At 51.8% G+C, this 56,428-nt stretch carries 64 protein-coding genes (1 of these 64 cut by a window edge); 58 read left to right on the top strand and 6 right to left on the bottom strand.

The window, feature by feature from the left end:
• The 4 genes from FYJ51_RS06430 to FYJ51_RS06415 form a co-directional block, all read left to right on the top strand.
• Positions 1-1,544 carry the 3' portion of an insulinase family protein gene (locus tag FYJ51_RS06430; RefSeq protein WP_154504327.1) on the top strand. 1,327 nt of this gene lie to the left of the window's left edge, so only the last 1,544 of its 2,871 coding nucleotides appear in the window; its start codon lies off the left edge, out of view; it ends in the stop codon at positions 1,542-1,544.
• A complete protein-coding gene (locus tag FYJ51_RS06425; protein WP_105302382.1) occupies positions 1,544-2,176 on the top strand; it encodes a hypothetical protein in 633 nt (210 codons plus the stop codon). Before FYJ51_RS06430 ends, FYJ51_RS06425 begins: the two co-directional genes overlap by 1 nt.
• Positions 2,173-3,048 carry a DegV family protein gene (locus tag FYJ51_RS06420; protein WP_105302381.1) on the top strand — a complete coding sequence of 292 codons (876 nt, stop codon included), beginning with the start codon at positions 2,173-2,175 and terminating at the stop codon, positions 3,046-3,048. Before FYJ51_RS06425 ends, FYJ51_RS06420 begins: the two co-directional genes overlap by 4 nt.
• Positions 3,049-3,239: 191 nt before the next feature.
• Positions 3,240-3,443 carry a hypothetical protein gene (locus FYJ51_RS06415; protein ID WP_105302380.1) on the top strand — a complete coding sequence of 68 codons (204 nt, stop codon included), beginning with the start codon at positions 3,240-3,242 and terminating at the stop codon, positions 3,441-3,443.
• A 60-nt stretch (positions 3,444-3,503) separates the two neighbouring features.
• Here FYJ51_RS06415 and FYJ51_RS06410 read toward each other — a convergent pair whose 3' ends face one another.
• Together FYJ51_RS06410 and FYJ51_RS06405 are read right to left on the bottom strand one after the other, a co-directional pair.
• Complete coding sequence (locus FYJ51_RS06410) at positions 3,504-6,644, bottom strand: UvrD-helicase domain-containing protein (protein WP_205946220.1); 3,141 nt, start codon at positions 6,642-6,644, stop codon at positions 3,504-3,506.
• Between the two features lies 1 nt (position 6,645).
• The gene (locus tag FYJ51_RS06405; protein WP_154504323.1) at positions 6,646-9,243 is read right to left on the bottom strand and encodes a PD-(D/E)XK nuclease family protein; all 2,598 of its coding nucleotides are present in this window, start codon (positions 9,241-9,243) and stop codon (positions 6,646-6,648) included.
• A 128-nt stretch (positions 9,244-9,371) separates the two neighbouring features.
• On the opposite strand from FYJ51_RS06405, the gene FYJ51_RS06400 reads away from it, so the two are divergent.
• From FYJ51_RS06400 to gap, 8 genes are all read left to right on the top strand, one after another.
• Positions 9,372-10,409 (top strand): hypothetical protein, encoded by a 1,038-nt coding sequence (locus tag FYJ51_RS06400; protein ID WP_105302377.1) that lies wholly within the window; start codon positions 9,372-9,374, stop codon positions 10,407-10,409.
• Between the two features lie 9 nt (positions 10,410-10,418).
• Positions 10,419-12,578 carry an AAA family ATPase gene (locus tag FYJ51_RS06395; protein WP_154504321.1) on the top strand — a complete coding sequence of 720 codons (2,160 nt, stop codon included), beginning with the start codon at positions 10,419-10,421 and terminating at the stop codon, positions 12,576-12,578.
• Between the two features lie 91 nt (positions 12,579-12,669).
• A complete protein-coding gene (gene rapZ, locus FYJ51_RS06390; protein ID WP_154504319.1) occupies positions 12,670-13,542 on the top strand; it encodes an RNase adapter RapZ in 873 nt (290 codons plus the stop codon).
• Entirely contained in the window at positions 13,535-14,497 is a 963-nt protein-coding gene (locus FYJ51_RS06385) for a gluconeogenesis factor YvcK family protein (RefSeq protein ID WP_105302374.1), read from the top strand. Before rapZ ends, FYJ51_RS06385 begins: the two co-directional genes overlap by 8 nt.
• Entirely contained in the window at positions 14,497-15,444 is a 948-nt protein-coding gene (whiA, locus tag FYJ51_RS06380; protein ID WP_105302373.1) for a DNA-binding protein WhiA, read from the top strand. Before FYJ51_RS06385 ends, whiA begins: the two co-directional genes overlap by 1 nt.
• Positions 15,441-15,746 carry a hypothetical protein gene (locus FYJ51_RS06375; RefSeq protein WP_154504317.1) on the top strand — a complete coding sequence of 102 codons (306 nt, stop codon included), beginning with the start codon at positions 15,441-15,443 and terminating at the stop codon, positions 15,744-15,746. Before whiA ends, FYJ51_RS06375 begins: the two co-directional genes overlap by 4 nt.
• A complete protein-coding gene (locus FYJ51_RS06370; RefSeq protein ID WP_105302371.1) occupies positions 15,739-16,653 on the top strand; it encodes a GNAT family N-acetyltransferase in 915 nt (304 codons plus the stop codon). The genes FYJ51_RS06375 and FYJ51_RS06370 overlap by 8 nt, the downstream gene beginning before the upstream one ends.
• A gap of 154 nt (positions 16,654-16,807) precedes the next feature.
• Positions 16,808-17,827 (top strand): type I glyceraldehyde-3-phosphate dehydrogenase, encoded by a 1,020-nt coding sequence (gap, locus tag FYJ51_RS06365; RefSeq protein WP_105302370.1) that lies wholly within the window; start codon positions 16,808-16,810, stop codon positions 17,825-17,827.
• A gap of 93 nt (positions 17,828-17,920) precedes the next feature.
• Here the strand turns inward: gap and FYJ51_RS06360 are convergent, their stop codons facing one another.
• Positions 17,921-18,844 carry a ribonuclease Z gene (locus FYJ51_RS06360; RefSeq protein WP_154504315.1) on the bottom strand — a complete coding sequence of 308 codons (924 nt, stop codon included), beginning with the start codon at positions 18,842-18,844 and terminating at the stop codon, positions 17,921-17,923.
• 72 nt (positions 18,845-18,916) lie between these two features.
• On the bottom strand, positions 18,917-19,762 hold the full coding sequence (locus FYJ51_RS06355) for a TraX family protein (protein ID WP_154504313.1): 846 nt from the start codon (positions 19,760-19,762) through the stop codon (positions 18,917-18,919).
• Positions 19,763-20,004: 242 nt separating this feature from the next.
• Between FYJ51_RS06355 and FYJ51_RS06350 the strand changes: the two genes are divergently transcribed.
• From FYJ51_RS06350 to FYJ51_RS06290, 13 genes are all read left to right on the top strand, one after another.
• Positions 20,005-20,676 carry a hypothetical protein gene (locus FYJ51_RS06350; protein WP_154504311.1) on the top strand — a complete coding sequence of 224 codons (672 nt, stop codon included), beginning with the start codon at positions 20,005-20,007 and terminating at the stop codon, positions 20,674-20,676.
• A 102-nt stretch (positions 20,677-20,778) separates the two neighbouring features.
• The gene (gene mutS / locus FYJ51_RS06345; RefSeq protein ID WP_154504309.1) at positions 20,779-23,313 is read left to right on the top strand and encodes a DNA mismatch repair protein MutS; all 2,535 of its coding nucleotides are present in this window, start codon (positions 20,779-20,781) and stop codon (positions 23,311-23,313) included.
• Between the two features lie 78 nt (positions 23,314-23,391).
• Positions 23,392-26,253, top strand: coding sequence for an excinuclease ABC subunit UvrA (uvrA, locus tag FYJ51_RS06340; RefSeq protein WP_154504307.1), 2,862 nt, complete (start codon positions 23,392-23,394; stop codon positions 26,251-26,253).
• A 28-nt stretch (positions 26,254-26,281) separates the two neighbouring features.
• Positions 26,282-27,259, top strand: a complete 978-nt coding sequence (gene hprK / locus FYJ51_RS06335) for an HPr(Ser) kinase/phosphatase (RefSeq protein ID WP_154504305.1) — start codon at positions 26,282-26,284, stop codon at positions 27,257-27,259.
• Positions 27,260-27,333: 74 nt separating this feature from the next.
• Positions 27,334-28,587: an SH3 domain-containing protein gene (locus FYJ51_RS06330; RefSeq protein WP_154504303.1), complete on the top strand. Its 1,254-nt coding sequence runs from the start codon at positions 27,334-27,336 to the stop codon at positions 28,585-28,587.
• Positions 28,588-28,624: 37 nt separating this feature from the next.
• Entirely contained in the window at positions 28,625-29,545 is a 921-nt protein-coding gene (locus tag FYJ51_RS06325; protein WP_205946219.1) for a carbohydrate kinase family protein, read from the top strand.
• A 129-nt stretch (positions 29,546-29,674) separates the two neighbouring features.
• The gene (rpsL, locus tag FYJ51_RS06320) at positions 29,675-30,094 is read left to right on the top strand and encodes a 30S ribosomal protein S12 (protein WP_105302361.1); all 420 of its coding nucleotides are present in this window, start codon (positions 29,675-29,677) and stop codon (positions 30,092-30,094) included.
• 18 nt (positions 30,095-30,112) lie between these two features.
• Positions 30,113-30,583 carry a 30S ribosomal protein S7 gene (gene rpsG / locus FYJ51_RS06315; RefSeq protein WP_105302360.1) on the top strand — a complete coding sequence of 157 codons (471 nt, stop codon included), beginning with the start codon at positions 30,113-30,115 and terminating at the stop codon, positions 30,581-30,583.
• Positions 30,584-30,616: 33 nt separating this feature from the next.
• Positions 30,617-32,695, top strand: coding sequence for an elongation factor G (gene fusA / locus FYJ51_RS06310; protein WP_105302359.1), 2,079 nt, complete (start codon positions 30,617-30,619; stop codon positions 32,693-32,695).
• 73 nt (positions 32,696-32,768) lie between these two features.
• The gene (gene tuf, locus FYJ51_RS06305; protein WP_154504299.1) at positions 32,769-33,962 is read left to right on the top strand and encodes an elongation factor Tu; all 1,194 of its coding nucleotides are present in this window, start codon (positions 32,769-32,771) and stop codon (positions 33,960-33,962) included.
• 210 nt (positions 33,963-34,172) lie between these two features.
• Positions 34,173-34,832, top strand: coding sequence for an HAD family hydrolase (locus FYJ51_RS06300; RefSeq protein ID WP_105302357.1), 660 nt, complete (start codon positions 34,173-34,175; stop codon positions 34,830-34,832).
• Positions 34,829-35,215 (top strand): ribonuclease domain-containing protein, encoded by a 387-nt coding sequence (locus FYJ51_RS06295; RefSeq protein ID WP_154504297.1) that lies wholly within the window; start codon positions 34,829-34,831, stop codon positions 35,213-35,215. Before FYJ51_RS06300 ends, FYJ51_RS06295 begins: the two co-directional genes overlap by 4 nt.
• An 86-nt stretch (positions 35,216-35,301) precedes the next feature.
• Positions 35,302-35,577 carry a barstar family protein gene (locus FYJ51_RS06290; RefSeq protein WP_154504295.1) on the top strand — a complete coding sequence of 92 codons (276 nt, stop codon included), beginning with the start codon at positions 35,302-35,304 and terminating at the stop codon, positions 35,575-35,577.
• Between the two features lie 8 nt (positions 35,578-35,585).
• On the opposite strand, the gene FYJ51_RS06285 is transcribed toward FYJ51_RS06290, so the two are convergent.
• A complete protein-coding gene (locus FYJ51_RS06285; protein WP_154504293.1) occupies positions 35,586-35,984 on the bottom strand; it encodes a hypothetical protein in 399 nt (132 codons plus the stop codon).
• A gap of 30 nt (positions 35,985-36,014) precedes the next feature.
• On the bottom strand, positions 36,015-36,173 hold the full coding sequence (locus FYJ51_RS06280) for a hypothetical protein (protein WP_154504291.1): 159 nt from the start codon (positions 36,171-36,173) through the stop codon (positions 36,015-36,017).
• A gap of 374 nt (positions 36,174-36,547) precedes the next feature.
• On the opposite strand from FYJ51_RS06280, the gene rpsJ reads away from it, so the two are divergent.
• From rpsJ to FYJ51_RS06115, 33 genes are all read left to right on the top strand, one after another.
• Complete coding sequence (gene rpsJ, locus FYJ51_RS06275) at positions 36,548-36,859, top strand: 30S ribosomal protein S10 (RefSeq protein ID WP_105302352.1); 312 nt, start codon at positions 36,548-36,550, stop codon at positions 36,857-36,859.
• 24 nt (positions 36,860-36,883) lie between these two features.
• Complete coding sequence (rplC, locus tag FYJ51_RS06270) at positions 36,884-37,684, top strand: 50S ribosomal protein L3 (RefSeq protein WP_105302351.1); 801 nt, start codon at positions 36,884-36,886, stop codon at positions 37,682-37,684.
• Between the two features lie 10 nt (positions 37,685-37,694).
• Entirely contained in the window at positions 37,695-38,324 is a 630-nt protein-coding gene (rplD, locus tag FYJ51_RS06265; protein WP_105302350.1) for a 50S ribosomal protein L4, read from the top strand.
• Entirely contained in the window at positions 38,324-38,617 is a 294-nt protein-coding gene (gene rplW / locus FYJ51_RS06260) for a 50S ribosomal protein L23 (RefSeq protein WP_154504289.1), read from the top strand. Before rplD ends, rplW begins: the two co-directional genes overlap by 1 nt.
• A gap of 67 nt (positions 38,618-38,684) precedes the next feature.
• Positions 38,685-39,518, top strand: a complete 834-nt coding sequence (rplB, locus tag FYJ51_RS06255) for a 50S ribosomal protein L2 (RefSeq protein ID WP_105302348.1) — start codon at positions 38,685-38,687, stop codon at positions 39,516-39,518.
• A gap of 20 nt (positions 39,519-39,538) precedes the next feature.
• Entirely contained in the window at positions 39,539-39,865 is a 327-nt protein-coding gene (gene rpsS / locus FYJ51_RS06250) for a 30S ribosomal protein S19 (protein WP_154504287.1), read from the top strand.
• A gap of 14 nt (positions 39,866-39,879) precedes the next feature.
• Positions 39,880-40,215 carry a 50S ribosomal protein L22 gene (rplV, locus tag FYJ51_RS06245; RefSeq protein ID WP_105302346.1) on the top strand — a complete coding sequence of 112 codons (336 nt, stop codon included), beginning with the start codon at positions 39,880-39,882 and terminating at the stop codon, positions 40,213-40,215.
• An 18-nt stretch (positions 40,216-40,233) separates the two neighbouring features.
• Positions 40,234-41,061, top strand: coding sequence for a 30S ribosomal protein S3 (gene rpsC / locus FYJ51_RS06240; RefSeq protein ID WP_154504285.1), 828 nt, complete (start codon positions 40,234-40,236; stop codon positions 41,059-41,061).
• 2 nt (positions 41,062-41,063) lie between these two features.
• Positions 41,064-41,480, top strand: a complete 417-nt coding sequence (gene rplP, locus FYJ51_RS06235; RefSeq protein ID WP_105302344.1) for a 50S ribosomal protein L16 — start codon at positions 41,064-41,066, stop codon at positions 41,478-41,480.
• 3 nt (positions 41,481-41,483) lie between these two features.
• On the top strand, positions 41,484-41,687 hold the full coding sequence (gene rpmC / locus FYJ51_RS06230; protein WP_105302343.1) for a 50S ribosomal protein L29: 204 nt from the start codon (positions 41,484-41,486) through the stop codon (positions 41,685-41,687).
• Positions 41,688-41,701: 14 nt separating this feature from the next.
• The gene (rpsQ, locus tag FYJ51_RS06225; protein WP_204378551.1) at positions 41,702-41,965 is read left to right on the top strand and encodes a 30S ribosomal protein S17; all 264 of its coding nucleotides are present in this window, start codon (positions 41,702-41,704) and stop codon (positions 41,963-41,965) included.
• 19 nt (positions 41,966-41,984) lie between these two features.
• Positions 41,985-42,353, top strand: coding sequence for a 50S ribosomal protein L14 (gene rplN / locus FYJ51_RS06220; protein ID WP_105302341.1), 369 nt, complete (start codon positions 41,985-41,987; stop codon positions 42,351-42,353).
• Between the two features lie 13 nt (positions 42,354-42,366).
• Positions 42,367-42,693 (top strand): 50S ribosomal protein L24, encoded by a 327-nt coding sequence (gene rplX / locus FYJ51_RS06215; protein WP_105302340.1) that lies wholly within the window; start codon positions 42,367-42,369, stop codon positions 42,691-42,693.
• Complete coding sequence (gene rplE / locus FYJ51_RS06210; RefSeq protein ID WP_105302339.1) at positions 42,693-43,241, top strand: 50S ribosomal protein L5; 549 nt, start codon at positions 42,693-42,695, stop codon at positions 43,239-43,241. The genes rplX and rplE overlap by 1 nt, the downstream gene beginning before the upstream one ends.
• A 5-nt stretch (positions 43,242-43,246) precedes the next feature.
• Positions 43,247-43,432 (top strand): type Z 30S ribosomal protein S14, encoded by a 186-nt coding sequence (locus FYJ51_RS06205; RefSeq protein WP_105302338.1) that lies wholly within the window; start codon positions 43,247-43,249, stop codon positions 43,430-43,432.
• 22 nt (positions 43,433-43,454) lie between these two features.
• Complete coding sequence (gene rpsH / locus FYJ51_RS06200; RefSeq protein ID WP_154504283.1) at positions 43,455-43,856, top strand: 30S ribosomal protein S8; 402 nt, start codon at positions 43,455-43,457, stop codon at positions 43,854-43,856.
• 19 nt (positions 43,857-43,875) lie between these two features.
• Entirely contained in the window at positions 43,876-44,424 is a 549-nt protein-coding gene (gene rplF / locus FYJ51_RS06195) for a 50S ribosomal protein L6 (RefSeq protein WP_105302336.1), read from the top strand.
• An 18-nt stretch (positions 44,425-44,442) separates the two neighbouring features.
• Entirely contained in the window at positions 44,443-44,799 is a 357-nt protein-coding gene (gene rplR, locus FYJ51_RS06190) for a 50S ribosomal protein L18 (protein ID WP_105302335.1), read from the top strand.
• A 20-nt stretch (positions 44,800-44,819) separates the two neighbouring features.
• On the top strand, positions 44,820-45,344 hold the full coding sequence (gene rpsE / locus FYJ51_RS06185) for a 30S ribosomal protein S5 (protein ID WP_105302334.1): 525 nt from the start codon (positions 44,820-44,822) through the stop codon (positions 45,342-45,344).
• 13 nt (positions 45,345-45,357) lie between these two features.
• Positions 45,358-45,798, top strand: a complete 441-nt coding sequence (rplO, locus tag FYJ51_RS06180) for a 50S ribosomal protein L15 (RefSeq protein WP_154504281.1) — start codon at positions 45,358-45,360, stop codon at positions 45,796-45,798.
• Position 45,799: 1 nt separating this feature from the next.
• Complete coding sequence (secY, locus tag FYJ51_RS06175) at positions 45,800-47,083, top strand: preprotein translocase subunit SecY (RefSeq protein WP_105302332.1); 1,284 nt, start codon at positions 45,800-45,802, stop codon at positions 47,081-47,083.
• 18 nt (positions 47,084-47,101) lie between these two features.
• Positions 47,102-47,752, top strand: a complete 651-nt coding sequence (locus FYJ51_RS06170; protein ID WP_154504279.1) for an adenylate kinase — start codon at positions 47,102-47,104, stop codon at positions 47,750-47,752.
• Positions 47,753-47,822: 70 nt separating this feature from the next.
• On the top strand, positions 47,823-48,041 hold the full coding sequence (gene infA / locus FYJ51_RS06165) for a translation initiation factor IF-1 (protein ID WP_105302330.1): 219 nt from the start codon (positions 47,823-47,825) through the stop codon (positions 48,039-48,041).
• 16 nt (positions 48,042-48,057) lie between these two features.
• The gene (rpmJ, locus tag FYJ51_RS06160; RefSeq protein ID WP_006525027.1) at positions 48,058-48,171 is read left to right on the top strand and encodes a 50S ribosomal protein L36; all 114 of its coding nucleotides are present in this window, start codon (positions 48,058-48,060) and stop codon (positions 48,169-48,171) included.
• 21 nt (positions 48,172-48,192) lie between these two features.
• Complete coding sequence (gene rpsM / locus FYJ51_RS06155; RefSeq protein WP_105302329.1) at positions 48,193-48,558, top strand: 30S ribosomal protein S13; 366 nt, start codon at positions 48,193-48,195, stop codon at positions 48,556-48,558.
• Positions 48,559-48,573: 15 nt separating this feature from the next.
• Positions 48,574-48,984 (top strand): 30S ribosomal protein S11, encoded by a 411-nt coding sequence (gene rpsK, locus FYJ51_RS06150; protein ID WP_154504277.1) that lies wholly within the window; start codon positions 48,574-48,576, stop codon positions 48,982-48,984.
• Positions 48,985-49,008: 24 nt separating this feature from the next.
• Positions 49,009-49,968: a DNA-directed RNA polymerase subunit alpha gene (locus tag FYJ51_RS06145; RefSeq protein WP_105302327.1), complete on the top strand. Its 960-nt coding sequence runs from the start codon at positions 49,009-49,011 to the stop codon at positions 49,966-49,968.
• A 16-nt stretch (positions 49,969-49,984) separates the two neighbouring features.
• Complete coding sequence (gene rplQ, locus FYJ51_RS06140; RefSeq protein WP_105302326.1) at positions 49,985-50,347, top strand: 50S ribosomal protein L17; 363 nt, start codon at positions 49,985-49,987, stop codon at positions 50,345-50,347.
• Positions 50,348-50,360: 13 nt separating this feature from the next.
• Positions 50,361-52,121, top strand: coding sequence for a glycosyltransferase family protein (locus FYJ51_RS06135; protein ID WP_154504275.1), 1,761 nt, complete (start codon positions 50,361-50,363; stop codon positions 52,119-52,121).
• The gene (locus tag FYJ51_RS06130) at positions 52,118-53,221 is read left to right on the top strand and encodes an alkaline phosphatase family protein (RefSeq protein ID WP_154504273.1); all 1,104 of its coding nucleotides are present in this window, start codon (positions 52,118-52,120) and stop codon (positions 53,219-53,221) included. Before FYJ51_RS06135 ends, FYJ51_RS06130 begins: the two co-directional genes overlap by 4 nt.
• Positions 53,218-54,393, top strand: a complete 1,176-nt coding sequence (locus FYJ51_RS06125) for a hypothetical protein (RefSeq protein ID WP_154504271.1) — start codon at positions 53,218-53,220, stop codon at positions 54,391-54,393. Before FYJ51_RS06130 ends, FYJ51_RS06125 begins: the two co-directional genes overlap by 4 nt.
• A gap of 20 nt (positions 54,394-54,413) precedes the next feature.
• Complete coding sequence (locus FYJ51_RS06120; protein WP_105302322.1) at positions 54,414-54,683, top strand: ACT domain-containing protein; 270 nt, start codon at positions 54,414-54,416, stop codon at positions 54,681-54,683.
• An 11-nt stretch (positions 54,684-54,694) separates the two neighbouring features.
• Entirely contained in the window at positions 54,695-56,056 is a 1,362-nt protein-coding gene (locus FYJ51_RS06115; protein WP_154504269.1) for a PFL family protein, read from the top strand.
• Positions 56,057-56,428: the final 372 nt, after the last annotated feature.

The following is a 56,428-nucleotide window of genomic DNA, read 5'->3' as shown; positions in this document are numbered from 1 at the left end:
TGCTGAAAGAATTCCTGGATCCTGATCATCTCTCTCTGCTGATCACGCTCCCGGATCCGGATCTCGGAAAGAAGAGAGCCGAGAAAGAAGCAGCCCGTCTTCATTCCGTCAAGGAATCCTGGGGACCGGAGATCACCAAGTATATTGCCGAGAACCTCGAACTGGATGAGTGGCAGGCAGGCACGGATACTCCGGAGCAGAAAGCTTCTCTTCCGAAGCTCAGCCTCTCTGAAGTCTCCGCAAAGCCGATTCCGCTGGAGCCGGAAGAACAGGAATATCACCATGTTCCGATCCTGCTGTATCCAGAGAGCGACAGCGGCATTGTCTATCTGAATCTGTACTTCAGCGCTGCCVGTCTCAGAAAAGAACAGCTTCCGTATGCAGGCATGTATTCCCATCTGCTGTCCAGGCTGCCGACGAAATCGCATACTCTTCCGGAACTGCAGCAGGAGATCCGCCGCTATGTCGGAAACCTGTCATTCTACGCAGACGTCTATGCCGCAGCCGGCCATCCGGATGCCTGCATTCCGGTATTGGCTTGTTCCTGCAGCGTGCTGAAGGAAAACCTTCCGAAAGCAGTGGATCTGATTCTTGAGATTCTGCAGGAGACTATTCTGGATCCGGCGATGATTCAGCCGATGGTCCTGCAGGAAAAGGAACAGTACCGCCAGACCCTGATCGCTGGCGGGCATAGTGCGGCAATTCTGAGAGCGGCTGCACATTTCACGGCCGATAATGCCGCAAAAGAATACTTCAGCGGCATCACCGCTGCACAGAAGATCAGCGAGCTTGCCGACCATTATGATCAGCTCTCCGCAGAATTCGTTAATGAAGCAGAGATGTACCAGGAAGTGATCTTCAGCAGAAACCGGCTGACCATGAGCATCTCCGGAGAAGAGAATCTTCCGGAATGCAGGAGAATCATCGATTCCCTGAATGACATTCCATTCCAGCGCTGTGTCGTCCACTATCCGCTGCTCACTGATCCAAGAGAAGGCATCGAGATTCCTGCTCAGATCGGCTACAGTGCTTCCGTGATCCGTCTTCCGGAATACAGCGGACACGCAAGAGTACTAGCCCATATGATGACTTACGGATATCTCTGGACAGAGATCCGCGTAAAAGGAGGAGCCTACGGAACCGGCTTCCTCGTCTCTCCGAGCGGCATCACCGGATGCTGGAGCTATCGCGATCCGACTCCCGGAAAGTCCTTGAGTGTCTATCAGAACGTCCCGGCAGCGATCCGCGAAATGGCAGCTTCTTCGGACGATCTGACCGACTACATCATCGGCACCATCGCTTCCGCAGAACCGCTGATGACTCCTGGCCAGAAACAGAGAACCGGGGACAGCCTCTGGTTCCGCGGTCAGACCTATGAGTCCAGACAGGTGCGCAGACAGGAGATTCTGTCTACCGTTCCGGAAGATCTGGTTCAGCTCGCTGATCAGATTGAATCTGCAGAGAATCGCGCAGAAGTACTGGCAGCACCGAAGCAGATGCTGGAACAGGAAGAAGGCATGACGATTCTCCGCATAGAAGACTGATGAACGCGTTCAATCCAGGCAGGAGAGTCCTTGCAGTTCTGATCGGAGAAGAAGACATTCATCGCATCAGCACAGCTCTGCCGGAGATTTCCATTCTGCAGATTCCTGTATCAGAGAAGGACTGGAATGATCATCTCTCGCCATGGCCCGCAGAGAAAGTATTCCGGAAAGGAACGGACTTCAGCGGCCATGCGGATTCCTTCCTGAAAGACCAGGTGGAACCGGTTCTGCTGGAAGCACAGAAAGACTATTCTCAGATTTTCCTCTGCGGATATTCTCTTGCCGGTCTCTTCGCTCTGTATGCGTCTGCCAGAATCGAGGGCATTGATGGAGTGATGTCTGCCTCCGGATCCCTCTGGTATCCAGGCTTCACGGAATTCCTGAAACAGAATCCATCTCATGCGGAGTTCTTCTATCTCTCCATCGGCAATGCCGAGAAGAATTCCAGGTCCCCGATTCTCAGCACGGTGGAGGAAAAGACCATAGAAACAAAAGAGATTCTGGAATCGCAGAACAGGCACGTATTCTATGAACTGCGTGAAGGCGGACACTTTTCGGACCCCTGTCCAAGAATCATCCGCGGCATCGAAAAGCTTGAGGGGATGTGTTACGATAATCCCCGAATTCTATGAACGATTATATTATTGCGACTGCATCCACTGCAGACCTGACTCCGGAATACCTTCAGCAGCACCATATTCCGTTCATTTCATATCCTTATGTCCTTGATGGAAAGGAATACCGCGATGACTGCCGCCCGGAAACCAGAGTGAAGATGTATGAAGCCATGCGCAATGGCGCCGAAGTCAGCACTTCCGCCATTTCCATCTATGACTACCATAAGTTCTTCGTGAAACTGATGCAGGAAAAGAAGGACATTCTCTACCTCGACATGACCAGCGCGATCTCTTCTTCATTGAAGAATGCCCAGATGGCAGCGAACATGATCCGCGAAGAATATCCTGAGCAGCGCTTTGTCTATCTGGAAACCTATGCTGTCACCGATATCCTCGGACTGCTCGTCAAGAAAGCAGTCTCGATGAAAGAAGCCGGAGCATCTCTGGATGAAGTCATCAGCTGGCTTGAAAGCCATAAGCTGGAATACATCGGCAGATTCATGGTCGATGACCTCAAATGGCTGCGAAAAGGCGGACGCCTTTCCAACGCTTCAGCCTGGATCGGCACGCTGCTTTCCATCAAGCCATTGATTATCGTCGATGACGAAGGAAAACTGGTTGCCTACAAGAAAGCCCACGGAAAGCGCAAAGCCTGGAGTGAACTCATCGCAGATATGAAAGACACGATGAACGAACAGACCCCTGAAGAAGAAGTTGCGGTTATCCACTCCGGAACCCCTGAAGACGCAGAGCAATTTCGTGCAAAGATCCTGGAAACTTATCCGCAGCTGAAGAAAGTGACCGTCAACCTGCTCGGCCCGGTCATTACCGCACATGTCGGCCCGGGCTTCATGGCTGTTGTCTATCACGGCACCAATCGGAAGTGATTGCAGAGCATTCTGAACCAGATCTCATTCTGTTCAGAATGCTTTTTTCTTTCCGCCTTTTTCTGGTACCCTTCTTAAAAACATGAAAACGCTTTAATTAAGAATGTTCAGAATGCGTGCAAAAGAAATTTTCTTTGATTATAATACCAACGCATTGATGAAACATCCCGTTTTTCCAATGCAGAAGGAGGGTGAGCGAAGTGTATATCACGAAACAGGCAAAAGATATCCTGAAGGAACATGGAATCACCAGAAAGACTCTGGACGAATACTCCGTTTCTCAGCTGAAACAGCTTGGACTTACCGCGATCGATGCTCGCAGCTGTCCCAGTTCTGCAGTTGCCCTTGTCGCAGATGGCGAGGACATCATCCATTGTTCGCTGACATCATTCTGAGATACAGAAAAGATGATGGCAACCCTTTATCGAGTGAAGGGAACCATCATCTTTTGTGTTTCAGACAATTTCTACTTCATGTTTCTGCGGCAGGCTCCAGAGATATGCAGTGATTCTCTTTTCCGGATACAGGATCTCCAGAGCAGAACGATACGCATCAATCTGTTCCTGGTACCGATCCTTAAGTGCAGCATCAGAAATCCGGTCTGTCTTGAAGTCAATCAGAATCACATCAGCATCGCTGATTGCGATGAAGTCCATCGTACCATGGAGACAGAACTTATCTCTTTCGATATAGAACGGATACTCTTTATGAATCTCCATAGTCAGCGCTTTCTGATACAGTGCTGAATTTCCGAAGGCAAGCACCATCCTGCACGCATCTTCATCAAGCCCGGTATCCTTCAGATCCTCCATGGTCCAGATGCGGTCCGGCAGCTGTTCAATCACTTCATGAACCTCTGTTCCGAATGATCTGCCGCGCACATGGTCCTCTTCTTCCAGGTCAGGCAATCCGGAAACTTCTCTGCTGGAAGGAGTGATCCAGACCTTCTCTTCCGGAACGTCTCCCTGATAAGAAGGAAGACGTTCTGCATAAGCAGAACCAGAAGAATGAGCTGGTTTGATCTTCTCCGGAACCGTCTGTTCAATATGGAATAATTCTGATTCTCCGAGGGCAGACAGGATCAATCCCGTCATGCCATGACGTCTTGCAAGCACGGAAGCAGTAATCGGCTCCGGATCAATCGTCTTCTTCACCACATCGACGATGAACAGCCGTTCTTCTGCTCTGGTCAATGCAACATAGAGCAGTCTCGTGAACTCTTCGAGATCTTCCAGATCACCTTTATGACTGATCGCAATCTCCTGAATCGTCGGCCGCTCTGCATTCCAGAACGGTACCCGGTATTTCATGCCGAGATACAGACTGTCATCAGCGAGAACGGGGGAACTCTTATCCCGGAACAGATTCTGCGACGTGCTCCACAGGAACACAATCCGATACTGAAGTCCCTTGGATTGATGAATCGTCGTCACGAGAACGACATCATCATCGCTGCCATGGGACATCGCTTCCGAAGACTTCTCTTCCTGACTCGCTTCCATCAGATCGATGAAATCGCGGAGACTCTGAGGCTGCTGAGCAGCAGTCTGTTCAGACAGATAATCGAAGTTCGCTTTCTGACTGTCCGGAAGCCGTTCGAAGAAATCATGCCGAAGCGCAATCTCATCCAGCATTGCAGAGATTCCTCTCTGCCTTGCAATTTCTCTCAGTTCCTGTGACTCTTCCAGAATTTCCGGATGCAGCGCTTTAACTCCCTCTGTGAATGAAGGATGTCCGATCTTCATCCTGGCAAGCTCTTCATCTTCCATTGCATAGAACGAAGAGGTGCATACCGCCGCAAGCGACACGGAATCCGAAGGATCGCACATCAGCCTGCACATCGCAAGAATCGTCTGACAGAGCTCAGACTGGAAAAAACCTTCTCTTGCGTCGATGTCATACGGAATCCCGGCCTGATCAAATACCGATCGGAGATACCGCTTATCGCCATGACTCCTGACCAGCACAGCAAAATTCCGGAACTTCAGACTCGGATCTTTCTGCTTCATCTCCAGAATCTTTCCGGCAATCCACGAAGCCTTGAGCTCCTTGGAACCAGGCGTCTCTTCACCTTCCATCACTTCTGGAGAAAGAATCTCTTCAAAGACCACCGGAACCGGAGCAGGCTCTTCCTGTGCACTTCTTCCGATCGTCACATGATCTTCCTCTGCATACCGATCCTTCAGACCAGGTACATTCATCAGCCGTTCAAACAGCAGATTCGTGAATTTCACGATGCTGTCCTTCGAACGGTAATTATGTCTTAACGTGATTCTTCTGATCTCCGGCTTCTCCATGAGACCCCGCATCAGCTCCGGCTTTGCCTGACGGAACCGGTAGATCGACTGTTTCACATCGCCGACCCGGAACACATTATCCGGTTTCGCAATCTTCTCGAGGATCAGATTCTGCAGCTCACTCGTATCCTGGAATTCATCGATCATGATCTCATCCAAGGAATCCCGGATAGCAGAAGCCGCTGCACCATCATTGGCTTCCAGGATATTCAGCGCGAATCTCTCCATATCGGAGAAATCCATGCACGCATGATCTCTCTTGATCTCTGCAAACTTCTGATGAGAAAGCTCAGCCAGCTCGCAGAGACTGTGGCAGATCGGATCCATCTGCGCCGCATCCTGGATGAATGTCTTCTCATCATACCGGAGAGAAATCATCTCCTTGAGCGTCGCTTCCATATGATCCCTTGCTGCGGTATATTTCTCTGCCTTTTTATCGGCAGTCGTCTTTCTCGCTGCCAGCTCATCGAGCCGGAGACAGAAGCCGCTGTAATTGCGATGATCCAGTTCCTGCATGCAGGCTTCCAGGGCATTGCGCTTTTCATCAATGAGCTCCGGTTTCACTTTTTCAGAATCCAGTGCTGTCCGGCTCATGACATTCAGGTCATCCTGAATGCTGAGACAATCCTGCTTCCACTGATCGAAGAAGAAATCAAGAATTCCTTCCGGGAAGTCTTGGAACTTCGTGACTGGCGTATAAGACATCGCCGCATGATGAAACCATTCATCCGGATCAATACTTGAGTTCGCATGTGCACACAGCGTATTCACGATGCTATGCAGCTCTTCATAATCTTCACTGCGCGGGCTGAACGCCTTCAGCATCGTCAGCAGTTCTTCATGATGTGCATGATCATATTCTTTCAGCGCGGACGTCCAGGCTTCCTGCTCCATCGAAGTCTTCGTTCCTTCCGAAAGAATATTCGCAGCCGTTGCCGGATCAAGACCGATCACGCTGTAATATTTCCTGATGATGGAGAGACAGTAGCTGTCAATCGTCGTGATGCTGGCATTCTCCAGTTCCACCAGCTGCTGATTCAGATATGCATTCTGTTCCGGATCCGTTTCCTTCTGTGCCTTTTCGTGCAGCCCTGCCGCAAGCCGCTTCTTCATCTCGGCAGCCGCCGCAGATGTGAACGTCAGGGCAAGGATTCTCGAAAGGGGAACATGATCTTCCGTGCACCGCTTCAGAAGCCGTGCAACCAGAACACCGGTCTTTCCGGCACCGGCACTGGCCGAGACCAGGATACTGGTACCAGTCGTGGCAATCGCTTCCGACTGCTGTTCATCAAACGCCATCTCAGCCATTCTCCTTTCCGATCTTCAGCTCCGTATCCTGCATGACCAGCGGAACCGGGACTCTGAAATCTCCCTGGAACCTGCAGATGCACCGATACCTGCAGAACATGCATGCATTCTCTGCCGGCGACAGCTCGATCGAGCCATCCAGCAGATGGTTCCTGAAATAGTCATATACCTCTTCCATGCATTTCTCACTCAGGCCGAAGTCATAGAACGTCTTCGTTCCGGATACGATATGCGTCTCTGACGCATCAAGCTCTGTCAGATGTTCTCTGTCAAACGTCCATCCAGCCATCCTGCGCACATTGAGAAACTGCTTCTTCAGCGATTCTTCATCCATCATCGTCTCCGTGATGGCTCCTCGGGAGAGCTTGGCAGCAGAGAGCGGATACGTGCAAGGCTTCAGCGAGAAATAATAAGCCCCGCCAGGAATCTGATGCCGGTATTTTCTGGCAATGATGAGATATGTCAGCAGCTGCAGCTGCATTCCTGCTTTGACCTTCTTCTCGTTCAGCGTTTTGTCAGAAGACTTGTAGTCGACGATCAGCATCAGGTTTCCGCACGTATCGATACGATCGATGATCCCGCGCAGCTCGATGCCCGGAATGATCTCATCCGCAAAGGCATGTTCTTCTTCTGCGGGCACATAGCTGGTATTGGCTTCCATGTCTTTCAGGAAGCAGAATGACTGCTTCAGATTTTCCATCATGCGAGCTTCACTCAGACTGAGTTCTTCTTCGGAATGCGGATATGCAGTCTTCAGTGCTTCATAATACGGATGCAGAATCTGCGCAATCTCTTCTTCTGAGATCTCTGCATAGTTCTTCCCGTATCGCTTCACGGAATGCTCCAGCACCGCATGCTGAATCGTTCCGGTTCCTGCCGAATCACGATCCGTCAGCCTTAACGGTCTGACCTTCAGCCCGCTCTCAATGAAATAAGAATACGGACATGCAAACCAGCGCTCAATCGAAGAAATCGATCCATGGATTTTCCCGTCTTGTTCAAACAGCGCGGCTGCAGTATCCGGACTCAGCTCATGCTTACCAGCCTGTGCCGGCTTCAGAACTTCAAGCTTCCATCTGAGTGCACTGTGCTTGGGAAACATGGATTCAATCTCAAACGCCAGCTCGATGCCTCTGCCCTGGTAATCATTGGTCGGGCAGGAGAAATACACATGTTCTCTGGCACTGTGCATGACCCATTCCAGCTGGCTGCTGTAGGCATCATGCCGCTGCTCCATGGACGGATACTGCTTCAGGCAGCTCACATACGATTCATCGAACAGACCCTTGCACACCGGAAATCCCGGCCAGTTCTGCCCGGAACATCCTGCCACGTACGTATTCTCGGCAATCCGGACCGGATGCGTCTGATCCGTGACCATGCAGAAATCCTGCGGCTTTCCGGATTCCGAATCCTGGATGGATTCCATGAGTTCAATGACAAACGACAGATCTGCTTCGCTCTGAACATCCGGAAGCACTTCCTGCAGAAGCTCCATGATCGAACGGGCAGCCTGCAGCTCCGGGCTGCTGTTCAGAAACGGACTTCTCTTCATGACCGCATAAGCAGCTTTCAGTATCTCTTTCGGGCTGTCCGCCTGCTTCAGCAGCTGCAGTTCTTCCTCAATCGTTCTGAAATATGCAGCAACCTGCTTCTGCTTGTCTGCGTAGTAAGGAGCGTCTTTCGAAAGGGGACTGTTCTGCAGAGCTTCTGCAATGCCACTGGGTGCTTCCGGATCTGTCATGGTCTGTCTCAGGAATGGATAAAGAGAATCCGGGCAGAACGAAGGGAACGCATCAATCCGGAACATCTCCAGGAGAGAAGAAACATCTTTCTTCCATGCAAAGCGGGCAGCCGCCGCAAAGATCTTCGGAATATGAAGTTCCGTATTTTCCTTCACAGCTGACCATGGAATGCCGTATCGCATGAATACCTGCTTCAGCACAGGCAGCTGCGTGCTGTAAGATGCCAGGATGATCGTGCATGACACATTTTTCCGGCAGATATCCTGGGCAATGGATTCCAGTTCCTGGCGGGCATTGAGTGCATAGCAGAGAGAAAGGGAAGGAGAAGGCTGCTCTTCTTTCACGACCGGAATGCCACTCTGTTTCAGATCCCTGCGGAAGGCATAGCTGAAATAGTCTGTCTCAAACGCAGGATACAGAGAAAGATTCTCAATCGCGGAAATCTGTTCCAGGTATTGTTTCCGATTCTTTCCATATTCCTTCTCCTTCATCGGAAGACGCATGATCAGAGCCAGGATGCGGGAAAGCTCTGCTTCGGAAGGATTCCGCTTCGGAAGGTCCTCGACCGGAATCTGGTACAGGGCAAGCTGGCGGGCAAAGGATACAACCTCTTCTGAAAAGGCAGGAAAAGCAAACATGTTCCGGAACAGCGGAAACTCGGAGGCATGCTCCTGAAGCAGGCGCGCAGCAGAGAATAAGGCGGCGGCCCGGTTCTCTTCTCCTTCTGTCTTCATGAGGTCAGAGAGAGAAACCATCCGGATATCGGTCACGATGCCTTGATTCTTCTTTGCGAGCTCATGATAAATCTGATCTTTCTGATAAGAACTGCAGAGAATTGTCTTCATGACCTCATTATAGCTGATCTTTGATCAGGCAAAGAACCCGGTGGAGTACTGTGCACACAAGATCGCTCTGATCTGGCAGGATTCAGCACCTATTCCTTATGCTATAATCAAAGCCACGAGGTGCAGCGATGAGACGTAGGTCTTCAGGAAATTTCTGGTGGGTCTTCCTGTTTTTTATCTTTTTTGCTAATTCAGATGCCTTCGCTACTTTATTTCTTCTTGCCATTGCGGCGGTCGTCGGCTATCTGCTCTACAGATCCGTGAAAAGCAGCGAAACAAACACGCATACGAATCCCCGCGCTTCTGGAAGAAGGAGTACCGTCAGACGCTATGGCATGTCTGATTCTTCTCATTCTTCCGACCAGAAGGCATGGGTAAATTCCTGGCTTCTGAAGCAGTATCGGAATGGCATCAATCCGGTCCGGGTTTCTACTTCCGGCGGCCATACGATCACGCTGACGATGAAAAGCGAGCGGTTCACGAACCTGGATGCCCTGGAAACAGACTGCGACGGACATTATTTTCGTTCGGTCGCCAGCTTCCGCCAGAAATATCCGGCGCTTTACAATGAGATGTTTGACAGCCTTCTGGCTGCCGCAAAAGAAGACGGAAAAGTCCGCAATCCGGATGTGGTAGATGCAGAATACACGGAACGCACCGAAACAATGAAAGAGGAACCGAAGCCTCAGCAGAATGCGAAGAAAGCAGGATCGGCAGCTTTGAGCGATGCAGAATCCTTCCGGGAAACCATCAATGATCTGAATGATGCCATTCCGGATGAAGAGATTTCCAACTCTCTGTATGAAACGACTTCTCTTCTGAAGCAGCTTAGCGATCTTGAGAAACGCTTCCCGGATCAGAAGCCGCGTCTCAACAAGCTGTACAAGACGTATCTTCCGTACCTGGTTGAGATCCTGAACCAGTACAAGACGCTTCAGCACGTGGAGACAGATGCGAACTACAAGGAAAACGAAGAGAACCTCAAGAAGACCATCGGCCATATCAATGCGGCCATGCGGGATCATCTGATTCCGAGCATGTCCGAGAGCGATTCCATCAATCTTTCCGCTGATATGTCAACCCTGGAAGCCATGCTCAGGAAAGACGGCATGACCGCAGACGATGATATTCAGCAGGCAATGCGCAAAGAACGTACCGGCAGTTAAGGAGCAGATATGAGCAGGGAGACAAAAGACGAAGAGAAAGCCAGGCTGATGCGGGAAATCCTCGAGAAACGGAAGAACAGCCAGACCACAGATCAGGAACCTATTACCCTGACCACGGGAAGCGGTCAGAAAACCGAGCCGGAATCTTCTTCTTCCGCACTCGCGTCCATGCTGAACAGTGCGGCCGATACGACCAATGACATGCTGAGATACGCAGACGATGCCTTTGCGCAGCTGCGCAAGGTGCTGAATGGCCAGCAGAAGGAGCTCGATGAGCTTTCCAGGCAGAATGGACTTTCTGCAAAACCCGGCTATACCAGCAAGGACATGGAACAGATGCAGAAAGACATGCAGGAAGAATATCATCTGAGCAATGAAGAAGTAAACGCGAGGATGCCGGTGAAGAACCTCGACAGCGAGAAGGTATTCACGGAGATCTATCACGAACTCGATGCGGCAGTCGTCGGCCAGGACGATGCCCTCCACGCTGCCTGTGCAGCCTTCCGCCGCCCTTATGTCATGGGCGAGGAACCAGGCAAGCCGAAGAATGTCATCCTCGTCACCGGACCGGTCGGCAGCGGCCGCCATACGATGATCCGCCAGATGGCAGAATCCATGTACCAGCATCAGGCCATTGAAAGCAATGAAGTCCGTACTCTGGATCTCAGCCTCTATACCGGCAGTGCCCAGGAACCGATCTTCTTGCAGGATCTGTATCAGAGTCTTTCTTCGAAGAGCGCCATCATCTGCTTCGAGAACTTCGAGAGTGCCTATCCGAAATTCCGCGACTATGTCAGAGCCCTTGCTGTAGATGGCAAGTGCATCCTGACCAAGCGCTATGTGCTGAATAAAGGAATTCTCGTGGAAACGCAGACAGGCTTGGTGAAGAAGGCGATTGATTCCTTCTCAGCAGAAGGAAAATATCTGGTCTTCCTCACCACCCGCGGAGTCAAAGCAGCTCAGGATGCCTTCGGCGCAGACTTCCTCTATCATGTGCTCGATATCATTTCATTTACCGCGATGACCGAGGCAGATGCGAAGGAGTATGTCAGCCTGTGCCTGAAGAATCTCACCGACAAAGCGAAGAAGAATCTGAAGCTGTCCCTGACTGCCGAAGACTCCTTCGGAGAATGGGTGATTGCCCATTACGACAAGAGCCGCGGCGCAGATGCAATCATGGGCATGTTCGAGGATTATTACATCTCTCTCTCGGAAGCATCTCTTTCCGGAAAGTATCCGGGAGAAAGTGCATTATTAACCATTCAGGACGACGTTCCCGTCGCTCTGATTTCCGGGAAGGCAGCAAAGCTTTCCCGCTCGAAGACAAGCAGCGAAGAGATCGCTGCCGTCAACAAGGAACTGGATGCGATTGTCGGCCTGGAGCCGATCAAGGAGTACATCCGTTCTCTGCAGGCTCATCTGCAGGTCCAGGAACTGCGCAGACAGCAGGGCTTAAAGACTTCGGAAGTCTCCAAGCATATGATCTTCACCGGCAACCCGGGCACCGGCAAGACGACCATTGCCCGCCTGATCAGCCGCTACATGAAAGCCATCGGCGCGCTGAGCCAGGGCCAGCTGGTCGAAGTGACCCGCAAGGATCTGGTTGCTCAGTATGTCGGCCAGACGGCTCCGCAGACGATGTCAGTTATCCGCAGTGCCTTAGGCGGCGTGCTCTTCATCGATGAAGCATATTCGCTGTACCGCGGCAAGGATGATTCGTTCGGACTTGAAGCAATCGATACGATTGTCAAAGCCATGGAAGACAACCGCGAGAATCTGATCGTGATCCTGGCTGGCTACAAGAAAGAGATGTCCACGTTCCTCGAAGCCAACAGCGGTCTGCGCAGCCGCTTCCCGAACATCATTGATTTCCCGGACTATACGGGAGAAGAGCTGCTGAAGATCGCTGAGATCCAGGCTGACAGCAAGGGCTTCACGATCACCGAAGATGCCAGACAGCCATTGCTGGATTTCTTCAATGAAGTACAGTCCATCAACGCTGCCGAAGCAGGCAACGGACGCCTGGCCCGCAATACGGTAGAGAAAGCAATTCTGAAGCAGTCCGAACGCCTCGTGAAACACCCGGGTGATAATCTCAGCGAGCTGAGAAAAGAAGACTTTGACTTCACAATCAATGTGAAGCCGTCTGAAGAAACAGAATCATTCTGAATCGATGCACCTCTGCGCGGGGTGCATTTCTTCTATTCCGGTCAGGTGAATGTGCTTGTGCTAGAATACTTCTGAAGAGCGAAGGACAGTTATGGAAAAGACGAAACGCGTCATTCTGGTCAGCGGCATGAGCGGCGCCGGAAAAAGCACTGCTACCCGGATTCTCGAGGATATGGGCTACCACATCATCGATAATTTTCCTGTGCAGCTGCTGAGCCTTCTGGTCGATATGATCGAAAACAGCACCGATCCCCGCTACAGCTATATTGCGTTATCGACTTCGGCAGAAGACTTTCCGGCTTTTCTCAGAGGCATCAAAGGAGAAGGCATCGAGGTGCGCGTGCTGTTTCTGGATGCCAGCGATACCGTGCTGATCCACCGCTACAAGAGCACCCGCAGAACCCATCCGATGCTGCTGAGCAATACGGCAAACACACTGGAAGAAGCCATCGGCGTAGAGCGTACGATGCTCAGCAAGGTCATCAATAATTCGTTTGTCACCATCGACACCTCATTCCTGACCGAAAAGGAAATGAAGAATACGCTGAACCAGTATTTTGCCAAGGGCGCAGCTCCTTCGTTTTCCATTTCCTTTATTTCCTTCGGCTACAAATACGGGGTTCCGATGGATGCCGATCTGATGATCGACGTCCGCTTCCTGCCCAACCCGTTCTGGGTTCCGGAACTCAGACCATATTCCGGCAATGACAAATGCGTCTATGACTATGTCATGGAGAAACCAGAAACGAAGGAATTCCTGAAGCGCCTGCTTTCCTTCATGGACTATTCCTTCAAGGAATATGTCAAAGAGGGAAAGAACCATTTCACGGTAGCCATCGGCTGCACTGGCGGCCAGCATCGCTCTGTTGCGATCACCAACTTCCTATATGATCACTACAGAAATACCTATCATTCCTATAAGCAGCACCGGGATGAAAAGAAATGGATAACCGGAAATGAGTAAGAAGAAACGCATTGTCATCATCGGCGGCGGCCATGGCCAGTCCACGATCTGCCGCGGGGTCAAGAACATCCGCAATGCGGATATCACCGCAATCGTCACCGTCGCAGATGACGGCGGCAGCACCGGCCGTCTGAGACGGCAGTTTCATATTCCCGCCATGGGCGATATCCGCAATGTCATGACCGCTCTGGCAGAATCCGAGACCCTGCTCACCAATCTCATGAACTATCGCTTTGAAGATCCGGACGGAACCGGCGAAGACGTGCAGGGACATAATCTCGGCAACCTGATTCTGACTGCCCTCACCCAGCAGTGCGGTTCCTTCATGGAAGCGATCCAGATGATCGGCAAGGTTCTGAATGTCAGAGGCACAATCATTCCTGCCACCACCGAAGTCATCTCTCTCTATGCACGCATGGATGACGGCGTCATCGTCAAAGGCGAAGCCAACATTCCGGATGTGAGCAACCATATCCGGAAGGTCTTCTATGACAAGAAAGTCACTGCAACCCCGGAAGCAGTCGAAGCGATCCGGAAAGCAGATCTGATTCTGTACGGCATCGGCTCGGTCTATACGAGCATCCTTCCGAATGTGATCATTCCGGAAATCCAGGAAGCCCTGAAAGAAACGAAAGCCAACCGGATCTACTGCTGCAATGCCATGACCCAGCCAGGCGAAACCGACGGCTACAGCCTCGAAGACCATGTGCAAGCCCTGCTGGACCACGGGGCTCCGGTTGATGCCGTACTATATGCCAGCGACAAGCTGCCTGAAGAAAGCATCGAACGCTACGAGAAACAGGGAAGCACCCCGGTGAAAATCCGTTCCCGCAAGCATCCCTATAAGATCTACCGGCGTCATATGCTGCGATTTGATGATGGCCTGATCCGCCATGATCCGGTTAAAATACAGAAAGCAGTAGAATCACTGAAAGATAAAAAGAGAGAAGACTGATGTCATTTACCCAGGATGTAAAGCAGGAAGTATCCCTGCGCAGAATCACAGGCGATGAAGAACGCGCAGAACTTTCTGCGCTGATTCAGATGACTTCCTCGCTCTCCATCTCCAGTCAGGGCATGTGCATTCTGGTCACGACTGAAAACGCCGCTGTCTCCAGAGCTATCTTCCGGATGATGAAAGAATGCTGGGACGTCGATATCGAACCAGGCGTGCGCAGAAGAATGAACCTGAACAAGAATCTGATCTACAACCTCCGGGTATACGGCAACGTGACGCAGATTCTCAAAGACCTCGGCATCTACTCTGCAAGAGGCCTGCTCGACAAGCCGCTGCAGAAGATCGTTCAGAAGGATTCGTGTGCCCGGGCTTATCTGGCCGGGGCCTTCATGGCCGACGGCAGCGTCAACAGCCCCGGCACCACGAACTACCACCTGGAAATCAAAGCCGCCAACGAAGCCCATGCCGGCTTTCTCATTGAGCTGCTGTCGAGGTTCTACATCAATGCCCGCCAGGTCGAACGCCGCGGCAAATATGTCGTCTATGTCAAAGCAGCCGAGAAGATCGCCGACTTTCTGCGCTGCATCGGAGCTGAACAATGTCTGCTCGAATTCGAGAATGAACGGATTTCCAGAGACTTCGCCAACAACGTGCAGCGGCTCAACAACGTCGACGTCGCCAATGAAGTGAAGTCCATGAAAGCTGCCAACAGTCAGCTCGAGGACATCAGGGTCCTCGAAGAAGCAGGAAAGATCACTTCCCTGGATCCGAAGATCCGTGACATCGTCCAGCTGCGCAAGGAAAACCCCGAAGCCACTCTGAACGAGCTGGCTGAGAAATACCGGTCCATGACTGGAATCGTCGTATCCAAATCAGGCATGAAGCACCGCTTCGTGAAGCTTCATGAACTCGCTGAAAAAGAGAAGGGAGAACAGACCCTATGAATCCGAACCGGAGCACGCTCTACCGCATTCTCTATATTGCCGTCCTGGTTGCTGTGACTTGTTTTGCAGTCCGCTACCTCTGGCCAGTTCTGCTGATCGGGGCAGCTCTGATCGCACTCCGGGTCCTGCAGACCCGCCGCATGACGAAAAACGCAGAGGAAGAAGCGAAAAAGATGATGAGGGGCAATGATATTTCTTCATGGCAGGATGATCTGTTTCGCTCCCAGGCCGACCGCATGCAGCAGAGTGATATCATAGATGCGGAATATACGGAGCAAAAAGAGGATTCAGATCATGATTGAACAGGGAAATCCATCGCTCACCGGCGGCATCCGCGATTGCTGGAAAAAGAGCTTCACGCTGGAAGATCCGCGCTTCACGGACTACTTCTTCCGCAATGTGTTCCGCCCGGAATATGCCTATGCTGATGTGGAGAACGGCAGAGTAGCAGGATCCGTCATGCGCATTCCGCATGCGGTGATCTTCAACGGCAGAGTGCTTCAGGAAAGCATGATCAGCCGGGCCTGCACGCTTCCGGATTTCCGGAACCAGGGTATCATGCACGATCTGATGGAAACCGTCATCGATGCATGCTCGCATACCGAGCTCATCACCCTGATGCCCGCCGATCAGAACAAGAACGGCAGTCAGTGGGGCTTTGAACCAGTTGCCTGGCGTACGGATTACCTGCTTACCCGGGAAGATGTCAAGCGCATCACGAACTTCGGCTGTGCTTTTGAACCATCGCCATTGGATATGCTGCGGGTATACAGCGCCTACATCCGCCGCTTCAACGGCTTCTATGCAAGAGACCTGGAATACTTCGTGCGCTACAAGAAAGAAATCAATGCCCGCGGCGGCAAGATCGTCGCCTACTACGATGCCAGAAATGTTATCCAGGGCTATGCTGCGATCCTGATCCGCGGCCGCGAGGCAGTGGTCGAAGAATGCGTATACCTGAATTCCATCGCGCTGAACAAAGTGCTCAACGCTGCTCTGCAGGAACGTTCTTCCGTGCATCTGCATACTTCGAAAGCAGAGAATCTCTCTTCGCTGTTCCCGAATGCGGCCCACGAAGATTATCCTTCCACGCTGGCCAGGCTGAATGACCCGGAACTCTTCTCACGACTCTTCAATGCTGACGTGAAGACCGTTCAGGATGCCTTTGCCCTGAGCCGGAAGCCGCTTAACCTCAGCGAGTCCATGTGATCTGAGCCCGATCCGCAGCAGACCGGGCTTTTCCTTTCCGAAAGTACTTGAAAACCCGGAAATGTCCATTGATTATGCAGGTTTTCACAATTGACTATCCCATGCCTTAACCTTATAATTTCTTTGCAACATAGAGGAGGTCATAAATACTGACATGACAGATGTAAGAGTTGCGATTAACGGTTTTGGACGTATCGGTCGTCTTGCTTTCAGACAGATGTTTGTCTCCGAAGGTTATGAGGTTGTTGCAATCAACGATCTGACCACACCTTCCATGCTGGCTTATCTGCTGAAGCATGACACAACTCACGGCAAGTGGGACCATGAGATTTCCGCTGACGATGAGAAGGGTACAATTACAGTAGACGGCAAGGAAATCACCATCTACAAGGAAAAGGATGCTGCTAACCTGCCTTGGGGCAAGCTGGACATCGATGTAGTTCTGGAGTGCACTGGCTTCTATACCTCCAAGGAGAAGTCCATGGCTCACATCAATGCTGGTGCTAAGAAGGTTGTCATTTCCGCTCCTGCAGGAAAGGATCTGAAGACCATCGTTTACAGCGTCAACGAAAAGACACTGACTGCTGAGGACAAGATCATCTCCGCAGCTTCCTGCACCACGAACTGCCTGGCTCCGATGGCTAAGACTCTCAACGACACATATCCGATTCAGTCCGGCATTATGTGCACCGTTCACGCTTACACCGGCGATCAGATGGTTCTTGATGGACCGCAGAGAAAGGGCAACCTCCGTCGTTCCCGTGCTGCAGCATGCAACATCGTTCCGGCTTCCTCCGGTGCAGCTAAGGCAATTGGTCTGGTTCTTCCGGAGCTCGATGGCAAGCTGATCGGCGCTGCTCAGCGTGTACCGACCCCTACAGGATCCACCACTCTGCTGTTCGCAGTTGTCAAGGGACAGGATGTCACTGCAGATAAGATCAACGCTGCTATGAAGGCTGCTGCTTCTGACTCCTTCGCTTACAACGAAGAGGATATCGTTTCTTCCGATATCATCGATGAGACCCATGGTTCCATCTTCGATGCTACTCAGACCATGGTTCTGAAGATCGACGACAACACCTATGAAGTACAGGTCGTCTCCTGGTATGACAATGAGAACTCCTACACTTCTCAGATGGTTCGTACCATCAAGTACTTCGCTAACGTCAAGTAATTGATCTGAAGACAGAAAAACAGAGCCGGGCTTAAACCTGACTCTGTTTTTTTCATGCATGCATAAGATGACGAGGATGGTGATGTGCCATCCTTATTCTGTTTCATCCCTGAAGTTCAGCGTGATCTTCTTTCCATTCTCGCCAAGCTCCGTTTCCGGGAAGATTGCTCTCGCTGCTTCCAGGCCTTCCTCCGGATGTGACTCCGCCGGACTGAAGTGCGTCAGCCAGAGCTTCTTCACTCCTGCCTCTTTCGCCAGCTGGGCAGCCTGTGTGAATACCATATGCTTCTTGATCTCCGCAGCCTCCGCTCTCTCTGCATCGGCATACATGCCTTCGCAGATGAAGAGGTCAGAACCCTTCGCAGCCGGAACGATCGAATCACATACGGTCGTATCCGTGCAGTAAGTTACTTTCAGTCCTCTTCTTGCACTGCCCATCACCTGATCCGGGGTAAATGTCTTCCCATCTTCGGTAACAGAAGTTCCTTTCTGCAGGATATTCCAGAACTTCAGCGGAATCTGCAGGGCAGCAGCCTTTGCTGCATCGAATTTTCCAGCCCGATCCAGAGCCAGGGAATACCCGTAGCAGGGAACGCTGTGATGAACCGCAAACGCATGAATATGAAGCGGGGAATCTTTCTCAAAATCAAACGAAGCAGAATTGCCGGAAAGCTCAATGCCGCTCAGATCAAACGGGAAACCAGCGACAATGCATAAGCTGTTCACGACTTCCGTGAGCCGCTTCGGCCCGGCAATGGTAACCGGAGCAGTCCGCCCGGACATGCCCATCGACATCAGCAGTCCCGGGAGTCCGAGAATATGATCGCCATGGTAATGCGTGATCAGGATCAGATCGATATCATGCGGACTGATGCCGGCAGAAGCCATCGCAATCTGGGTCCCTTCCCCGCAGTCAATCAGAATGCCGTGCCCATTGTATCGGATATATAAAGAAGTAAGCCACCTTCCGGGAAGCGGCTTTGTGCCCCCGCATCCCAGCAGACAGAGATCAAGCATGATGAAGTTCCTTTCTGCAGACAGTATACCGCAACCGGAAGATCATCACCCACCTGCACACCCGTACTTTCTTCAGGAAAGGAACAGAACCCCGATCAGATAGATCGCATACACATGAAGGGGATAATAGAGATAGAAGAAGTACTTCATTCCTCTGCCTTTCTTTCCGCTGTAAAGCAGAATCGGGATCAGCGCAAAGATCATCATCCACTGATTGTTCGTCTGGAATGTCCCGGACACAATCAGATAGGCGATATAGAGACCGCAGAAGATCACGTAGAACCATGCGGTCTTTTTACGGCTTCCGAAGGTGAGGTAGAACCCGATGCCGAGCAGAATCCACATCACGCCTCCCTCGGTCAGAAACGGCGTCGGGAGAAACGTCAGCACCAGTCTCAGAGCAGGGGTGAACCACCCGGTATCATAGATGGCCGGATTTCCAAGCAGAAGAAGAATCCCTGCTCCGAGAAGCCATGGCAGAAGGGTCATCAGAAGACTGATTCCCCGGTGAGCATCTCTCTGCTTCTTTTCCGAGACGAAGCGCTCTGCCCAGGATACTTCCCAGGTGATCAGAAAGAAGGTCTGGAAGATGCCATTGTCCAGAAACGGAATGCTGGTATTCGCCGCAAAATGATCTGATATCAGCCCGTTAACGACCTCCATGCCGGCTCCGAGCACATACAGCCTCAGCATCATCTTCTTCCGGTTATGGGTATAATGCATGCCGCAGCCATGCACAAACAGAAAGATCGGCGCAGACAGTCTGCCCGCCATCCGGAACCATTCCGGAACCGGAAGCACATAGCCCCAGTAATATCCAATATGATCCAGGGTCATCAGGATCAGCGCAATCAGCTTCAGATCAAAGCTGGTCAGTCCCTTTTTTCCTGTCTCAGTGTTCATAGAAATATCTGTCATTTCAAGTTCCTCAGGCAAGTACTTACTGTATTAGTGTACTAGTACAGAAATATATTTAGAGCAGAACCTTCTGTCAACAGAAATCCGGAGAAATCGCAGAAACATGCATGGTTCATGCCTATAAATACCCTATGTAACAAATGAAAATAATAGAAGAAAATGAAAATAGTTAGAAATCCAACTAATTCCCGGTTCATTGACAGACCTTTTCCGGATGGTAAAATAAACCGTGAACACTGATTATGAAGATGATGAAACAGATTGCAGGAGTGCTTGGAAGTGCACTTATTTATATCAGTTCCGCCGGCTTTACCAGCAGCTCCTTCAGCCTGACAAAATTGCAGAACTATTATAAAGAATTCAAATCTACACCGATTGAAGTCGCCAGCAGCAGCTCCATCAAGACCTATGAGGACTACCGCGGCATCACGGCCGTCGGCAGTGCACAGTATCAGTATATTCACAACCATATGACCGTCGATCAGACGACAGGCCTCCTGTATGATGAAGACGGCTTCATCGGGGTCGCCCTCGGATACAACTTCGGGGATATCGGTACGCGTTATTACTTTGAACTCGATACTGGCATCACGATTCCGGTCGTGAAGGTTGATGCGAAAGCAGCGGTCGATGCCAGCGACGGATGGACAGCCAATTCCAATGGCAGCGTGCTGGAATTCGTCATCGACTCCGATATCGCAACGAGCTACTTCGGCGGCACGAACGGACTTGCATCGAGCGGCAACTTCAATAACTATGAATACCTGAAGGGCAATATCGTCGGCATCGAGCTTGTCTCGGATGAGAAGGCAGATGATGGCTCCGTCGTCTATGAGACAAGTCAGACAGCCAGCGTCAAGAGCGACGAAGACAGCGATCACATTCAGGTTGTTCAGGGCGGATACAGCGACTGAACCTAATCATGAAATCCATAGATCTGTGCGCGCGCACGGATCTTTTTTTCTTCTCTCATTGCTCTGATATAATGAAACACGCAAAAAGCTGGAAAAGACAACATGGCAGAAAAGACAGAAACTTATACCCCGATGATGCAGCAGTATCTCAAAGTGAAGGAGAATTACCCGGATGCTCTGGTATTCTACCGGATCGGCGACTTCTATGAGATGTTCTTCGATGATGCGAAGACTGCAAGCAGAGAACTGGACCTGGTCCTGACGGGCAAGAATGCCGGCGTGAAAGACCGGGTTCCGATGTGCGGAGTTCCGCATCATGCGGTCGGATCCTATATCCAGAGACTCGTGCAGCGCGGATACAAGATCGCGATCGTCGAGCAGATGCAGGACCCGAAAGAAGCGGTCGGACTCGTGGAACGCGATGTCATCCGCGTCATCACGCCGGGAACTGTCATCGATGAGATCGGCGATGAGAAGGAGTCTGTCTATCTGGCATCTGTAGAAGACTATGGCTACGGCTATTCCGTCGTCATGGCCGAAGTCAGCACCGGCGAGAACTTCGTCGAGAATGTCGCTCATACTTCTTCTGCCCTTGCTCAGAACCTCCTGAAAAATAATGCCCGGGAAATTGTTGTCAGAAAAGACTTTGATAATCGGGTAATCCGGATGCTGAGGGAAATGCAGATCGTGATTTCCTATTGTGATGAAACGGAGATCAGGGACGAATATCTCCCGCTGTGCGAGAACCTGTCCCGTGACCCGGACCGGCTCGCTTACGGCCGGATGCTGAATTATCTTGAAGCGACCCAGAAACACATGCTGGCTCATCTGCAGACCGTATCCATTGAAGATGAGAACAGCATCCTTTATATGGACTTCAGCACCCAGCAGAACCTGGAGCTGATCGAATCCCTGCATCGTCAGAGCAAGGGCCAGACACTCTGGACCTTTCTGGATGTATGCCGTTCTTCCATGGGTTCCCGTCTATTGAAGAAGTGGATTGAGAAGCCATTAGTCAATCAGGCTGAGATTGAAAAGCGCTATGACCGTCTGGAATACCTGAAGAAGCACTTCATGAACCGTCAGAACCTCCGCGATCATCTCGGTCAGATCTATGACCTGCAGCGTCTCATCACGAGAATTGCGATGAACAGCGCCAATGCCATCGACTGCGTGCGCCTCAGCAAGACGCTGAATCAGGTGCCGGAGATTCTTGCGGCAGCAGATTCCACGGAGTTCGACTTCTGCCGTTCCGTCGATCCGCTGAGCGATCTGGCAAAGAAACTGGACGGGGCCTTTGTTGAAAACCCGCCGGTGCTGACCAGCGAAGGCGGCATGTTCCGGGACGGCTACAGCAAGGAGCTTGATGAAGCCAGAACCATTCAGCGAAACGGCCGCGAATTCATCAGCCGCATGGAAGCGGAAGAACGGGAACGCACTGGCATCAAGACCCTGAAGATCGGATACAACAAAGTATTCGGCTACTATATCGAGATCTCCAAGGCAGCCGCAGCCCAGGTCAAGGAAGAATGGGGCTATGTCCGCAAGCAGACGCTGGTCGGCAATGAACGCTTCATCTCCCCGCAGCTCAAGGAAAAAGAAGACATGATTCTGCATGCCGAAGAAAATGCCATCCGCATCGAGAAACAGCTGTTTGCCGAACTGACCGCAGAAATCCGCAAGTCGCTTGCCAAGCTGCAGAAGCTCTCCATCGTCCTTGCGGAAATCGACTGCTATGCAGCACTGGCAGAGATCTCTTCCCGCTATGGCTATGTCAGACCGGAATTCACCGATGACGAACTGAAGATCGAAAGCGGCAGACATCCGATTCTCGACGAGATGATGAAAGATCCCAAATACGTCGCCAACAGCGTGGAGATGAACAAGGATGAATCCATCCTGCTGATTACCGGACCGAACATGGGCGGTAAATCCACCTACATGCGTCAGACCGCACTGATCATCATCATGGCGCAGATGGGCTGCTATGTTCCGGCAAAGTCCTGCCGGATGCCGGTATTCGACCGCATCTTCACCCGGATCGGCGCCAGCGATGATATTCTCTCCGGTCAGTCTACCTTTATGGTGGAGATGACGGAAGCCAACCGCGCCCTTCAGGAAGCGACCTCGCATTCCCTGATTCTCTTCGATGAGATCGGGCGCGGAACTTCCACTTATGACGGCATGGCCCTGGCCCAGGCAATGATCGAATACATTGCGGCATGCATCCATGCCAAGACCTTATTCTCCACCCACTACCATGAGCTCACGACGCTGACTGACTCCATCGGCTGCGTGCGCAACGTGCACGTCGTCGTCAAAGAGGAAAACGACAAAGTCACGTTCCTCTATAAGATCCGCGATGGGGCAGCAGATCGTTCCTACGGCATCAACGTTGCAAGACTCGCCGGTCTTCCGGATGCCGTCCTGGAACGTGCCCGCGGGCTGCAGAAAGAACTCGAATCCAAGAAGCGCGTCGTGCAGCAGAGCTATCAGCTCGTGGAAATGAAGAAAGAAGATCCGACCGCTGAAGACATCCTGAAGAAACTCAGAGACGTGAATCCGGACGACCTATCGCCAAGAGAAGCCTGGATGATGCTTGAAGATCTGGCATCAGAAGCGAAAAAGAAAGAATAATCAGATCCTGCATGCGTCATGCAGGATTTTTATGGAATGTGTCATTATAATCAATCAGATACTGATGGGAGGCATCAGATGGAACAGGATAAAATCATCATCCGCGGAGCCCGCGAGAACAATCTGAAGAATATCAGTCTCGATATTCCGCGCAACAAGCTGGTAGTCATGACCGGACTTTCCGGCAGCGGCAAGACAAGTCTTGCCTTTGATACGATCTATGCAGAAGGACAGCGCCGCTATGTCGAGTCTCTTTCTGCTTATGCAAGACAGTTTCTCGGAGGCGTGGACAAACCGGATGTCGAACTGATTGAAGGTCTTTCTCCGGCCATTTCCATCGACCAGAAGACGACCTCAAACAACCCTCGATCCACCGTCGGAACCGTCACGGAAATCTATGACTATCTGCGTCTTCTGTATGCGCGCTGCGGCGTGCCGTACTGCCCGACGCATCATATTCCGATCACCGGCCAGACCGTTCAGGAAATGGTCAATCAGCTCTTTGAATACCCGGAAGGAACGAAGCTCACCGTCATGTCTCCGATCATCCGCAACAAGAAAGGAACCTTCAAGGATACCTTTGCCCGCCTGCAGAAAGAAGGCTATATCCGCATCCGGGTGGATGGCGAAGTGAAGCTGCTTGAAGATGACATCGAACTGGAAAAGAACAAGCGCCACAATATCGATGTCGTCATCGACCGCATCATCCTGAAAGCAGAATCCAGAAGCCGTCTGAGCGATTCTCTGGAAACTGCCGTGAAGCTTGCTGATGGCATGGCCGTCGTGCTTGCCGATGACAAAGAGAATCTCTTCTCCGAGAACTATGCATGCAAGATCTGCGGCTTCTCCGTTCCGAAGCTGGAACCGCGTCTGTTCTCATTCAATGCGCCGCTCGGGGCCTGCGACCAGTGCCATGGCCTCGGCATCACCGAAGAAGTTGATGTGAATCTCCTGATTCCGGATCCTTCCAAGTCGATCCGGGAAGGCGGCATCCGCTATTACAAGAACATCGTCGATACGGAAAACATCGAATGGCAGACATTCGCAACCCTGTGCAAGGCATATAAGATTGATCTGAACAAACCACTGAGCAAGCTCACGAAGAAGCAGATGGACATCATCCTGTACGGAAGCGATCGTCCGATTTCCTATACCATCGTCAGCTCCGGCGGAAATAAGTATTCCCGGAATGACTACATCGAAGGCGTCAAGAACATGATCGAGCGCCGCTATGCCGAGACGACCAGCTCTATGTCCAAAGACTGGTATCACTCCTTCATGGTGGAAAGCCCCTGCCCGAAGTGCGGCGGCAGACGCCTGAATGAACAGGCCCTCTCGGTTGAGATCGGCGGAAAGAACATCATGGACTTCACCGCCATGTCTGTCGTCGGCGCCCTCGACTGGATCGATCATCTCGAACTTGGCGAGACGCAGAAGAAGATTGCTGAGATGGTCCTCAAGGAAATCAGAAGCCGTCTGCAGTTCCTCAAGGATGTCGGCCTTGAATATCTGACTCTGGATCGTCTGGCCGGAACGCTGTCCGGCGGCGAAGCTCAGCGCATCCGTCTGGCTACCCAGATCGGCTCCCGCCTGAGCGGAGTCCTCTACGTGCTGGATGAACCCTCCATCGGCCTTCATCAGAGAGACAATGCCAAGCTGATCCGCACCCTCAAGAACATGCGAGACCTCGGCAATTCTCTGATCGTTGTCGAGCATGATGAAGAGACGATGATGAGTTCAGACTGGATCGTGGACATCGGCCCAGGTGCAGGCATCCATGGCGGCAATGTCATGTTCAATGGCACGCCCCAGGACATTCTGAACTGCGAGCAGTCCATCACCGGACAGTACCTCTCCGGAAAGAAACGCATCGATGTTCCGAAGGAACGGCGCAAGGGCAATGGCAAGTTTGTCGAGATCGACGGCGCTGCCGAACACAACCTGAAACATATCAACGTGAAGTTCCCGCTCGGCAAGCTTGTCCTGGTTACCGGTGTTTCCGGCTCCGGGAAATCAACGCTGGTCAATGAAGTCTTCATGAAAGCCGTCCAGCAGAACCTCGGTTATTCTAAAATCCGTCCGGGAAAATACGACAGGATCAGAGGTCTCTCCAATATTGACAAGCTCGTGCAGATCGACCAGAACCCGATCGGCAGAACGCCTCGCTCCAATCCGGCAACCTATACCGGCGTCTTTGATGATATCCGCGATGTCTTTGCCCAGACTCCGGAAGCCAAGCTGCGCGGCTATGACAAAGGCCGCTTCTCCTTCAATGTCAAAGGCGGCCGCTGCGAAGCCTGCCAGGGCGATGGCGTCAAAGTCATCTCAATGAACTTCATGCCGGATGTCTATGTCCCGTGCGAAGTATGTCATGGCAGGCGGTACAACGAAGAAACCCTGCAGTGCACCTTTAAAGGAAAGAACATCTCCGACGTGCTCGATATGACCGTAGAAGAAGCACTCGTTCTGTTTGCCAACCATCCGAAGATCCGCAGCAAGCTGCAGACACTCTGCGATGTCGGCCTGGGCTATCTCAAGCTCGGCCAGTCTTCCACCACCCTGTCCGGCGGCGAAGCACAGCGCGTCAAGCTCGCTTCTGAACTGCAGAAGAAGCCGACCGGCAAGACCGTCTATATTCTCGATGAACCGACCACCGGTCTTCATACCGATGACGTCAAGCGTCTGATTTCCGTGCTTGAACGCATTGTGGATACGGGCAACACCGTCATTGTCATCGAGCATAACCTCGATGTCATCAAGTGTGCGGACTGGATCATCGATCTCGGTCCGGAGGGCGGCGATCAGGGCGGTACCATCGTTACTCAGGGAACCCCGGAACAGGTCGCCCAATGCAAAGAATCCTGGACTGGCCAGTATCTGAAGAAAGCCCTGGAATGGACAAAGGCACAGGAGGCATCTCACCCGGAGACCGGCGCGTGATATAATTCGTTTCAGGAGAACTCATTTTATGACAGATCAGGATCAGCCGCAGTACCCTAAGAAGGTAATGATTCAGGATATCGTGAATTTCTTTCAGCTGGAACAGCTCACCGGAAATCAGGATTCCCTGAACCGCTGGGTTGTCGTTCCGGACGTCAACCGCCCGGGCTTTGAGCTTTCCGGCTACTTTCAGCCGACCGAGCCGCGCCGGGTTGTCATCATCGGCAATAAGGAAATTGAATATATCGAGCATCTCAGCGAAGAAGATCAGCGGGCAAGATATCAGAACATCACCGATGCGCTGACCCCGATGATCGTCATCACCCGGAACAATCCGCTTCCGCCGGTATTAGGGGAAGTGGCGAATTCCCGCAATTTCCCGATCTTCCGCACCTCGCAGGCAACTTCGCAGATGATGGTTGATCTGATCACCTACCTCGACGAGCAGCTTGCCCCGGAAGCGACGATTTCCGGAGATCTTCTCATCGTGCATGGGAAGGGGGTTCTCATCACCGGAGAAAGCGGGATGGGCAAATCAGAAACCGCCCTGGAGCTGATCCGGGATGGAAATATGCTGGTCGCAGATGACCGCGTCGACGTGCAGAAGATTCATAACAAGCTCTTCGGACACGCTCCGGAACTGCTTCAGGGCATGCTGGAAATCCGCGGTATCGGCATCATTGATGTAGAACGCATGTTCGGCGTCAACAGCCTCAATGAACGCAGTGCCATCGATCTGGTCATCAACCTGGTCAAATTTGATTCCAGCGAGGAATATGTCCGCATCGGCGATGAACAGACCCACATGACCAGAATCATGGACGTCAGTATTCCTGCCATGTCTCTGCCGGTATCTCCGGGCCGCTCCATGCGGGCAATGGTGGAATCGGCAGTATCCAACTTCATCCTCAAGGATGAAGGCTACAACAGCACGACCGTATTCAAGCAGAGGCTCCATGATCTGCTGGCAAGAAACAACGAAGAAGAGAAGAAGCACCACGGCTGAACATCCGGTCGGTAATGCAAACATTCTCTTCCCGTTGTAGAATAATCCTGTGATTTTTATGTGAAAGGAACCTCATGGAACAGTCAACGTTGAACCTGGTCATGCGGGCAAAGCAGGGTGACGAAAAGGCAATTGCTGCCTTGGTGAAACTCTATCATCCCAGCGTGAAGCAGACCATCAGATCCTATATCGGAAATGAAGCAGATTATAAACCTGTTGAGACCCAGGCATTTGCCAATGCCTTCACTCATTTCAATACGCTCCAGAACCCGAAAGACTTCGAGTCCTGGCTGGATGGCTATGTCCGCAAGGAATCTGTCAACCATCTGCTGAACCCGATCGCCAATGCCGTGAAGGAAGCAGATAACGCGCCCTCCAAGCCATCTGCTCCGGAAAACTATGAGATGCCCCATTTCAATTCTGAAGAAACTGGCGTGCAGCCTTCAGCTGGCGACCCGGAATTCCGCAAGGAAATTGATGCGTCTGATCTCTACAGCCTGTTCTCCGATGCTCCGGCAGCGAAGAAACAGGAACCTGCCGAAAGTGCAGCAATGCAGAGAAGTACTCCGGTTCAGCCTCTGAATCAGGAAACGGAAGAGGATGATGAAGAAGAGGAAGATACCGTTCCCCGCCGCCGTCCGAAGAAACAGGAAGAAGAACCGAGGAAGAAGCATTCTCTGAAATCCCTCTTCATGGAAGAAGATGAAGACGACGATGATGAGGAGGAGGATGGAGAAGACGAGAAAGAAGAAGCCCCGCGCCGCAAGCCTGCCGAAGTGAAGAAGCCCCGCACGCTGAAATCCACTTATGAAGAAGATGACGAGGACGATGAAGAAGAGGATGAAAGCGGAGAGTCCGGAGGCATTCCGGGCGGCGTCCTGATTGCGCTGATTGTCATCCTGGCAGTCATTGCGCTTGGTCTTGGCACATATTTCATTGCTCCGGGCATTTATAACAGCACGTTCGGAAAACTGCCGTTCCTGCCATCCGCAGAAACGACTGCTGCTACTCCGGCAGCCACCGCAACTCCGACCCCGACTGCAGCCCCGACGGCTACGCCGGAACCTTCAGCTTCGGCATCTGCTGAACCTACTGCAAGTGCGGAAACCAGCACCAGCAGCGTGGTCGGCACCGTCACGGTCAATGTGAGCGGCCTTAACATCCGCTCTTCTGCAAGCACTGCAGGAGAAAAAGTGGGAACTGCTGAGAGCGGCAAATCCTATGATGTCCTGAGCACCAGCAATGACGGCACCTATACCTGGTACCAGATCGGTGAGAACCAGTACATTGCCGATAACGGCAGCTGGTGCACTTACAGAGCAAACTAAAGGAGACAGGGAACCGCAAGGTTCCCTTCATTCATCTATGAAGATCACCGGCATTGGTTCTGCCTGCCTTGACCGCATCCATCAGCTGGAAGCCTGGCCGAAGGAAGACGGCAGCACCCATATTCTTTCCACCATCACGCAAGGGGGCGGAGCAGCCGCAACTGCCATCGTCACGGCCAGACGTCTCGGCCAGAAAGCGGCCATGATCGCCGCCATCGGCACCGATGAAGCCGGAGCAGAAATCCGTCGGGGTCTGGAACAGGAAGGCGTCGATACTTCCTGCCTGCAGATCTATGAAGGAACCAGTCCTCACTCTGAGATCATGGTCAGTCCGGATGGCAGCCGCACGAAATTCGTGCAGAACAATACCCTGCCGTCGATTGACTGGAATGAAACCTGCCGGAACATGATCTGTACCTCCGATGCGATCCATCTGGATGGCACCCGCTATGACAATGCCTTCGCCGCTGCCAAGATTGCCCAGGAAGCAGGCGTGCTGATTTCTCTGGATGGATGCCATATGCAGGAAGACCATCAGAAAGACATCCGGCTTGCCTGCATGGCTGATGTCCTGATCATGAATGCCAGATATCCGATGATGACCACCGGCTTGTCCATGGAAGAAGCACTCTTGTTCTATGCCCGGCATTGCAAGGTCGTGATCACGACCCATGGTGCAGATGGCTGCTATGCAGTCATGGACGGAAGGGTGGTTCACTTTCCTGCATTTCAGGTACAGGCAGCTGATACCACCGGCTGCGGAGATGTCTTTCACGGAGCATTTCTGGCGGCGTATCTGGAACATCAGCCCCTGGAAGACTGCATTGCCTTCGCCGAAGCAGCCGCAGCCCTCAAAAGCCTCAAGCCAGGCGGCAGAACCGGCATTCCAAACCGCAGAGCCGTACAGGAATTCATTAAGAACCACTCGGACCCGTGGATTTTGCAGAAAAATGATTGACATGCCTGATCAGATTGATATATGATCTTCGTGCTTAGCGGAAAAAAGGCTTTGCCATGCGCAAAGCCTAAATTAAGGCTGAGATAGGAAACACACGGAGACGTGTGCATATGAGGAAAGGAGTAGGGAATGCCTACAATTAACCAGCTGGTACGCAAGGGACGTACCGATAAAGTCTACAAGTCAAAATCACCGGCATTGAACAGAGGATTTAACTCTCTGCAGAGTGCCCCGACCAAACTGAACAGCCCGCAGAAGAGAGGAGTCTGCACTCGTGTCGGCACCATGACACCGAAGAAGCCGAACTCTGCACTTCGTAAATATGCCCGTGTCCGTCTTTCCAACGGCATGGAAGTCACTGCTTACATTCCGGGTGTCGGACATAACCTCCAGGAACACTCTGTCGTTATGATCCGTGGCGGCCGTGTCAAGGACCTCCCGGGTGTTCGTTACCACATCATCAGAGGTACGCTCGACTGCGCAGGCGTTGACGGACGCAACCAGGGCCGTTCCCTGTATGGAGCTAAGAAGCCGAAGGCTTCCAAGTAATAGAGAGGAGAAAAGAAGATGCCAAGAAAAGGTTATGTAGCAAAGCGTGATGTACTTCCGGATCCGATCTATAACTCCAAGCTCGTCACAAAACTGATCAACAAGATCATGATCGACGGCAAGCGCGGAACTGCTCAGAACATTCTCTACAATGCATTCAACATCATTGAAGAGAAGACCAAGCAGAATCCGATGGAAGTATTCGAAAAGGCACTCGGCAACGTCATGCCGATGCTTGAACTCAAGGTCCGCCGGGTCGGCGGTGCCAACTACCAGGTCCCGGTAGAAGTATCTGCAGAGCGCAAGCTCACGCTGGGTCTGCGCTGGATCGTCAACTATGCAAGACTCCGTCATGAGCCGACCATGGAAGAACGTCTGGCAGCAGAGATCATGGATGCTGCAAACGGAACCGGTGCTTCCGTGAAGAAGAAGGAAGATACCCACAAGATGGCAGAAGCGAACAAAGCATTCGCTCACTATCGCTGGTAATCTGGACAGAACCAATAAGGAAAGGAATGATTTATGCCGAGAGAGTTCCCGATTGAAAAAATCCGCAACATCGGAATCATGGCTCACATCGATGCAGGCAAGACCACAACGACTGAGCGTATTCTGTATTACACAGGAAAAATTCACAAGATCGGTGAGACACACGACGGCGCTTCCCAGATGGACTGGATGGCTCAGGAGCAGGAACGTGGTATTACCATCACTTCCGCTGCTACCACCTGCCACTGGAGAGATTGCCAGATCAATATCATCGATACCCCAGGGCATGTCGACTTCACTGCTGAAGTAGAACGTTCCCTCCGCGTACTGGATGGTGCTGTCACCGTCCTGGACTCCAAAGCCGGAGTTGAGCCGCAGACGGAAACCGTCTGGAGACAGGCAACAGAATACAAGGTTCCGCGTATCGTCTTCTCCAACAAGATGGACGCTACAGGCGCTGACTTCGATATGTCCGTCGCATCCATCGGCAACCGTCTTGGTGCGAAAGCCGCTGCAATTCAGATGCCGGTAGGCAGTGAAGCTTCCTTCCGCGGCATTATCGATCTCGTCACTATGAAGCAGGAAATGTACGAGAATGATCTCGGAACGGATATCCATACCGAGGAAATCCAGCCGGAATTCCTCGATAAGGCAAAGGAAATGCATCAGGCGATGCTCGAAGCAATCGCAGATTATGACGATGATGTCATGATGAAGGTCCTCGAAGGCGAAGAGCCTACCATCGAAGAAGTGAAGCGGGCAATCCGCAAGGGTGTCCTGACTTCTGAATTCTTCCCGGTTCTCTGCGGTTCCGCATACAAGAACAAGGGCGTTCAGCTGCTGCTCGATGCAGTCGTTGACTACCTGCCGGCTCCGACCGATGTTCCGTCCATCATGGGACATACGGAAGATGGCAAGGAAGAAGCACGTCATCCGCGTGATGATCAGCCGTTCTCTTCCCTGGCATTCAAGATCGCTGCCGATCCGTTCGTCGGCCGTCTGACTTACTTCCGTGTCTATTCCGGTCACGCAGCTGCAGGCTCCTATGTTCTCAACTCCACGAAGAACAAGAAAGAGCGCTTCGGCCGTCTGGTCCGCATGCATGCAAATCACCGGGCAGATATCACAGATGTCTACACGGGCGACATTGCCGGTGCGGTCGGTCTGAAGTACACCACAACCGGTGATACGCTCTGCGATGAGAATGCACCGATCGTTCTGGAATCCATGGTCTTCCCGGATCCGGTCATCCAGATGTCCGTCGAACCTAAGACCAAGGCAGACGCACAGAAGATGGACTCCGCACTGCAGAAGCTTGCAGAAGAAGATCCGACCTTCAAGACCTACACTGATGAAGAAACCGGCCAGACGATCATCGCTGGTGTCGGCGAACTTCAGCTCGATATCATCCTCGACCGTATGAAGCGTGAGTTCAAGGTTGAGGCAACCGCAGGTGCTCCGCAGGTTGCTTACCGTGAGACCATTAAGAAGCAGGCAGAAGTCGAAGGCCGCTTCATCCGTCAGTCCGGCGGTCATGGTCAGTATGGTGACGTATGGATCCGTTTCATCCCGAATCCGGGAAAAGGCTTCGAGTTTGAGGATGTGACAGTCGGCGGCTCCGTTCCGAAGGAATTCATCAAGCCTACCCAGCAGGGTCTTGAAGACGCGCTGAACAACGGTCTTGTCGCAGGCTATCCGGTTGTTGACATCAAGGCACAGCTCTTCGATGGAAGCTATCACGAAGTTGACTCTTCCGAACAGGCTTATAAGATCGCTGCATCCCTCGCTCTGAAGGAAGCTGCAAAGCATTGCGATCCAACGATCCTCGAGCCGATCATGGCAGTCGATATCACGGCTCCGTCCGAATACCTCGGTGCGGTCATGGGCGACATCACCAAGCGCCGCGGCCAGATCCGTGAACAGGAAGAAACCGGCAACGCCATCAAGGTCAAGGCATTCGTTCCGCTGGCAGAAATGTTCGGCTACATCACTGACCTGCGTTCCTTCACTCAGGGCCGCGGCGTCTACATGATGCATATGGATCATTACGAAGAAGTACCGAAGAGCATCGCCAAGACCATCATTGAATCGCGTTCTACCGAATCAAAGTAAGCATTGAAAACCAAGGCTGTTTATCATAAAATGATAGCGGTCTAAATCTAAAAAACTGGAGGAAAATTACACTATGGCAAAGCAGCATTTCGACCGTACGCTGGAACATGTAAATATCGGCACGATCGGTCACGTCGATCATGGCAAAACTACATTAACAGCAGCAATCACCAAGTATCTTTCCACGCATCCGGAAGCTGGCAAGGCTACTTACGAAGCTTATGACCAGATCGATGGTGCACCGGAAGAGAAGGCTCGTGGTATCACGATCAACACCGCTCACGTTGAGTATCAGACGCTGAAGCGCCACTATGCACACGTTGACTGCCCAGGGCACGCTGACTATGTCAAGAACATGATCACCGGCGCTGCGCAGATGGATGGTGCTATCCTTGTTGTCGCTGCTACCGATGGACCGATGCCTCAGACTCGTGAGCACATCCTGCTCTCCCGTCAGGTCGGTGTTCCGAAGATGGTAGTATTCCTGAACAAGTGCGATATGGTTGACGATCCGGAACTGATCGATCTCGTTGAGATGGAAGTCCGTGACCTGCTCACCGAATATGGCTTCGATGGCGAGAATACCCCGGTAATCCGCGGTTCCGCTCTCAAGGCTCTCGAAGGCGACCCGAAGTGGGAACCGGCAATCAAGGAACTGCTTGATGCAGTTGACAGCTGGATCCCGGCTCCGGTTCATGAGTTCGACAAGCCGTTCCTGATGGCAATCGAAGATGTCTTCACCATCACCGGCCGTGGAACTGTCGCTACCGGACGTGTTGAGCGTGGTAAGCTGAACATGAACGATGAAGTTGAAATCGTTGGTATCAAGCCGACCAAGAAGACTGTCGTCACCGGAATTGAAATGTTCCGCAAGACTCTCGACTATGCTCAGGCTGGTGATAACATCGGTGCTCTGCTCCGTGGTATCAACCGTGATGAAGTCGAGCGTGGACAGGTTCTCTGCAAGCCGGGTTCCGTTACTCCGCACCAGGAGTTCAAGGCTCAGGTTTATGTTCTGACCAAGGAAGAAGGCGGCCGTCATACTCCGTTCGTCTCCAACTATCGTCCGCAGTTCTACTTCCGTACAACTGACGTCACTGGCGTCATCACTCTGCCGGAAGGAACTGAGCTCTGCATGCCGGGCGACAACGTCGTCATGGATGTCAAGCTGCTGGCTCCGATCGCTATGGAAGTCGGAACAAAGTTCTCCATCCGTGAAGGCGGACGTACTGTCGGTTCCGGTTCCATCACCGAAATCGTTAAGTAATCACTCTTAACAGACTGAATCAAGACTATCGGCATCATCTGCTGGTAGTCTTTTTTTGTTCTCTGTTTGACAGTTATCCGGATAATATGTTTCCGAAAATATGATGAATAAAGGCTTTTCGTGCATTTTCTGCTTACGTTTCGATCTTGCGTGTTAAGACCTCATTGATTCATGCTTATGCTACAATGACATCATTCAGGAGTATTGAACATGATCAGAGGAATTCTGTTTGATTTTGACTGCACCCTTTCCAACCGGCTGGAATCTGCATACTACATGTACCGCTGGTGTCTCCATGAAATCTTTCCGGACATGGATGTCAATTCCATCGACTTCGAGGCAAGAGTCCAGCGATGCATGCTCTGGGATGAATATGGCACGATCAACAAACGCCACGTATTCAATAAGATCAAAGAGAAATGGGCACCGGATCTGGACGTGGAAAGCTGGATCCCGCGCTGGTATGAGAACTTCCACAACTACCAGGAACTGCTGCCCGATGCAGAACCTGTTCTGCAGGAACTGCTGCAGAAATACAGACTCGGTATTGTCTCCAATGGTGACGGCCGCCTGCAGAGCCGCAAGATCGATGTGCTGGATCTTCGGAAGTATTTCGAGGTTATCCTGATCTCGCATGACTTCGGAGCTGATAAGCCGGAAAGATCCATCTATGACGAAGCAGCCCATGAACTGCATCTTCCTAATGAGGAAATAGCTTTTGTGGGAGATACCTTCGATACAGATATCCTTGGTGCTTATAAAGCCGGGATGCTGCCGGTGTGGTATAACAATGAACACCGCGTCGTCACGATGTGGAACGTTCTGCAGGCTCATGACTTCAATGACCTGAGGAAGATCTTTCTGAAATGAAACGCTTCTTCGCATGCCTGCTGGCGTGTTTCCTGTATGCATGTGCACCATCCGGATCTTTGTGCAGTACTGCTTCCGCATCAGTTCCCGCAGCTGTTCCATCTTCTTCTGCATCAGTCCTTCCAGAGGATACGACCTGCGATGATCAGGCATGCGTGACAGAATATCTGATCACCTATGACCATCTTCCGGATAACTACATGACCAAGAAAGAAGCACGCAGCTATGGCTGGGAAGGCGGCCCGCTCTGGAAAGTCGTCCCCGGCAGGTGCATCGGCGGAGACGTGTTCGGAAATTACGAAGAACAGCTCCCGGAAGTTTCCGGAAGAACCTACTATGAATGCGATCTGAATACGATCGGTGCAGACAGCGGCGGTTCTTAACGGTTGATCTATTCTTCCGGAGATCTGAATATTTATTACACCCAGGATCACTATGATTCGTTTGAGCTGGTATATGGAGATGACGAATGAAGCGGATGATTGAACTGGATCCGGAAAAGATCCGAGATAAGACGAGCATGTCTGAATACATGACTCAGACCTTCTTTCCGGATCAGAGAATCACGAATCTCGATGCGCTGAGAGATTCTCTCTCGGAACTGGAAGATGATACAGCAATTGTCCTGACTCCTGCCGCAGTGCACGCAATCTGCCAGAATCCCTATGCCTATAAGGTACTGATGGTATTAGGAAAAAGCGCAGAAGAAAATCCGCATCTGCGGATTCAGTTTCGAAATGAATGAGAAGAAGTTCAGTGCTTCTTCTTTTTCTTTGTCTTCTTCGCAGCTTCTGCCGCCAGCTTTGCCTGCTCTGCCCGGACCGCCGCCATGCCGCCTTTCCGGGAAAGGGTGATGGAAGAAATCATGCCGACGATCGCAAAGATCAGCAGAATCACAGCAAACACCGTCATGACCGTGATTTTGGCATCTATGCAGTACCAGGCCAGAATCAGTGCAGTCAGCACTTCCAGATAGCTGGAGGTCATCAGCATCTTCTCTTCATCGACATGAAGAAATACGAGGATCAGCGACAGGCCGAGCACGATGCCCATAACTCCGCTGTTGTTCACTGCAATCGTGATGGCTGCCGCAAGAATGCCGAAGAGGAGCGAGAACGTATGATTCTGCTCGATCTTCTTTTCAAACAGCACGGAAAGCAAAAGAAATCCATAATAGGAGACTCACGCCAGATAGCCGTAAGAAAGAAACACCATGGCACAGAATCCTTCACTCAGGATCCGGAAAATCAGTGCCATCATTTCATTGTTCAGAAATGGTGCCGCAAAATAAAGAAGAATGGCAGGAATGCCGATCATGGTTCCAAGACTGATATCGCTCATGGAGAATCCTTACTTATGAACAATATGATACCGTTTCTGAAGCTTCCGCACCTTACGCAGCAAGAAGTAAACGCTTACATATCCCTGAGCCATTCTCAAATAGCCGGAAATTCATGAAAATTTAAATCATCAGAGAGAATTTGAAAGCATCTTTCATGAAAAACAGGCCGGTTTCCGACCTGCCTCAGAACCAACGAAAATATTGAAAAATATGCTTGCAATGGCCTTTTTCGGATGCTACTATAGGAAGGCACTCGCGTAGACATGGGAGATTGCCGGCACGCTGAGAGACGTTGTCACTCTACCGTGATAACCGGGGAACTCACATCGAGCGATCTGTCGTGAGACAGAGTGAAATAAAGGAGGAAAATTTCATGGCAAAAAATTCTGTAAGAATTCGCTTGAAGGCTTACGAGAACAGAAGTCTGGACGCTGCCGCAAAGAAGATTGTGGAAACAGCGAACAGCCACGGCGCGAAGAAGATCACTGGACCTGTCCCGCTGCCGACTGACAGAGAAGTGGTAACGGTTCTGAGAGCAGTACACAAGTACAAGGACTCCCGTGAGCAGTTCGAGCTTCGCACGCATAAGAGACTCATCGAGATCATCGGCCCGAGCGCTGAAACCATTGATGCGCTGAGCAGACTGGATCTTCCGAGCGGAGTCGACATTGAAATCAAGCTTTAAAAAGAAAGGACCGGCAATTAAAGAATGAAGGGTATCTTAGGAAGAAAACTGGGGATGACTCAGGTATTCACCATTGACGGTGCGCTGATTCCGGTCACTGTCATCGAAGTGAAGCCGAATGTCGTTCTTCAGAAGAAGACGAAGGAGACGGACGGCTACGAAGCAATCCAGCTCGGCTACGAAGACGTCAAGGAACAGAGAGCTACCAAGGCAGCGATCGGCCATGCAAAGAAGGCTAACACCGCTCCGAAGAAGTTCATCCGTGAGTTTGACGAAACAGAGCTCGGCGATCTCGAGCTTGGTGCAGAGGTAAAGGCAGACATCTTCGCTGCAGGCGATGTTGTCGATATCACCGGCACCTCCAAGGGCAAGGGATTCAACGGTGTCATCGTCCGCAACAACGGAACGATCGGACCGAAGTCACATGGATCCGGACATCATCGTCATGTCGGTTCCCTGGCTACCAACGGCCGTAACAACGGTGTCGTCAACAAGAACGCTCCGATGCCTGGCCACGAAGGCGGCTACACCACAACCAATCAGAATCTGACGGTTGTCAAGGTTGATGCAGAAGAGGGATACATCCTCGTCAAGGGCAACGTTCCAGGACCGCGCAAGGGACTGGTTGAGATCCGCACGACAGTCAAGCCTGTCAAGAAGGTCAGCACCGAAGAACTCATCAGCTACAAGGGCGGCTCTGTCCAGGATGAGCTGAACAAGGTCTCTGAAGCAATCAACGAGGAGCTCGCTAAGGAAGCAGCAGAGAAGGAAGCTATTGAAGCTGCCAAGAAGAAGGCTGCAAGCGAAGCCCGCAAGGGAAAGTAGAGGTTAACTAATGTCCAAGATTGATGTTTACAATCAGGAAGCTAAAGTCGTGAAGTCGATGGAGCTGTCCGACGCCGTATTCGGAATCGAGCCGAATCAGCAGGCAATCTATGACTCAGTCCTCGCTTATCAGGCGGGCCTGAGACAGGGAACGCATTCCACCAAGACCAGACACTTCGTTTCCGGAAGCGGCAAGAAGCCGTTCCGTCAGAAGGGAACCGGCCGTGCTCGTCAGGGTTCCACAAGAGCTACGCAGTGGAGACACGGCGCAATCGCCTTTGGACCTCATCCGAGAACTTACAGCATCAAGCTGAACCGCAAGGTTCGCCGTCTGGCTCTGAAGTCTGCTCTGAGTGAGAAGGTCAAGGAGAGCAGCCTCACGGTGGTTGAGAATCTGAGCTTTGATGAAATCAAGACAAAGAAGGCAGTCGCACTGCTCGGTGCCTTCGGCTTCGACCGCAAGACGCTGCTGGTCGCCGACGCTTCTGAGGATTACGACAATGCATTCATGAGCTTCCGCAACATTCCGAATGCGCTCGTGATTTCGGTCAGCGATCTCAATGTCTATGACATCGTTAATGCGGACAAGATTGTCTTCACCGAGAAGGCTGCAGAAACAGCTGGGGAGGTACTGGCATAATGAACGCACGTGACGTGATTATCCGTCCGATCGTTACTGAGAAGTCCATGAAGCTCAACGATCAGGACAATAAGATTACATTCGAAGTTGCAAAAGGCGCTAACAAGACGCAGGTTGCAATGGCAGTCAAGGAAATCTACAACATCACGCCGGTCAAGGTGAACATCGTGAATGTCCGCCCGAAGACCAAGCGGATGGGACGCTACGTCGGCAAGACGAATGCAGTCCGCAAGGCAATCGTGAAACTGCCGGAAGGGCAGGACATCAGCCTGTTCAATGACGAGAACAAGTAATCGTTCTCAAACTATCGGAGGAACATCGCTATCTCCGGAAAATCTGCGAAAGGAAAAATAAAGGAAAATGGCAATCATCAAGTATAAGCCTACGAGCAACGGCCGCCGCAACATGAGCAGCCTCTCCCGGGCTAACATTACCAAGACCACTCCTGAAAAGAGCCTGCTGGCTCCGAAGAAGAGCAAGGGCGGACGCGGAAACACCGGCCGCATCACAACTCGTCATCAGGGTGGAGGCGTCAAGCAGAAGTACAGAATCATCGACTTCAAGAGAAATAAGGACAATGTCGAAGGAACGGTTGCTGCAATCGAATACGATCCGAACCGCAATGCCAACATTGCTCTGATCAATTACAAAGATGGTGAGAAGCGCTACATCATCGCTCCTCAGCAGCTCACAGTCGGTTCCAAGGTTGTCTCCGGCGAAGCAGCAGATATCAAGGTCGGCAATGCCATGGAACTGAGAAACATGCCTGAAGGTACCTTTGTTCACTGCGTTGAACTGGTTCCGGGCAAGGGCGGACAGATGGCACGTGCTGCCGGATGCTCCGCACAGATCCTCGGCTTTGACGGCCCGTATGCAACGCTCCGCCTGAGCTCCGGTGAAATCCGCAAGGTCCGTTCCCAGTGCCGTGCTACGGTCGGCATCGTCGGCAACGAAGATTATTCTCTTGTCAACCTCGGCAAGGCAGGCCGCTCCAGATGGATGGGCATCCGTCCTACGGTCCGCGGTTCTGCGATGAACCCGGTTGATCACCCGCACGGCGGCGGCGAAGGCAAGTGCCCGATCGGCCGCAAGAGCCCGATGACCCCTTGGGGAAAGAAGGCTATGGGTGTCAAGACCCGCAAGCATAAGCTCGCTTCCAATGCGCTGATCATGACCAGACGCAATGGTAAATAACTGAAAGGAGAAGAGAAGAGATGTCAAGAAGCATTAAAAAAGGCCCGTTCTGTGATGCCTACCTTCTGAAAAAGGTTGATGCACTGAACGCAGCAAATAAAAAAGAAGTCATCAAGACATGGTCCCGCCGTTCAGTCATTTACCCGAGTTTCGTTGAGCATACCTTCGCGGTATACAACGGCAAGGAATTCGTTCCGGTCTATGTCACAGAAGATATGGTCGGCCACAAGCTCGGCGAATTCGCTGCAACCCGCAAGTTCGGCGGACACGGCGATGGCAAGGTAAGCACTGGCGGTGCTGGTGCTGCAGCTGCATCTGTCGCTGCTGCAGCTGACAAGAAGGCGTAAGGAGGAGAAACAGCATGGATGTAAAAGCAACCGCAAAAACCGTTCGTGTCACTCCGCGCAAGGCACGCCTGGTACTGGACAATGTCAGAGGCAAGAGCGTTGAAGAAGCTCTGGCAATCCTGAAGTTCACACCGAACGAAGCAGCAAGAGCTGTGGAGAAGGTCGTGAAGAGTGCTGCAGCTAATGCAGTGCATAACAATCAGCTCGATGAGAGCAAGCTCTACATCAAGAGCTGCTACGCAGACTGCGGCGTTGTGATGAAGCGCTTCATGCCGAGAGCTAAGGGCAACGCAGCACAGATTCTGAAGAGAACGAGCCACATCACAGTTGTGGTATCGGATGAGAGATAAAGGGAGGAAGATCGAAATATGGGACAGAAAGTAAGTCCGATCGGAATGCGCGTCGGCGTCATCCGCGACTGGGAGTCCAGATGGTACGCTGATAAAGCAGACTACGCGAATCTTCTGAACGAAGACGTCAAGATCCGTAAGTTCCTCGAGAAGACCCTCAAGGATGCATATGTTTCCCGCATCGAGATTGAGCGTACTTCCAAGAAGGACTGCCACATCATCGTTCGCTGCGCAAGACCTGGTGCAGCAGTCGGCAAGGATGCTGATGGCAAGGACAAGGCAGACGCACTGAAGCGGCAGCTCGTCAAGCTGACGGGCGGCAAGGCAGTCAAGATTGACTTCGTGCAGGTTGCCAATCCGGATCTGGATGCTCATCTGGTTGCCCGCAAGATCTGCGAACAGCTGGAAGCACGTCAGTCCTTCCGGATTGCCCAGAAGAAGGCAATTCAGCAGACGATGCGTTCTGGTGCAAAGGGAATCAAGACTCTGGCTACCGGCCGTCTGGGCGGTGCAGAAATTGCCCGCAAGGAAGGCTATTCCCAGGGTGTCGTTCCGCTGCATACCCTGCGCAGCGATATCGACTACGCATGCGAGGAAGCACATACCACTTATGGCAAGCTGGGCGTGAAAGTCTGGATCTGCCGCGGTGAAGTTCTTCCTGGAAAGATGGTTGAAGAACCGAAGGCTCCGGAACGTCCGGCAAGAGACGGACGCCGCAATGGCCGCGGACGCAATGACAGACGCTTCAGCGGCCGCCGTCCTGCGAACGGAACTGCACCTGCAGCAAAACCGGCAGATGCCGGCAAGGCAGCAGCTCCTGAAGCAGCACAGGGAGGTAAGAACTGATTATGTTGATGCCGAATCGAGTAAAGTACAGAAGACCTCACCGTCTCAGCTATGAAGGCAAGTCCAAGGCCGGCCGTGACATCACGTTCGGTGAATACGGACTTGTTGCGATGGAAGGTGCTTATGTCAGCAGCAACCAGCTGGAAGCTGCGCGTGTAGCCATGACACGTTATATGGATCGTGGCGGCAAAGTCTGGATCAAAGTATTCCCGCAGCTTGCTAAGACAAAGAAGCCGCTCGAAGTACGAATGGGTTCTGGTAAAGGTGCTCCGGATCACTGGGTAGCAGTTGTTCAGAAAGGCCGTGTTCTCTTCGAGATCGGCGGCGTCGATGAAGCTACCGCGCGTGAGGCTCTGAGACTTGGCGCTAACAAGCTCGGCGTCAAAACCCGCTTTGCAAAGAAAGGCGAGGTAAAGTAAGCCATGAACGTTAAGGAAATCAGAGATATGAGCAATGAGGAACTCACCAAGGAGATCAGCTCCCTGTCTGAGGAACTCTACAGCCTGCGTTTCGCTCAGGCTACCGGAAGCCTTGAGAATCCTTCCAGAATGAAGGATATCAAGAAGACAATCGCCCGGATCAAGACTGTTCAGACCGAGCGTGCAAACGCAAAGGATGCGCAGTAAGGAGGACATGAATGATGGAAGAGAGAAATAACCGTAAGGTAATCCGCGGCACCGTCGTGTCCGACAAGATGGATAAGACGATTGTTGTTGAGATCGATACCACCAAGAGCCATCCGCTTTACGGAAGACACGTCAAGTATTCCAAGAAGTTCAAGGCTCATGACGAGAACAATGAAGCACATGTAGGCGATATCGTCGAAGTCATGGAGACCCGCCCGCTGTCCAAGGATAAGCATTTCCGTCTGGTCCGCGTCGTTGAGAAAGCAGTTGTTCTTTAAGCACTAGGAGGAGAAAGCAATGATCCAGAATGAAACAAGATTGAAGGTCGCTGACAATACCGGTGCTAAGGAACTCCTCGTGATCCACTGCATGGGAGGATCCACACGCAAGAGCGCCAACATCGGTGATGTTGTCGTGTGCTCCGTGAAGTCTGCGATTCCGAACGGCTCTGTCAAGCAGGGTCAGGTAGTCAAGGCGGTCATCGTCCGCACTGTCTACGGAATCAGCCGTGCTAATGGCAGCTACATCAAGTTCGATGAGAATGCTGCAGTCATCATCAAGGATGACAACACTCCGGCCGGAACCCGTATCTTCGGCCCGGTCGCAAGAGAACTCCGTGACAAGGGATACATGAAGATTGTTTCCCTGGCACCGGAAGTACTGTAAGGAGGTCAGTCTGATGAAAATCAAAACAGGCGATAAGGTCAAAGTAATCACTGGCCGCTACAAGGGAACCATCGGCGAAGTCAAGGCAGTTTCCCCGGCCAAGGGAAAGATCATCGTCGAAGGCGTCAACATGATCAAGAAGTCCGTGAAGCCTACGCAGGCTAATCCGGAAGGACAGATCGTCGAGCACGAAGCTCCGATCGATGTATCCAATGTCATGTATTATGATGAGAAGGCAAAGGAAACCTGCCGCATCGGATACAAGGTCAATGAGGACGGAACCAAGGTCCGCGTGAACAAGAAGACCGGCAAGGAAATCAAGGAGGGCAAGAAGAAGTAATGAACCGTCTTGAGCAGAAATACAAGGAAACTGTAAAGCCTTCCCTGATGAAGGAATTCGGATACACTTCCGTCATGGAATGTCCGAAACTCGAAAAGGTTGTCATCAACCTCGGCGTCGGCGACGCAATCACGAATCCGAAGGCTCTGGAAGAAGCAGTCAGCGAACTGACGCAGATCTCCGGCCAGAAGCCGGTCATCACGAAGGCTAAGAAGTCCATTGCAAACTTCAAGCTCCGTGAAGGCATGGCAATCGGAACCAAGGTTACGCTCCGCGGCGAACGCATGTATGACTTCCTGGACAAGCTGTTCAACATCTCGCTGCCGCGTGTCCGTGACTTCCACGGCGTCAGCACGACAGCATTCGACGGCCGCGGCAACTATACGCTCGGCGTCAAGGAACAGCTGATTTTCCCGGAAATCAACTTTGATAAGGTCAGCAAGGTGCGCGGCATGGATGTCGTCATCGTGACCACAGCAAAGACCAATAAAGAGGCATATGAACTGCTCGCTCAGCTCGGCATGCCGTTTGCGAAGAAGGAGGCCTGAAACCTATGGCAAAGACAAGTTTAAAGGTAAAGCAGAGCCGTCCTGCTAAGTATTCCACCAGAGAATACACACGGTGCCAGAGATGCGGCCGTCCGCACTCCGTGCTGAGAAAGTATGGCGTCTGCCGTATCTGCTTCCGCGAGCTGGCTTACAAGGGCCAGATCCCGGGTGTGAAGAAGGCAAGCTGGTAATCAGGAGAGGAGGAACACTAAGATGAATATGACAGATCCAATCGCCGACATGCTCACGAGAATCCGCAATGGCGTCGGTGCTCACCTGGACACAGTCGATGTTGCTCCGGTCTCCAAAGTCAAGCTGGAGATTACCCGCATCCTCAAAGAGGAAGGCTACATCGCTAAGTATGAAGTCAGCGGCGAAGGCATTGATAAGAAGCTTACCGTCACTCTGAAGTACACAGATGACAAGAAGAGCGTCATCACCGGCATTAAGCGTATCTCCAAGCCGGGTCTGCGTGTCTATGCAAAGCAGGAGAATGTCCCGACTGTCCTCAATGGACTGGGAATCGCTATCATCTCCACAAGCGAAGGCATGATGACCGACAAGGAAGCACGTAAAAAGCACGCAGGCGGCGAAGTCATTGCCTACGTCTGGTAATTAGAGAAAGGAAAAAGAAATGTCACGTATCGGTAATAAAGCGATTACCATTCCTGAAGGCGTCGAAGTTACTGTCGCTGAAGGGAATGAGGTGACGGTTAAGGGTCCGAAGGGCACATTGACGAGAACATTCTCTCCGTTGATGACCATTGAAGCTAAGGACGGCACTGTCACAGTAAAACGTCCTAACGAAGAAAAGACCACCAAGCAGCTTCATGGAACAACCAGAGCTCTGATCGCAACAATGATTGAAGGTGTACACCAGAGCTATACGAAGACCCTCCAGATTGTGGGTATCGGCTATCGTGCATCCCTGTCCGGAAACAAGCTCACGATGGGACTGGGATTCTCTCATCCGGTTGAGATGACGGTCCCGTCTGATCTCACCGTAACATGCCCGGATGCGAACACGATCGTCATCAATGGTATTGATAAGCAGAGAGTCGGCCAGTTCGCTTCTGAAGTCAGAGCGCACAAGAAGCCGGAGCCTTATGGAGGAAAGGGAATCCGCTATAAGGATGAGCATGTCCGCCGTAAGGAAGGCAAGACTGCTGCTGCCAAGAAGTAATGGGAAGGAGAGAGTAATATGCTGAAGAAGACAAAGAAGAATGAAGAACGTCTCCGCAGACATGCACGTGTACGGAGAGTGGTCAGCGGAACTCCCGACTGCCCGAGACTGAATGTATACCGTTCCAACAAGCAGATCTATGCGCAGGTCATCGATGATACGACCGGCCGTACGCTGGCTGCATCCAGCAGCCTTCTGCTGAAGCTTGAGAACGGCAGCAACGTCGAAGCTGCCCGCAAGGTTGGCGAAGACATTGCGAAGAAGTGCAAGGAAGCAAACATCGAATCCGTACGCTTTGACCGCGGCGGGTATGTCTATCACGGAAGAGTCCAGGCACTGGCTGACGGTGCTCGTGAAGCAGGGCTCAAGTTCTGAGGGGAAAGGAGAATACAGAGATGGCAAACGAAGGAAAGAAACCGTTCAGAAGACCTCGCGAACCGAAAGAGTTCGATGATGTTGTAGTCTCCATCAACCGTGTCAGCAAAACCGTGAAAGGCGGACGCAGAATGCGTTTCGCTGCACTGGTCGTCATCGGCGATCATAAAGGCAGAGTAGGATTCGGCATGGGCAAGGCTGCAGAAGTTCCGGATGCAATCAAGAAGGCAACAGAAGCTGCTAACAAGAATGTGTTCCGTGTACAGCTTACAGATAACAACCGCACAGTTCCGTCTGATGCGCTTGGCAAGCATGGTGCAACCAGTGTTGTGCTGAAGCCGGCTGCTCCTGGAACCGGAGTCATCGCAGGCGGCGCTGTCCGTTCCATTCTGGAGCTGGCTGGTGTCTCTGATGTCGTATCAAAGGTTATCGGAAGCCGTACCAGCGTCAACGTTGTGTATGCTACCCTGGATGCACTCCGCAGCATGCGCACGGTTGAAGAAGTTGCAAAGCTGCGCGGCAAGAAGATCAGCGAGATTCGCTGAGGAGGGACTCTAGATGAAACTGAATGAAATGAAAGCATCTGAAGGAGCCCGTTTCGTTTCAAAGAGAATCGGACGCGGCCTCGGATCCGGCACCGGCAAGACTTCCGGCAAAGGACAGAAGGGTCAGAACTCCAGAAGCGGCGGAGGCGTCGCAATCGGATTTGAAGGCGGCCAGACCCCTGCCTTCAAGAGATTCCCGAAGCGCGGCTTCACGAATTACACCCGCAAGGAGTACGCAATCGTCAATGTTGAGGATCTCAACAAGTTCGACGAAGGCGTTACGGTCGACTACGATGCACTGAAGGCTGCAGGACTGGTCGGCAAGAAGCTTGACGGGGTTAAGGTCCTCGGTCAGGGCAAGCTTGAGAAGAGGCTGACGGTCAAGGCAGCAAAATTCTCCAAGACAGCTCTGAAAGCTATCGAAGAAGCAGGCGGAACAGCCGAGGTACTCTGAGATGATGCATACGTTCGCCAGCTTGTTCCGGAATAAGGAAATCCGCAAGAAGATCTTCTTTACTCTGGCAATGCTGCTGATCTATCGCATCGGTTCGGCAATCCCGGTACCAGGAGTCGACAGCGCTGCGCTGTCATCTTCCATTGCGGACAACTCGATCCTGAATATGATGAATCTTCTCGGAGGCGGCGCCTTCGAGAGGATGTCCGTATTCGCACTCGGCGTTACTCCGTATATTACCGCAAGCATTATCATCCAGCTGCTTTCCATGGATGTCATTCCGGCTCTTACCGAAATGGCAAAGTCCGGTGAAACCGGAAGAATCCAGATGGATAAGATCACCCGCTATCTGGCAGTAGTCCTGGCTTTCGTTCAGGCCTACTCCATGGTTTACGGGTTCGATAAGCAGTATGGAATTCTGACGAATTCCGCAATGTCTCAGTATCTGTATACGGCAACCATCCTGACCGCAGGAACGCAGTTCCTCGTCTGGATCGGCGATCGTATCAGCATGTTCGGTATCGGAAATGGTATCTCGATCATCATCTTCGCAGGTATCGTCTCCAATATGCCGGCCAGCTTCGCGGAAGTCTGGAGTATTCTGGTAAGCGGCTCTCAGCAGGGAGCAGTCTTCTCCGGCGTGCTTCAGTTCGTACTCTACTGTGTTCTGTATTTTGCGATCATCGTCGGTGTTGTCATCATGGAACTGGCGGTCCGCAAGATTCCGATCCAGTATACTTCCAGCTCGAATGTGAGAGGAGCAGGGGACATTACCTACCTGCCCTTCAAGATCAATTCTGCTTCTGTCATCCCGGTCATCTTCGCATCTTCGATCATGACCGCACCGCAGATCATCCTCAGCTTCATTGATACGGAAAAGTACACAGCACTCAGCAATTTCCTGAGTCTGCAGAAGCCGGTAGGACTGATCATCTATGCAGTGCTGACCTTCCTGTTCACGTTCTTCTATACAGACCTGCAGGTAGATCCGGATAAAGTAGCAGAGAACCTCGGCAAGTCCGGTGCTTATATTCCGGGCATCCGGCCGGGTTCCGAGACACGTACGTATCTCCACAAAGTTCTCAACCGCATCACGGTTCTGGGTGCTGCAGCCCTGACTGTGATCGCAGTGATTCCGTATCTGCTGCCGATGTTCACATCGCTGCCTACCAGCGTATCCGTCGGCGGAACTGGAATCATCATCGTTGTCGGTGTTGCCATGGAAACCATGGCACAGCTGAAGGGACAGCTTACTCAGAAGCAGTACCACGGATTCCTCAAGTAATCCGGGAAAGGCAATGAGATGAACATTCTGATCATGGGACCGGCGGGAGCAGGCAAGGGCACGATGTCCGACCTGATTCTCAAGGAATACGACATTACGCACATTTCCACGGGAGATATGCTCCGTGAGAACGTGCGCAGCCATACGGAACTTGGTGAGAAGGCCAGATCCTATATGGAGGCCGGTCATCTTGTTCCGGATGAAGTGATCAATGCCATGGTTGAGAAACGGCTGCAGGAACCAGACTGCGAGAAGGGATATCTGCTTGATGGCTTCCCCCGCACACTTGTGCAGGCGCAGACCTTCGATGAGATTTCTTCCCGGATCGGCCGCCCGGTTCAGGCAGTTCTCGCACTCCAGGTCGATTATGAAATCCTCAAGGAGCGCATTACGGGCAGAAGGATCTGTCCGAAGTGCGGGGCAATCTATCACATTCCGAACCACCCGCCTGTCAGAGAAGGCATCTGTGACGTGTGCGGCAGCGCGCTTGTTCAGCGCAAGGATGATACCATTGAACAGCTGAACGTACGCATGGAAGAGTATGAGAGCAGCACGAAGCCGGTGATTCAGTATTATGCAGACCGCGGTCTCGTGACGGTGATCGACGCTTCCGGGGAACGGGATACTACCTTTGCACAGATCCGAAAGGCTTTAGGAAAGGTTGCATAATCAGCAGTGATGCGGGTAACATATAAAGTGACCCGCATCGGCGCTGGTTTTATGAAGAAAGAGAGAATCAATGGGAAAACAGGACGTCATTGAAATGGACGGCATTGTTGAAGAGACACTACCTAATGCCAATTTTAAAGTGAAACTCCAGAATGGCATGGAGATCCGTGCCCACGTTGCTGGTAAAATCCGTATGAACTACATTCGCATTTTACCGGGAGATCGGGTCACCGTGGAGATTTCACCTTACGACTTAACACGTGGGCGTATTACCTACAGACACAAGTAGTCCAGGAGGCACAATCATGAAAGTAAGACCATCCGTAAAACCGATCTGCGACAAGTGCAGAGTGATCAAGCGCAAGGGCGTTGTAATGGTCATCTGCGAGAACCCGAAGCATAAACAGCGTCAGGGTTAATTCAGGAGGAGAAGAACACATATGGCACGTTTTGCAGGTGTGGATATTCCGGCTAACAAGAGAGTCGAAGTAGCCCTGACCTATATCTACGGCATCGGCCCGACCACTGCGAAGAAGATTCTCGCAGCAGCTGGTGTCAGCGGCGACATCCGTACCAAGGATCTGACTGATGCGCAGGAGACTGCGATCCGTCAGCAGATTGATGCGATCAAGACCGAAGGCGACCTTCGCCGTGAGCGCGCTCTCAATATCAAGCGTCTGATGGAAATCGGCTGCTACAGAGGCATGCGCCACAGAAGAGGCTTACCGGTTCGCGGTCAGCGTACGCGTACCAATGCTCGTACCCGTAAGGGACCGAGACGTACGGTTGCGAACAAGAAGAAGTAATCAGGAGGTCGTAAAATGGCAAACACAAAGAAGACCGCTGCTAAGAGCGCAGCTGTTCGTAAGAAGAAGAACAGAAGAAATGTGGCTAAGGGTGTTGCACACATCCATTCCACATTCAATAACACCATTGTCACGATTGCAVACGAACAGGGCAATGTCATCTCCTGGAGCTCTGCCGGAGCACTGGGTTACAAAGGATCCAGAAAGTCTACCCCGTATGTCGCACAGCTGTGCGGCGAGGCAGCTGCCAAGGCAGCTGTTATGCAGGGCATGAAGACTGTTGAAGTCAATGTCAAAGGTCCGGGTCCCGGACGTGAAGCTGCAGTTCGTTCCCTGGCTACTGCCGGACTGACGATCACTGCAATCAATGATGTGACTCCGATCCCGCATAACGGATGCCGCCCGCCGAAGAGGCCGCGTGGTTAATCTATAGAACAGGAGGATTGTTGCATGCAAAAGTTCGAACGCGCCGATTTTGAAGTTAAGGAATACGTTGAATCTGAAAACTATGGGAAGTTCGTCCTTTCTCCGCTTGAGAGAGGATTTGGCACCACGATCGGTAATGCACTGCGCAGAGTCCTGCTGTCCTCCCTTCCGGGAGCTGCGGTATTTTCTATCAAGGTAGATGGAGTGTACCACGAGTTCACTACAATCCCGGGTGTCCGCGAAGATGTATCCATGATCATCCTGCAGATCAAGCAGCTGATCATGAAGATCGAAGATGATGAAGTTTATTCCCTGCAGATTTCTGCAAAGGGTCCGTGCACAGTCACCGCTGGTGACATCATCTGCCCGGCCCAGGTCGAGATCCTGAACAAGGATCTGCCGATTGCCCACCTCGAAAAGGGCGCTACCCTCGAGATGGAGCTGAAGGCCAAGAACGGCCGCGGCTATGTCGGCAGCGATCTGAACAAGCAGCTGAATCAGGGAAGCTCTCAGGGAATCGGAACCGTATTCACCGATTCCATCTATACTCCGATTGAGAAAGTTGCATATGATGTAGAACCGACCCGTGTCGGTCAGGACACCAAGTATGATGAACTGACAATGGAGATCACGACAGATGGCTCCATCAATCCGCAGAAGGCACTTGCCCTGGCTGCGAAGATTCTGATTGACCACCTGGATATCGTCGCCGGCATCAATGATGAAGTCCTGGCTATGGACAACGTCATCAAGGAAGGCGGCGCAGAAGCTCCGAATAAGGGACAGCAGATGATGATCGAAGATCTCGATCTCTCTGTCCGTTCCTATAACTGCCTGAAGCGGGCTGGCATTCAGACCGTGGATGAGCTGACACAGAAGACCGAGGATGAGATGATGAGAGTCCGCAACCTCGGAAAGAAGTCTTTAAAAGAGGTTAAGGACAAGCTCACCGAACTCGGTCTGGGCTTCAAGTCCTTCGATTAATCAGGAGGAAATCAACATGTGGAATCGTAAATTCGGCAGAACAGCCGATCACCGCAAGGCGATGATGCGCAATCTCGCTACTTCGGTCATCCTCTATGGCAGAGTTGAGACAACTTACTCCAAGGCAATGGATATGCGTTCTGTTGTCGATGAGCTGATCACACTCGGCAAGAAGGGCGATCTTGCAGCTCGCAGACAGGCAGCTGCTTATCTCCGTGATGTCTATACTGACAAGACTGAGAAAGAGACTGTTCTGAAGAAGCTGTTTGATGAAGTTGCTCCGAAGTACGCTGACCGCAAGGGCGGATACACCAAGGTCACAAAGACCGGCGTTCGCCGCGGCGATGCTGCAGAGATGGCAATCATCGAACTGATCTAGTACAATAAAGCCTGTGAAAACAGGCTTTATTTTTTTATCCGGAAACCCGGATAGAAGCAGAAAAGCAAAAGCATTTCTCTTCCGGTTTCTGGCAGCAGCCATCCTGGCCTTTGCGGCCTGGCTTCCGTTTCTCAACGGCTCGATCGTGATGGGCAGCGATACCGCCTTCCATCTCAACCGGATCGAAGCGCTTTATACTGCTTTTTCCAATCATGACTATTTTCCCGGAATTTTCTGGGAACAGAATTACGGGTGGGGCTATGGCTCCCCGCTTTTCTATTCCAGTTTCTTCTTATCCATTCCCGCATGGTTCCGTATGAACGGCGTGTCCATGATGGATGCCTATCGTCTGTTCTGCTATCTGATCTTCTTTGCAAGTGCCTGGACAATGTACGGCTGTGCAGAGACCGTGATCAGGAAGAACCGGCTTTCTTATGTGCTGACCGCAGCTCTGTATCTCTTCTGCACCTACTGCTGGAGCGATTTATACAACCGCGGAGCCGTCGGCGAAGCCCTGGCTGGTATCTTTATCCCTCTCGTCCTTCAGGCCTCGTATACGCTCTTCTATCGCGGTCAGAAAGGATGGCTGAGACTCGCATTCGGATTTGCCGGACTGCTGCTGTCTCATAACATCTCCTTCTTCCTGACCTTGATCTATTTCGTGATCTTCTGTCTGCTGCATATCAGAAGGCTGATCCGCCATCCGAAGATTCTCGTGAAGATTCTATGTGCCGGAATCCTTGGCTTCCTGCTTACTGCATGGTTCTCGCTGCCGATGCTGCAGCAGCTCAATACAGGCCTTTACCGCATCAGCACGTACTTCAACCAGGGCGAGTCATTGCAGAGCCTTGGAAACACGCTTACGGGGCTTCTGACGCTGATTCCGTTTGACCATGATCATTTAAACGCAACCTGCGGCATTTGCCTCCTCTTGATGCCTGTATTGGTCTTCTTCACGCCGAAACGGAAAGGATCCCGCTATATCCGGATCATCGCAATTTCCGGTTACGTCATGTTAGCCATGACACTGAAGTATTTCCCATGGGTCCTGTTCCCGTTCATGAGCTTCATGCAGTTTCCACACCGCTTCTTCACGATCAGTGCCCCATTCCTCGCCCTGGCCTCCGGCTATGGCTTTGCCTGGTATCCCTTCCCGGCAGCAGATGCCAGAAATATCCGTCTCAGCATCACTGGTGCTGCAGTCATACTGATGCTGCTGCAGGTCAATTCGCAGTACAGCTACGGTGGTTCGTTCACCGATGCCACGACTCCGGATCAGCTGAAGACCAATGATGCCTTTGCCTACAACGTGGATAATGCATGGTATTCCATCATGGAGCTCTCCACGCCGGACTATCTTCCTTCTGACAAATCCATCGTCTATTCTGAAGACAAGCGCACGATCGTCCATGGCGATATGACCGATAGCGTATTCGATGAAACCTATAATTCTCTTGCCTGGCACTATGACGGCGGCGGTACTTACCGCTTCCCGAAGACATGGTATGACGGATTCACCGTCACGGTGATAAAAGGAGATACCATTCTGTACCAGACCACGGAGACCAGTGCCGATCCGGATACCGGCGAGGTCGTCTTCGAACTTCCCGACGGTCTTGACAGTGAAAGCACGATTGTCCTTTCCTATGAAGGAACTTCTCTCCGGAAGAACATGATCAGGCTCTCGCGCCTGACCCTGTATGTATTCGTCTTCTGCGACGCTGCATATCAGATCGCCAGAAGCATCAGGAGGAAGAAAGGAGCAGCGAAATGAAATGGGATTATGAACATAATCTTCTGAACGTCAGCGCCAGCCTGCACCGCTGGTATGGCCTGCCATCAGAATATGATGGAAACAGATCCGTTGATGCATGGCTGAACCAGCATCACTTCCGCACTATCATCGCGCTGCTCATCGACGGCATGGGAACCGAGATCCTGAAACCGAAACTGAAAGAGACCTCTTTTTTCCGCACCTTTCTCTCTGATTCGGTTTCCACGGTATATCCGCCGACCACCACAGCCGCAACAACATCTTTTCTGACTGGAAAAAGTCCGAGGGAAAACGGCTGGCTCGGATGGAATCAGTACTTTGCGGACGAAGATGATCAGATCATCCTCTTCCGCCATCACAGCGAGTACGGAACGGCAGAATATCCGGATGACTTTGCCGAACGTCATCTGCCGATCCGGAAGATCTATGACGATCTCAATTGCCATGGCATCAAGGCTGACAGCGTATGGCCATCCTGGGCACCCCATAACCCTTCGAAAGACTATGAAGACCTGCTGAACAATCTCCTTCAGAAAGCATCAGGCTTTGAGATGCGTTTTCTCTATGGCTACTGGGACGAACTGGATTCGTATATGCATGCATACGGGCCATCAAGCCCCGGAACTAAGGAGATGCTGAACGATCTCGACGCAGCGACCAGAGCCTTTGCAGAAAAGCCGCCGGAAGATACTGGTCTCCTGATTATTGCCGATCATGGCCAGATCGATGTCCAGAGTTATGACATGAAGAACGATGCAGAACTATGTTCCTTCTTCCGCAAAGCCCCTTCTCTTGAAGCAAGAACCGTGGCCTTTTTCATCAGAGAAGAGAAGAAAGCAGCCTTTCCGGAATTCTTCCATGAACGCTTCGGCGATCAGTTCATTCTGAAACCAAGCAGCGATCCCGAAGCACAGGCAATGTTCGGACCAGGCAGACCATCCGAGCACTTTGAAGCATTCTTAGGAGACTATCTGGCCTTTGCGGTTACCCCATTGCAGCTATGTTATGGAAAAGGAACCGACCTCCGCGGAAACCATGCAGGCATGATGCATGATGAAGCCGCAGTTCCGGTGATTCTCTATCCGGAGGTATCCGAATGAAGCGCCTTCTTCCTGCGGTTCTATGTCTTTCTTTATGTGCATGCACGCAGGGTTCAGAACCGCCTACTTCTGCCTCTCCATCTTCATCCGTTTCTTCTTCACCGGAACCATCAGCAGATATAGTCGAGTCTCCGGATTCCTGGACCGTATCCGTGCAGAGATCAGAAGAATTTGATTTTGAAGACGGAACGATGCAGACGTTTGATCTCGACGGCATGCTGGCAGCAGCCAGCGTTTCCGACAATCCGGACGCCCATCTGCTTCTGAATATCAATGCCAACGGACTGGAATCGAAGATGGAAGGATGGTACACCGGCGGCCGTCTCTATAACACGTATAACAGCGTGAACTATTATGAAGACCTCACCCTCAGCAATCTCGAAAAGATGCTGCTCGTGCCGATCGGAGAGAAAACCTATTCCGATGACGAGATCGCTTCGGAAGAGAATTCCGGAGAAGGCACAGATCATACCCGATCGATCACGCTGACCACGGAAGCAGCTCTCAGTCTCTATCTCAGCGAATATGACCAGAACAATCTCAGCCAGTACGAGAATCTGGAGATGAATTCCGGAGTCATTGAAGAAACCTATGACTCCGAAGGAAAACTGGTTCGCCGCACTTCAGAGTTCCAGTGCACCTTTTCGGTGCAAGGAAGCCCGGTTGCCCTGAAGACAGATACCTCGCTGGAATATTCCATGCGCAATGAGACCGCAGTGGAAATCCCTTCAGAAATCACAGAGAATCCGGATACGTATGTGAGCTATCTCGATATCGACACCGAAGCAATTTCCGATGCTGATCTGGAAGCAGATGCACCGGCATCCACCGCCACCGAGACCTTCCGCAAACGCCTGATTTCCAGGCTCGGATATGAAGTCGAAGACAATGGCATGTATTACACCGTATTCAATGACAATGAATCGTATGAGATTGATTTCGAGCACGATCAGTTCATCTATCGCAATTATTCCACTTCGTATGTCTACAACTGGAAAGGGGATACCGGCGGTTTCGGCAGTTCCTGCAGCATTGATTTCAGCAGCGGGGTGTATACCGACGGATGTGATGAAGATGTCGTCGAGATGATGAAAACCGTGCGCAATTTCTTTATCATGGAGCTGTATTACTGCGGGGTATCGCTGAATGACCTGCAGAAGGAAGCAGACTGACCAGACTGGAGGATGGAACGATGAAGGCAGTTATCTCAGTAGTGGGCAAGGATCGCCCGGGAATTCTTGCATTTGTGGCAAATCAGTGCGCAGACCGCAATATCAATATCGAAGACGTCACGCAGAAGATCCTGCAGGATATGTTCACAATGGTCATGATCGTGAATATTCCGGAAGACTTAGCCAACTTCGGAAGGCTCACGGAAGAAATCGAGCAGGCTGGCGAAGAACAGGGCCTGAAGATCCATCTCATGCATGAAGATATCTTCAATGCGATGCATACCATCTGAGGAAAGAAACGATGCAGATCAGAGAAGAGAAAATTCTGGAAACCATTCACATGATCGATGAGGAATGTCTGGATATCCGTACGGTAACCATGGGCATTTCGCTGCTGGACTGCGCGGATGCGGATATTGAGAAGTCCTGCGAGAAGATCTACCGGAAGATCACCACCAAAGCTGAGCACTTAGTAGAAACGGCCGAAGAGATTTCCAGAGAATATGGCATTCCGATCGTGAACAAGCGGATTTCCGTCACCCCGATAGCCCTGCTGCAGAGCGTCAGCGGCGGGGATCCGGTCCTCTATGCAAAGACCCTGGACAAGGCAGCGAAAGACCTCGGGGTCAATTTCATCGGTGGCTATTCTGCACTGGTTCAGAAAGGCATGACGAAGGGAGACGAAGAACTGATCCGCTCCATTCCGAGAGCCCTAAGCGAAACAGACGTCGTCTGCTCCAGCGTCAATGTCGGTTCTACCAGAGCAGGCATCAACATGGATGCTGTGAAGATGATGGGCCCCATCATCCGGGAATGTGCAGAACGGACCAAGGACAATAACTGCTTCGGCGCATCTAAGCTGGTTGTGTTCTGCAATGCCGTAGAAGATAACCCATTCATGGCAGGTGCGTTCCATGGAATCTCAGAACCGGATTGCGTCATCAATGTCGGCGTATCCGGACCTGGCGTCGTGCGCGAAGCCGTCCGCAAAGCCGGAAAAGACTGCACGATGGATGAGATTGCCGAAGTCATCAAGAAGACCGCATTCAAGATTACCCGCATGGGTCAGCTCGTCGGCACCGAAGCAGCCAGACGGCTGAATGTGCCATTCGGCATCGTAGATCTTTCCCTTGCCCCGACGCCGGCTGTCGGCGATTCAGTTGCCCGCATCCTGGAAGAGATCGGGCTGGAGAGCACTGGCGGACCTGGCACGACTGCATGCCTGGCGATGCTCAATGATGCCGTCAAGAAAGGTGGCGTCATGGCTAGTTCTTCCGTAGGAGGCTTAAGCGGTGCGTTCATTCCGGTGTCAGAAGATGCAGGCATGATCGAAGCAGCTGAAAAAGGCATCCTGTCAGTGGAAAAGCTGGAAGCGATGACTGCGGTATGTTCGGTGGGCCTGGATATGATCATCATTCCGGGAGATACGCCAGCTGAGACAATCAGCGCGATGATTGCGGATGAAGCTGCGATCGGCATGATCAATACGAAGACAACTGCAGTGCGCGTCATCCCTGCAATCGGGAAGAAAGCAGGCGATTCGCTCGAGTTCGGCGGCCTGATGGGATACGGACCGGTGATGGCGGTCAGAACCGTCAGCCCGGCAGTGATGATCAGCCGCGGCGGAAAGATTCCATCCCCGATCAACAGCCTGAAGAATTAATCATGAATCATGAGGCCGGGAAACCGGCCTTTCATATACCCGGAAAGCCTGAGCAATTGGTCACCCAATCACTTATTGAAAAAATGAAAAAAACTAATTGACTAAAGGGAGAGAGGGATGCTATATTCTTTGAGCACGCGGCGAGAGAGCCTGGGCAAGGATAAGTGAGAAAGAAATTTCTCAGAAAGTAATTGACAGGGGCGTGCAGAAGTGATAATCTCTTGAATTGCACGGCGAGAGCCGATGCGAGAGATCTTTGAAAACTGAACAGGAATTAAGCAACGAAAAAGAACGTCAAATTCCGATAAGGAAAGAAGACTGACGAAAGTCAGCGAAGAATAGAGTCAAATCAAATGGAGAGTTTGATCCTGG

The sequence above is a fragment of the Stecheria intestinalis genome, from assembly GCF_009696165.1.
Lineage (GTDB): Bacteria > Bacillota_I > Bacilli_A > Erysipelotrichales > Erysipelotrichaceae > Bulleidia > Bulleidia intestinalis.
The sequence above is the reverse complement of the archived record's forward strand: the minus strand, read 5'-3'. Positions and strand labels throughout refer to the sequence as shown.

Excerpts from the sequence above, each read along its gene's own strand:
- FYJ51_RS06425 (WP_105302382.1), top strand. The coding sequence starts at position 1,544 with ATGAACGCGTTCAATCCAGGCAGGAGAGTCCTTGCAGTTCTGATCGGA.
- FYJ51_RS06420 (WP_105302381.1), top strand. The coding sequence starts at position 2,173 with ATGAACGATTATATTATTGCGACTGCATCCACTGCAGACCTGACTCCG.
- FYJ51_RS06410 (WP_205946220.1), bottom strand. The coding sequence starts at position 6,644 with ATGGCGTTTGATGAACAGCAGTCGGAAGCGATTGCCACGACTGGTACC.
- FYJ51_RS06405 (WP_154504323.1), bottom strand. The coding sequence starts at position 9,243 with ATGAAGACAATTCTCTGCAGTTCTTATCAGAAAGATCAGATTTATCAT.
- FYJ51_RS06400 (WP_105302377.1), top strand. The coding sequence starts at position 9,372 with ATGAGACGTAGGTCTTCAGGAAATTTCTGGTGGGTCTTCCTGTTTTTT.
- FYJ51_RS06395 (WP_154504321.1), top strand. The coding sequence starts at position 10,419 with ATGAGCAGGGAGACAAAAGACGAAGAGAAAGCCAGGCTGATGCGGGAA.
- rapZ (WP_154504319.1), top strand. The coding sequence starts at position 12,670 with ATGGAAAAGACGAAACGCGTCATTCTGGTCAGCGGCATGAGCGGCGCC.
- FYJ51_RS06385 (WP_105302374.1), top strand. The coding sequence starts at position 13,535 with ATGAGTAAGAAGAAACGCATTGTCATCATCGGCGGCGGCCATGGCCAG.
- whiA (WP_105302373.1), top strand. The coding sequence starts at position 14,497 with ATGTCATTTACCCAGGATGTAAAGCAGGAAGTATCCCTGCGCAGAATC.
- FYJ51_RS06375 (WP_154504317.1), top strand. The coding sequence starts at position 15,441 with ATGAATCCGAACCGGAGCACGCTCTACCGCATTCTCTATATTGCCGTC.
- FYJ51_RS06370 (WP_105302371.1), top strand. The coding sequence starts at position 15,739 with ATGATTGAACAGGGAAATCCATCGCTCACCGGCGGCATCCGCGATTGC.
- gap (WP_105302370.1), top strand. The coding sequence starts at position 16,808 with ATGACAGATGTAAGAGTTGCGATTAACGGTTTTGGACGTATCGGTCGT.
- FYJ51_RS06360 (WP_154504315.1), bottom strand. The coding sequence starts at position 18,844 with ATGCTTGATCTCTGTCTGCTGGGATGCGGGGGCACAAAGCCGCTTCCC.
- FYJ51_RS06355 (WP_154504313.1), bottom strand. The coding sequence starts at position 19,762 with ATGACAGATATTTCTATGAACACTGAGACAGGAAAAAAGGGACTGACC.
- FYJ51_RS06350 (WP_154504311.1), top strand. The coding sequence starts at position 20,005 with ATGAAGATGATGAAACAGATTGCAGGAGTGCTTGGAAGTGCACTTATT.
- mutS (WP_154504309.1), top strand. The coding sequence starts at position 20,779 with ATGGCAGAAAAGACAGAAACTTATACCCCGATGATGCAGCAGTATCTC.
- uvrA (WP_154504307.1), top strand. The coding sequence starts at position 23,392 with ATGGAACAGGATAAAATCATCATCCGCGGAGCCCGCGAGAACAATCTG.
- hprK (WP_154504305.1), top strand. The coding sequence starts at position 26,282 with ATGACAGATCAGGATCAGCCGCAGTACCCTAAGAAGGTAATGATTCAG.
- FYJ51_RS06330 (WP_154504303.1), top strand. The coding sequence starts at position 27,334 with ATGGAACAGTCAACGTTGAACCTGGTCATGCGGGCAAAGCAGGGTGAC.
- FYJ51_RS06325 (WP_205946219.1), top strand. The coding sequence starts at position 28,625 with ATGAAGATCACCGGCATTGGTTCTGCCTGCCTTGACCGCATCCATCAG.
- rpsL (WP_105302361.1), top strand. The coding sequence starts at position 29,675 with ATGCCTACAATTAACCAGCTGGTACGCAAGGGACGTACCGATAAAGTC.
- rpsG (WP_105302360.1), top strand. The coding sequence starts at position 30,113 with ATGCCAAGAAAAGGTTATGTAGCAAAGCGTGATGTACTTCCGGATCCG.
- fusA (WP_105302359.1), top strand. The coding sequence starts at position 30,617 with ATGCCGAGAGAGTTCCCGATTGAAAAAATCCGCAACATCGGAATCATG.
- tuf (WP_154504299.1), top strand. The coding sequence starts at position 32,769 with ATGGCAAAGCAGCATTTCGACCGTACGCTGGAACATGTAAATATCGGC.
- FYJ51_RS06300 (WP_105302357.1), top strand. The coding sequence starts at position 34,173 with ATGATCAGAGGAATTCTGTTTGATTTTGACTGCACCCTTTCCAACCGG.
- FYJ51_RS06295 (WP_154504297.1), top strand. The coding sequence starts at position 34,829 with ATGAAACGCTTCTTCGCATGCCTGCTGGCGTGTTTCCTGTATGCATGT.
- FYJ51_RS06290 (WP_154504295.1), top strand. The coding sequence starts at position 35,302 with ATGAAGCGGATGATTGAACTGGATCCGGAAAAGATCCGAGATAAGACG.
- FYJ51_RS06280 (WP_154504291.1), bottom strand. The coding sequence starts at position 36,173 with ATGAGCGATATCAGTCTTGGAACCATGATCGGCATTCCTGCCATTCTT.
- rpsJ (WP_105302352.1), top strand. The coding sequence starts at position 36,548 with ATGGCAAAAAATTCTGTAAGAATTCGCTTGAAGGCTTACGAGAACAGA.
- rplC (WP_105302351.1), top strand. The coding sequence starts at position 36,884 with ATGAAGGGTATCTTAGGAAGAAAACTGGGGATGACTCAGGTATTCACC.
- rplD (WP_105302350.1), top strand. The coding sequence starts at position 37,695 with ATGTCCAAGATTGATGTTTACAATCAGGAAGCTAAAGTCGTGAAGTCG.
- rplW (WP_154504289.1), top strand. The coding sequence starts at position 38,324 with ATGAACGCACGTGACGTGATTATCCGTCCGATCGTTACTGAGAAGTCC.
- rplB (WP_105302348.1), top strand. The coding sequence starts at position 38,685 with ATGGCAATCATCAAGTATAAGCCTACGAGCAACGGCCGCCGCAACATG.
- rpsS (WP_154504287.1), top strand. The coding sequence starts at position 39,539 with ATGTCAAGAAGCATTAAAAAAGGCCCGTTCTGTGATGCCTACCTTCTG.
- rplV (WP_105302346.1), top strand. The coding sequence starts at position 39,880 with ATGGATGTAAAAGCAACCGCAAAAACCGTTCGTGTCACTCCGCGCAAG.
- rpsC (WP_154504285.1), top strand. The coding sequence starts at position 40,234 with ATGGGACAGAAAGTAAGTCCGATCGGAATGCGCGTCGGCGTCATCCGC.
- rplP (WP_105302344.1), top strand. The coding sequence starts at position 41,064 with ATGTTGATGCCGAATCGAGTAAAGTACAGAAGACCTCACCGTCTCAGC.
- rpmC (WP_105302343.1), top strand. The coding sequence starts at position 41,484 with ATGAACGTTAAGGAAATCAGAGATATGAGCAATGAGGAACTCACCAAG.
- rpsQ (WP_204378551.1), top strand. The coding sequence starts at position 41,702 with ATGGAAGAGAGAAATAACCGTAAGGTAATCCGCGGCACCGTCGTGTCC.
- rplN (WP_105302341.1), top strand. The coding sequence starts at position 41,985 with ATGATCCAGAATGAAACAAGATTGAAGGTCGCTGACAATACCGGTGCT.
- rplX (WP_105302340.1), top strand. The coding sequence starts at position 42,367 with ATGAAAATCAAAACAGGCGATAAGGTCAAAGTAATCACTGGCCGCTAC.
- rplE (WP_105302339.1), top strand. The coding sequence starts at position 42,693 with ATGAACCGTCTTGAGCAGAAATACAAGGAAACTGTAAAGCCTTCCCTG.
- FYJ51_RS06205 (WP_105302338.1), top strand. The coding sequence starts at position 43,247 with ATGGCAAAGACAAGTTTAAAGGTAAAGCAGAGCCGTCCTGCTAAGTAT.
- rpsH (WP_154504283.1), top strand. The coding sequence starts at position 43,455 with ATGAATATGACAGATCCAATCGCCGACATGCTCACGAGAATCCGCAAT.
- rplF (WP_105302336.1), top strand. The coding sequence starts at position 43,876 with ATGTCACGTATCGGTAATAAAGCGATTACCATTCCTGAAGGCGTCGAA.
- rplR (WP_105302335.1), top strand. The coding sequence starts at position 44,443 with ATGCTGAAGAAGACAAAGAAGAATGAAGAACGTCTCCGCAGACATGCA.
- rpsE (WP_105302334.1), top strand. The coding sequence starts at position 44,820 with ATGGCAAACGAAGGAAAGAAACCGTTCAGAAGACCTCGCGAACCGAAA.
- rplO (WP_154504281.1), top strand. The coding sequence starts at position 45,358 with ATGAAACTGAATGAAATGAAAGCATCTGAAGGAGCCCGTTTCGTTTCA.
- secY (WP_105302332.1), top strand. The coding sequence starts at position 45,800 with ATGATGCATACGTTCGCCAGCTTGTTCCGGAATAAGGAAATCCGCAAG.
- FYJ51_RS06170 (WP_154504279.1), top strand. The coding sequence starts at position 47,102 with ATGAACATTCTGATCATGGGACCGGCGGGAGCAGGCAAGGGCACGATG.
- infA (WP_105302330.1), top strand. The coding sequence starts at position 47,823 with ATGGGAAAACAGGACGTCATTGAAATGGACGGCATTGTTGAAGAGACA.
- rpmJ (WP_006525027.1), top strand. The coding sequence starts at position 48,058 with ATGAAAGTAAGACCATCCGTAAAACCGATCTGCGACAAGTGCAGAGTG.
- rpsM (WP_105302329.1), top strand. The coding sequence starts at position 48,193 with ATGGCACGTTTTGCAGGTGTGGATATTCCGGCTAACAAGAGAGTCGAA.
- FYJ51_RS06145 (WP_105302327.1), top strand. The coding sequence starts at position 49,009 with ATGCAAAAGTTCGAACGCGCCGATTTTGAAGTTAAGGAATACGTTGAA.
- rplQ (WP_105302326.1), top strand. The coding sequence starts at position 49,985 with ATGTGGAATCGTAAATTCGGCAGAACAGCCGATCACCGCAAGGCGATG.
- FYJ51_RS06130 (WP_154504273.1), top strand. The coding sequence starts at position 52,118 with ATGAAATGGGATTATGAACATAATCTTCTGAACGTCAGCGCCAGCCTG.
- FYJ51_RS06125 (WP_154504271.1), top strand. The coding sequence starts at position 53,218 with ATGAAGCGCCTTCTTCCTGCGGTTCTATGTCTTTCTTTATGTGCATGC.
- FYJ51_RS06120 (WP_105302322.1), top strand. The coding sequence starts at position 54,414 with ATGAAGGCAGTTATCTCAGTAGTGGGCAAGGATCGCCCGGGAATTCTT.
- FYJ51_RS06115 (WP_154504269.1), top strand. The coding sequence starts at position 54,695 with ATGCAGATCAGAGAAGAGAAAATTCTGGAAACCATTCACATGATCGAT.